General features: G+C 65.3%; 51 protein-coding genes, 1 tRNA gene and 1 pseudogene (2 of these 53 running past the window's edge). 34 read left to right on the forward strand and 19 right to left on the reverse strand.

Features of this window, described 5'->3' with window-relative positions; all coding sequences use genetic code 11:
* Both glgB and ACZ5IQ_RS07210 read right to left on the reverse strand, forming a co-directional pair.
* Positions 1-1,884, reverse strand: partial view of a 1,4-alpha-glucan branching protein GlgB gene (gene glgB, locus ACZ5IQ_RS07205; RefSeq protein WP_464481023.1) — the 5' portion only. The gene continues 291 nt to the left of window position 1, outside the view; 1,884 of the gene's 2,175 nt are visible here — the first part of the coding sequence; it begins with the start codon at positions 1,882-1,884; the stop codon falls past the left edge of the window.
* Entirely contained in the window at positions 1,881-3,947 is a 2,067-nt protein-coding gene (locus ACZ5IQ_RS07210; RefSeq protein ID WP_212812482.1) for an alpha-1,4-glucan--maltose-1-phosphate maltosyltransferase, read from the reverse strand. Before ACZ5IQ_RS07210 ends, glgB begins: the two co-directional genes overlap by 4 nt.
* A 149-nt stretch (positions 3,948-4,096) precedes the next feature.
* Here ACZ5IQ_RS07210 and glgP point away from each other — a divergent pair, with 149 nt between their 5' ends.
* The gene (gene glgP, locus ACZ5IQ_RS07215; RefSeq protein WP_464481024.1) at positions 4,097-6,715 is read left to right on the forward strand and encodes an alpha-glucan family phosphorylase; all 2,619 of its coding nucleotides are present in this window, start codon (positions 4,097-4,099) and stop codon (positions 6,713-6,715) included.
* Positions 6,712-7,557: a virginiamycin B lyase family protein gene (locus ACZ5IQ_RS07220; protein WP_464481025.1), complete on the forward strand. Its 846-nt coding sequence runs from the start codon at positions 6,712-6,714 to the stop codon at positions 7,555-7,557. The genes glgP and ACZ5IQ_RS07220 overlap by 4 nt, the downstream gene beginning before the upstream one ends.
* Here the strand turns inward: ACZ5IQ_RS07220 and ACZ5IQ_RS07225 are convergent.
* Positions 7,554-8,768: an FAD-dependent oxidoreductase gene (locus tag ACZ5IQ_RS07225; protein ID WP_464481026.1), complete on the reverse strand. Its 1,215-nt coding sequence runs from the start codon at positions 8,766-8,768 to the stop codon at positions 7,554-7,556. The genes ACZ5IQ_RS07220 and ACZ5IQ_RS07225 overlap by 4 nt on opposite strands.
* A 102-nt stretch (positions 8,769-8,870) precedes the next feature.
* Here ACZ5IQ_RS07225 and ACZ5IQ_RS07230 point away from each other — a divergent pair, with 102 nt between their 5' ends.
* On the forward strand, positions 8,871-9,317 hold the full coding sequence (locus ACZ5IQ_RS07230) for a MarR family transcriptional regulator (protein ID WP_464481027.1): 447 nt from the start codon (positions 8,871-8,873) through the stop codon (positions 9,315-9,317).
* A 244-nt stretch (positions 9,318-9,561) separates the two neighbouring features.
* On the opposite strand, the gene ACZ5IQ_RS07235 is transcribed toward ACZ5IQ_RS07230, so the two are convergent.
* Together ACZ5IQ_RS07235 and ACZ5IQ_RS07240 are read right to left on the reverse strand one after the other, a co-directional pair.
* Positions 9,562-11,544, reverse strand: a complete 1,983-nt coding sequence (locus ACZ5IQ_RS07235) for an ATP-dependent DNA helicase (RefSeq protein WP_406802733.1) — start codon at positions 11,542-11,544, stop codon at positions 9,562-9,564.
* Positions 11,541-12,818 carry a nicotinate phosphoribosyltransferase gene (locus tag ACZ5IQ_RS07240; RefSeq protein WP_406802732.1) on the reverse strand — a complete coding sequence of 426 codons (1,278 nt, stop codon included), beginning with the start codon at positions 12,816-12,818 and terminating at the stop codon, positions 11,541-11,543. Before ACZ5IQ_RS07240 ends, ACZ5IQ_RS07235 begins: the two co-directional genes overlap by 4 nt.
* A gap of 53 nt (positions 12,819-12,871) precedes the next feature.
* Between ACZ5IQ_RS07240 and clpS the strand changes: the two genes are divergently transcribed.
* The 7 genes from clpS to rdgB all read left to right on the forward strand — a co-directional run bounded on the left by clpS (position 12,872) and on the right by rdgB (position 17,815).
* A complete protein-coding gene (gene clpS / locus ACZ5IQ_RS07245; RefSeq protein WP_212812475.1) occupies positions 12,872-13,171 on the forward strand; it encodes an ATP-dependent Clp protease adapter ClpS in 300 nt (99 codons plus the stop codon).
* A 3-nt stretch (positions 13,172-13,174) separates the two neighbouring features.
* On the forward strand, positions 13,175-13,756 hold the full coding sequence (aosR, locus tag ACZ5IQ_RS07250; RefSeq protein ID WP_212812474.1) for an oxidative stress transcriptional regulator AosR: 582 nt from the start codon (positions 13,175-13,177) through the stop codon (positions 13,754-13,756).
* Complete coding sequence (locus tag ACZ5IQ_RS07255; RefSeq protein ID WP_212812473.1) at positions 13,753-14,772, forward strand: P1 family peptidase; 1,020 nt, start codon at positions 13,753-13,755, stop codon at positions 14,770-14,772. Before aosR ends, ACZ5IQ_RS07255 begins: the two co-directional genes overlap by 4 nt.
* A gap of 57 nt (positions 14,773-14,829) precedes the next feature.
* Entirely contained in the window at positions 14,830-15,489 is a 660-nt protein-coding gene (locus tag ACZ5IQ_RS07260) for a rhomboid family intramembrane serine protease (protein WP_212812472.1), read from the forward strand.
* A 138-nt stretch (positions 15,490-15,627) separates the two neighbouring features.
* A complete protein-coding gene (locus ACZ5IQ_RS07265) occupies positions 15,628-16,395 on the forward strand; it encodes a cyclic nucleotide-degrading phosphodiesterase (RefSeq protein ID WP_318987109.1) in 768 nt (255 codons plus the stop codon).
* A gap of 39 nt (positions 16,396-16,434) precedes the next feature.
* Positions 16,435-17,217, forward strand: coding sequence for a ribonuclease PH (gene rph / locus ACZ5IQ_RS07270; RefSeq protein WP_029105438.1), 783 nt, complete (start codon positions 16,435-16,437; stop codon positions 17,215-17,217).
* Positions 17,207-17,815 carry an RdgB/HAM1 family non-canonical purine NTP pyrophosphatase gene (rdgB, locus tag ACZ5IQ_RS07275; RefSeq protein WP_464481028.1) on the forward strand — a complete coding sequence of 203 codons (609 nt, stop codon included), beginning with the start codon at positions 17,207-17,209 and terminating at the stop codon, positions 17,813-17,815. Before rph ends, rdgB begins: the two co-directional genes overlap by 11 nt.
* A 7-nt stretch (positions 17,816-17,822) precedes the next feature.
* On the opposite strand, the gene ACZ5IQ_RS07280 is transcribed toward rdgB, so the two are convergent.
* Both ACZ5IQ_RS07280 and ACZ5IQ_RS07285 read right to left on the reverse strand, forming a co-directional pair.
* Positions 17,823-18,713 carry a sulfite exporter TauE/SafE family protein gene (locus ACZ5IQ_RS07280; protein ID WP_464481029.1) on the reverse strand — a complete coding sequence of 297 codons (891 nt, stop codon included), beginning with the start codon at positions 18,711-18,713 and terminating at the stop codon, positions 17,823-17,825.
* Positions 18,714-18,819: 106 nt separating this feature from the next.
* On the reverse strand, positions 18,820-19,416 hold the full coding sequence (locus ACZ5IQ_RS07285; RefSeq protein ID WP_464481030.1) for a TetR/AcrR family transcriptional regulator: 597 nt from the start codon (positions 19,414-19,416) through the stop codon (positions 18,820-18,822).
* A gap of 55 nt (positions 19,417-19,471) precedes the next feature.
* Here ACZ5IQ_RS07285 and ACZ5IQ_RS07290 point away from each other — a divergent pair, with 55 nt between their 5' ends.
* A complete protein-coding gene (locus ACZ5IQ_RS07290) occupies positions 19,472-20,359 on the forward strand; it encodes a haloalkane dehalogenase (RefSeq protein WP_212812467.1) in 888 nt (295 codons plus the stop codon).
* 148 nt (positions 20,360-20,507) lie between these two features.
* Positions 20,508-21,419, forward strand: coding sequence for an endonuclease domain-containing protein (locus ACZ5IQ_RS07295; protein ID WP_464481031.1), 912 nt, complete (start codon positions 20,508-20,510; stop codon positions 21,417-21,419).
* A 93-nt stretch (positions 21,420-21,512) separates the two neighbouring features.
* On the opposite strand, the gene ACZ5IQ_RS07300 is transcribed toward ACZ5IQ_RS07295, so the two are convergent.
* Genes ACZ5IQ_RS07300 through ACZ5IQ_RS07310 form a run of 3 tightly spaced genes read right to left on the reverse strand, consistent with a single transcriptional unit; the run spans position 21,513 to position 23,042 of the window.
* Positions 21,513-21,851, reverse strand: coding sequence for a DUF3817 domain-containing protein (locus ACZ5IQ_RS07300; RefSeq protein WP_029119231.1), 339 nt, complete (start codon positions 21,849-21,851; stop codon positions 21,513-21,515).
* The gene (locus ACZ5IQ_RS07305) at positions 21,848-22,219 is read right to left on the reverse strand and encodes a hypothetical protein (protein WP_053854173.1); all 372 of its coding nucleotides are present in this window, start codon (positions 22,217-22,219) and stop codon (positions 21,848-21,850) included. The genes ACZ5IQ_RS07300 and ACZ5IQ_RS07305 overlap by 4 nt, the downstream gene beginning before the upstream one ends.
* 46 nt (positions 22,220-22,265) lie before the next feature.
* Positions 22,266-23,042 (reverse strand): hypothetical protein, encoded by a 777-nt coding sequence (locus tag ACZ5IQ_RS07310; protein ID WP_464481032.1) that lies wholly within the window; start codon positions 23,040-23,042, stop codon positions 22,266-22,268.
* A gap of 84 nt (positions 23,043-23,126) precedes the next feature.
* Between ACZ5IQ_RS07310 and ACZ5IQ_RS07315 the strand changes: the two genes are divergently transcribed.
* Positions 23,127-23,211, forward strand: a tRNA-Leu gene (locus tag ACZ5IQ_RS07315).
* An 11-nt stretch (positions 23,212-23,222) separates the two neighbouring features.
* Here the strand turns inward: ACZ5IQ_RS07315 and ACZ5IQ_RS07320 are convergent.
* A complete protein-coding gene (locus tag ACZ5IQ_RS07320; protein WP_464481033.1) occupies positions 23,223-24,068 on the reverse strand; it encodes an NYN domain-containing protein in 846 nt (281 codons plus the stop codon).
* 82 nt (positions 24,069-24,150) lie between these two features.
* Between ACZ5IQ_RS07320 and ACZ5IQ_RS07325 the strand changes: the two genes are divergently transcribed.
* From ACZ5IQ_RS07325 to gyrB, 4 genes are all read left to right on the forward strand, one after another.
* Positions 24,151-25,026: a formylglycine-generating enzyme family protein gene (locus tag ACZ5IQ_RS07325; RefSeq protein WP_318987116.1), complete on the forward strand. Its 876-nt coding sequence runs from the start codon at positions 24,151-24,153 to the stop codon at positions 25,024-25,026.
* Positions 25,027-25,245: 219 nt separating this feature from the next.
* Positions 25,246-25,950 carry a GntR family transcriptional regulator gene (locus ACZ5IQ_RS07330; protein ID WP_318987130.1) on the forward strand — a complete coding sequence of 235 codons (705 nt, stop codon included), beginning with the start codon at positions 25,246-25,248 and terminating at the stop codon, positions 25,948-25,950.
* 70 nt (positions 25,951-26,020) lie between these two features.
* On the forward strand, positions 26,021-27,373 hold the full coding sequence (locus ACZ5IQ_RS07335; RefSeq protein ID WP_464481034.1) for an arylsulfatase: 1,353 nt from the start codon (positions 26,021-26,023) through the stop codon (positions 27,371-27,373).
* A 62-nt stretch (positions 27,374-27,435) separates the two neighbouring features.
* A complete protein-coding gene (gyrB, locus tag ACZ5IQ_RS07340) occupies positions 27,436-29,349 on the forward strand; it encodes a DNA topoisomerase (ATP-hydrolyzing) subunit B (protein WP_464481035.1) in 1,914 nt (637 codons plus the stop codon).
* A 4-nt stretch (positions 29,350-29,353) separates the two neighbouring features.
* On the opposite strand, the gene ACZ5IQ_RS07345 is transcribed toward gyrB, so the two are convergent.
* Complete coding sequence (locus ACZ5IQ_RS07345; RefSeq protein ID WP_464481036.1) at positions 29,354-29,674, reverse strand: DUF202 domain-containing protein; 321 nt, start codon at positions 29,672-29,674, stop codon at positions 29,354-29,356.
* Entirely contained in the window at positions 29,671-30,039 is a 369-nt protein-coding gene (locus ACZ5IQ_RS07350) for a YidH family protein (RefSeq protein WP_464481037.1), read from the reverse strand. Before ACZ5IQ_RS07350 ends, ACZ5IQ_RS07345 begins: the two co-directional genes overlap by 4 nt.
* 201 nt (positions 30,040-30,240) lie before the next feature.
* On the opposite strand from ACZ5IQ_RS07350, the gene ACZ5IQ_RS07355 reads away from it, so the two are divergent.
* The 6 genes from ACZ5IQ_RS07355 to ACZ5IQ_RS07380 all read left to right on the forward strand — a co-directional run bounded on the left by ACZ5IQ_RS07355 (position 30,241) and on the right by ACZ5IQ_RS07380 (position 36,077).
* Positions 30,241-31,692 carry an ABC transporter substrate-binding protein gene (locus tag ACZ5IQ_RS07355; protein WP_464481038.1) on the forward strand — a complete coding sequence of 484 codons (1,452 nt, stop codon included), beginning with the start codon at positions 30,241-30,243 and terminating at the stop codon, positions 31,690-31,692.
* Positions 31,693-31,807: 115 nt separating this feature from the next.
* On the forward strand, positions 31,808-32,608 hold the full coding sequence (locus ACZ5IQ_RS07360) for an ABC transporter permease (protein WP_464481039.1): 801 nt from the start codon (positions 31,808-31,810) through the stop codon (positions 32,606-32,608).
* A complete protein-coding gene (locus tag ACZ5IQ_RS07365; RefSeq protein ID WP_464481040.1) occupies positions 32,605-33,354 on the forward strand; it encodes an ABC transporter ATP-binding protein in 750 nt (249 codons plus the stop codon). The genes ACZ5IQ_RS07360 and ACZ5IQ_RS07365 overlap by 4 nt, the downstream gene beginning before the upstream one ends.
* Before the next feature lie 29 nt (positions 33,355-33,383).
* Entirely contained in the window at positions 33,384-34,868 is a 1,485-nt protein-coding gene (locus ACZ5IQ_RS07370) for a SulP family inorganic anion transporter (RefSeq protein ID WP_464481041.1), read from the forward strand.
* 96 nt (positions 34,869-34,964) lie between these two features.
* Positions 34,965-35,558 carry a DsbA family protein gene (locus tag ACZ5IQ_RS07375; protein ID WP_464481440.1) on the forward strand — a complete coding sequence of 198 codons (594 nt, stop codon included), beginning with the start codon at positions 34,965-34,967 and terminating at the stop codon, positions 35,556-35,558.
* 318 nt (positions 35,559-35,876) lie between these two features.
* Positions 35,877-36,077, forward strand: coding sequence for a hypothetical protein (locus ACZ5IQ_RS07380; protein ID WP_061007255.1), 201 nt, complete (start codon positions 35,877-35,879; stop codon positions 36,075-36,077).
* 49 nt (positions 36,078-36,126) lie between these two features.
* Here ACZ5IQ_RS07380 and ACZ5IQ_RS07385 read toward each other — a convergent pair whose 3' ends face one another.
* Entirely contained in the window at positions 36,127-36,717 is a 591-nt protein-coding gene (locus tag ACZ5IQ_RS07385) for a TIGR03086 family metal-binding protein (RefSeq protein ID WP_464481042.1), read from the reverse strand.
* A 99-nt stretch (positions 36,718-36,816) separates the two neighbouring features.
* Here ACZ5IQ_RS07385 and ACZ5IQ_RS07390 point away from each other — a divergent pair, with 99 nt between their 5' ends.
* Positions 36,817-38,235, forward strand: coding sequence for an SDR family NAD(P)-dependent oxidoreductase (locus ACZ5IQ_RS07390; RefSeq protein WP_464481043.1), 1,419 nt, complete (start codon positions 36,817-36,819; stop codon positions 38,233-38,235).
* Between the two features lie 66 nt (positions 38,236-38,301).
* Positions 38,302-38,694: a DUF4267 domain-containing protein gene (locus ACZ5IQ_RS07395; protein WP_464481044.1), complete on the forward strand. Its 393-nt coding sequence runs from the start codon at positions 38,302-38,304 to the stop codon at positions 38,692-38,694.
* Between the two features lie 20 nt (positions 38,695-38,714).
* Here ACZ5IQ_RS07395 and ACZ5IQ_RS07400 read toward each other — a convergent pair whose 3' ends face one another.
* Together ACZ5IQ_RS07400 and ACZ5IQ_RS07405 are read right to left on the reverse strand one after the other, a co-directional pair.
* Complete coding sequence (locus tag ACZ5IQ_RS07400; protein ID WP_464481045.1) at positions 38,715-39,614, reverse strand: hypothetical protein; 900 nt, start codon at positions 39,612-39,614, stop codon at positions 38,715-38,717.
* Between the two features lie 8 nt (positions 39,615-39,622).
* On the reverse strand, positions 39,623-39,958 hold the full coding sequence (locus ACZ5IQ_RS07405) for a hypothetical protein (protein ID WP_212812451.1): 336 nt from the start codon (positions 39,956-39,958) through the stop codon (positions 39,623-39,625).
* A gap of 323 nt (positions 39,959-40,281) precedes the next feature.
* On the opposite strand from ACZ5IQ_RS07405, the gene ACZ5IQ_RS07410 reads away from it, so the two are divergent.
* The 5 genes from ACZ5IQ_RS07410 (at position 40,282) to ACZ5IQ_RS07430 (ending at position 46,286) form a co-directional block, all read left to right on the forward strand.
* Positions 40,282-41,517: an IS256 family transposase gene (locus ACZ5IQ_RS07410; RefSeq protein ID WP_213020305.1), complete on the forward strand. Its 1,236-nt coding sequence runs from the start codon at positions 40,282-40,284 to the stop codon at positions 41,515-41,517.
* Between the two features lie 107 nt (positions 41,518-41,624).
* Positions 41,625-41,939 (forward strand): hypothetical protein, encoded by a 315-nt coding sequence (locus ACZ5IQ_RS07415; protein WP_464481046.1) that lies wholly within the window; start codon positions 41,625-41,627, stop codon positions 41,937-41,939.
* 404 nt (positions 41,940-42,343) lie between these two features.
* Positions 42,344-43,417 carry a hypothetical protein gene (locus tag ACZ5IQ_RS07420; RefSeq protein WP_464481047.1) on the forward strand — a complete coding sequence of 358 codons (1,074 nt, stop codon included), beginning with the start codon at positions 42,344-42,346 and terminating at the stop codon, positions 43,415-43,417.
* Complete coding sequence (locus ACZ5IQ_RS07425) at positions 43,414-44,982, forward strand: hypothetical protein (RefSeq protein ID WP_464481048.1); 1,569 nt, start codon at positions 43,414-43,416, stop codon at positions 44,980-44,982. The genes ACZ5IQ_RS07420 and ACZ5IQ_RS07425 overlap by 4 nt, the downstream gene beginning before the upstream one ends.
* The gene (locus tag ACZ5IQ_RS07430) at positions 44,979-46,286 is read left to right on the forward strand and encodes an AAA domain-containing protein (RefSeq protein ID WP_464481049.1); all 1,308 of its coding nucleotides are present in this window, start codon (positions 44,979-44,981) and stop codon (positions 46,284-46,286) included. Before ACZ5IQ_RS07425 ends, ACZ5IQ_RS07430 begins: the two co-directional genes overlap by 4 nt.
* Positions 46,287-46,290: 4 nt before the next feature.
* Here ACZ5IQ_RS07430 and ACZ5IQ_RS07435 read toward each other — a convergent pair whose 3' ends face one another.
* Entirely contained in the window at positions 46,291-49,047 is a 2,757-nt protein-coding gene (locus ACZ5IQ_RS07435) for an ATP-dependent helicase (RefSeq protein ID WP_464481050.1), read from the reverse strand.
* Positions 49,048-49,145: 98 nt separating this feature from the next.
* Between ACZ5IQ_RS07435 and ACZ5IQ_RS07440 the strand changes: the two genes are divergently transcribed.
* A complete protein-coding gene (locus ACZ5IQ_RS07440) occupies positions 49,146-50,093 on the forward strand; it encodes a site-specific DNA-methyltransferase (RefSeq protein ID WP_464481051.1) in 948 nt (315 codons plus the stop codon).
* Here ACZ5IQ_RS07440 and ACZ5IQ_RS07445 read toward each other — a convergent pair.
* Positions 50,088-51,407, reverse strand: a complete 1,320-nt coding sequence (locus ACZ5IQ_RS07445; RefSeq protein ID WP_073698465.1) for an ISL3 family transposase — start codon at positions 51,405-51,407, stop codon at positions 50,088-50,090. The two genes, ACZ5IQ_RS07440 and ACZ5IQ_RS07445, sit on opposite strands and share 6 nt — an antisense overlap.
* A gap of 79 nt (positions 51,408-51,486) precedes the next feature.
* On the opposite strand from ACZ5IQ_RS07445, the gene ACZ5IQ_RS07450 reads away from it, so the two are divergent.
* The 3 genes and pseudogenes from ACZ5IQ_RS07450 (at position 51,487) to ACZ5IQ_RS07460 (ending at position 57,135) form a co-directional block, all read left to right on the forward strand.
* A complete protein-coding gene (locus ACZ5IQ_RS07450; RefSeq protein WP_464481052.1) occupies positions 51,487-52,419 on the forward strand; it encodes a DNA methyltransferase in 933 nt (310 codons plus the stop codon).
* The gene (locus tag ACZ5IQ_RS07455; RefSeq protein WP_464481053.1) at positions 52,419-55,172 is read left to right on the forward strand and encodes a restriction endonuclease; all 2,754 of its coding nucleotides are present in this window, start codon (positions 52,419-52,421) and stop codon (positions 55,170-55,172) included. Before ACZ5IQ_RS07450 ends, ACZ5IQ_RS07455 begins: the two co-directional genes overlap by 1 nt.
* Before the next feature lie 324 nt (positions 55,173-55,496).
* Positions 55,497-57,135, forward strand: a pseudogene (locus tag ACZ5IQ_RS07460) (IS1634 family transposase).
* 101 nt (positions 57,136-57,236) lie between these two features.
* Here the strand turns inward: ACZ5IQ_RS07460 and ACZ5IQ_RS07465 are convergent.
* On the reverse strand, positions 57,237-57,554 hold the 3' end of the coding sequence (locus ACZ5IQ_RS07465) for a DEAD/DEAH box helicase (RefSeq protein ID WP_464481054.1). Its footprint extends 2,769 nt past the window's final position; 318 of the gene's 3,087 nt are visible here — the last part of the coding sequence; its start codon lies beyond the right edge, outside the window; the stop codon is at positions 57,237-57,239.

Raw genomic sequence — 57,554 nt, forward strand, 5'->3', positions numbered from 1 at the left:
ATCGATCCAGGAGTAGCCCTCAGGGCTGCTGTCGCGGGACCACAGCGCGCGGTTGTCCCGGTAGATGCCGTTGATGTCCCGCACCAACTGTTGCACACCGACGGAGAAGCTGTGCTCGCCGAGCTGGAACCAGTCGAGCCCGCGTTCCTCGGACCATTCGGCGCGCTGGCCGAATTCCTGTCCCATGAACAGCAATTGCTTGCCCGGGTGCGCCCACTGGTAGGCCAGCAGCTGACGGAGGCCGGCCGCCTTGGCGTGGTCGCCGCCGGGCATCCGGGTCCACAGTGTGCCCTTGCCGTGCACGACTTCGTCGTGACTGATCGGTAGGACGTAGTGCTCGCTATAGGCGTACAGCATCGAGAACGTCATCTCGTGGTGGTGGTAGCTGCGGTGCACCGGATCGTGGCTGATGTAGTCCAGGGTGTCGTTCATCCACCCCATGTTCCACTTCATCGAGAAGCCAAGGCCGCCAAGGTTTGTCGGGCGGGTGACGCCGGGCCACGAGGTCGATTCCTCGGCGATGGTGACGATGCCGGGGACCAGCTTGTGGACGGTGGCGTTCATCTCCTGCAGGAACTGCACCGCCTCCAGGTTCTCCCGGCCGCCGTAGATGTTGGGAGTCCAACCGCCCTCGGGGCGCGAGTAGTCCAGGTACAGCATGGAGGCGACGGCGTCGACGCGGAGACCGTCGACGTGGAACTCCTCGAGCCAGTACAGCGCGTTGGCGACCAGGAAGTTGCGGACCTCGTTGCGGCCGAAGTCGAAAACGTAGGTGCCCCAGTCGAGTTGCTCGCCACGGCGGGGGTCGGCGTGTTCGTACAGCGGTGTGCCGTCGAAACGGCCCAGCGCCCACGAGTCCTTGGGGAAGTGTGCCGGCACCCAGTCGACGATGACGCCGATGCCGGCCTGGTGCAGCGTGTCGACCAGATACCGGAAGTCGTCGGGAGTGCCGAGCCGTGACGTCGGCGCGTAGTACGACGTCACCTGATATCCCCACGACCCGCCGAACGGGTGCTCGGCCACGGGGAGCAGCTCGACGTGTGTGAAGCCCTGTGCCACCACGTATTCGGTGAGGTCGACGGCCAGTTCGCGGTAGCTCAGCCCCGGGCGCCAGGACATCAGGTGCACCTCGTAGGTGCTCATGGGCTCGAAGATCGGATTGAGCTCGGCGCGGGCGGCCATCCAGGCGTCGTCCTGCCAGACATGGGAGCTGACAAAGGTTTTCGACGCGGTGAGCGGCGGCACCTCGGTGCTGAAGGCCATCGGGTCGGCGCGATCGCTGACGGCGCCGTTGCCGCCGTGGATGCGGAACTTGTACAGGCTGCCGACTTCGAATCCGGGCCAGAACAGCTCCCACACCCCGGACGAGCCCAGCGCCCGCATCGGGGCCTCGCTGCCATCCCAATGGTTGAAGTCGCCGATCAGGTTGACTCCCTTGGCGTTCGGCGCCCACACCGCGAACGAGAAGCCCTCCACCACACCGTCGGGTGTCTTGAACGAACGAGGCTGTGCGCCAAGGATTTCCCACAGCCGCTCGTGCCGGCCCTCGGCCAGCAGGTGCAGGTCCATGTCGCCGAGCGTCGGCAGGAAGCGGTACGGGTCGGCCGTCGTGTGCACGACGTCGCCGGAGTACTCGACCTCGAACCGGTAGTCGGCCAGGTTGTTGAACGGCACCTCGACCGCGAACAGCCCGCCCTCGATGGCTTCCATCGGGTAGCGCTTCTTGCCGATCAGCGCCGTGACCCCCGTGGCGTGCGGCCGGAGTGCCCGGATGACCGTGCTCTTGCCGTACTCGTGCGCGCCCAGGATGGAATGCGGGTCGTGGTGCTCGCCGGCCAGCAGCCGGGCCACGTCGGCGGCGGGTGGACGGAGATGGCTCGTCACGGTTGTCTCCGTAGGAGAGTCAGCCGCTTGTCGTACGGGATTTGCGGCATGTTCAGTATGTGCGCTACCGCTTTGCCCGGGTCCAGTCGCACGTAATTTGCTGCGCCCCATTGATATTCCTCACCGGTGATCTCGTCTCGTACCCAGAACCGGTCGTGGTCCTCCATGCCGAGGGCACCCATGTCCAGCCAGAGCGTTGCCTGCTCGGGACCGAATGGGTTCAGCGTCAGCACCACGAGGACGGTGTCGCCGGTAACGGGGTCGAACTTGCTGTATGCCAACAACGCCTCGTTGTCGACGTGATGGAACTTGATGGTCCGTAATTGGCTCAACGCCGGATGCACGCGCCGAATCTCGTTGAGCCGCGTCAGCAGCGGCTCCAGAGACCGACCGCCGGCCAGCGCCGCCTCGAAGTCCCGTGGCCGCAGCTGGTACTTCTCGGAGTCCAGGTACTCCTCGCTGCCCTCGCGCACGGCCTGGTGCTCGAACAGCTCGTAGCCGGAGTAGACGCCCCACGACGAACTCAGCGTGGCCGCCAACACCGCGCGGATCGCGAACATCCCCGGGCCACCATGCTGCAGGCTGGCATGCAGGATGTCGGGGGTGTTGACGAACAGGTTGGGCCGGTAGAAGTCGGCGTACTTGGCGATCTCCTGGCCGAACTCGGTGATCTCCCACTTGGCGGTGCGCCATGTGAAGTACGTGTACGACTGCGTGAAGCCCAGTTTCGCGAGTCCGTAGAGCCGCGCCGGGCGGGTGAATGCCTCCGACAGGAACAGTACGTCCGGATCGATGTTCTTGGCCTGGCCGATGAGCCAGGCCCAGAAGTTCGCGGGCTTGGTGTGCGGGTTGTCGACCCGGAAGATCTTGACGCCGTGCGACATCCAGAACTTGACGACGCGCAGCACCTCGTCGTAGAGGCCCGCCGGGTCGTTGTCGAAGTTCAGTGGATAGATGTCCTGGTACTTCTTCGGCGGATTCTCGGCGTACGCAATGGTGCCGTCGGGCAACACGGTGAACCACTCGGGATGGTCCTTGGCCCACGGGTGATCCGGCGCGCATTGCAGCGCCAGGTCGAGCGCCACCTCGAGCCCGTTTTCGCGGGCCGCGGCGACCATGTCGTCGAACTCGTCGATGGTGCCAAGGTCCGGGTGCACCGCGTCGTGCCCGCCTTCGTCACTGCCGATGGCCCACGGGGAGCCGACGTCGCCGGGCGCGGCGGTCACGTTGTTGTTCGGGCCCTTGCGGTGCACCTTGCCGATCGGGTGCACCGGTGGCAGGTACAGGACGTCGAAACCCATTGCGGCAACGCGCGGGATGGCCTTCGCGGTTGTGGAGAACGTGCCGTGCACCGGCTTGCCGTCGGCATCCCAGCCGCCGGTGGACCGGGGGAAGAGCTCGTACCAGGCGCTGAACCGGGCCCGGGGCCTGTCGACCCAGATGCCGTATTGCTCACCGCGCGTGACCAATTCGCGCAACGGGTACTTGCGCAGCAGGTCTGTCACGTCCGGCGCCAGCGCCGCGCCGGCACGGATGTACGGGTCGCCCGGTTCCCGGAGCCGCCGCGCGGCGGCGAGCAGCGGGGCGCGGTCGTCCTGGGGGACGGCCGTGGCGGCGCGCTCCAGCAGCCCCGCGCCGACCAACAGGTCGTTCGACAGCTCGGCCTCGCTCTGGCCGGCGTCGAGTTTGGCGGTGATGGCGTGCCGCCAGGTCGCAATGGGGTCGCCCCAGCCGTCGACCCGGTACGTCCACAGCCCGACGCTGTCCGGCGTGAACTGACCGTGGAAGACGTCGGGCGTGAAGCCCGGGGCCATGGGCAGCCGGGTCGGCTTGACCTTGGCCCGTGGTGGGGCCGGCGTCGGCGTCGCACCCGGCGGGGTCTCGGCGAGCTGCGGGTAGAGGGGGCCGTGGTAGCGCACCACCAGCGTTGCGGCGACCGCGTCGTGGCCTTCGCGCCACACGGTCGCGCTGATCGGAACCACTTCGCCGACCACGGCCTTGGCGGGGTATCGGCCTGCGGACACCACTGGTGCGACGTCGTCGATCTCGATCCGACCGGCCACCAAATCACTCCTTACCCGGGACTACGGGATTACCCATACCCACCGTAGTAGTCCGTGACACTTGAAGGGCAGTGACCAGTTGGATGGGCAGTTGGGCTGTCACCGAACTGACCCTGCACGTGGAAAAAATGTCAGTAAGGTTGGCTCGTGTGAAAGCCCTTCGCCGGTTCACCGTCCGTGCCCACCTGCCCGAACGTCTCGCCGCCCTGGAGCGGCTATCCATCAACCTGCGCTGGTCCTGGCACACGCCGACTCAGGAGCTGTTCGCGGAGATCGACCCGGTGCTGTGGGAACAGGTCGGCGCCGACCCGGTGGCGTTGCTGGGGGCGGTCAGTCCCGCGCGTCTGGACGAACTGGCGGCAGACGACGACTTCGTCGGCCGGGTGAACCACCGGGCCGCGGATCTGGACAGCTATCTGACCCGGCCGCTGTGGTACCAGGAGCAGGCCGACCTCGCCGAGGACGGTGGCCCCGCGATGCCGAAGGGCATCGCGTACTTCTCCATGGAGTTCGGCGTCGCCGAGGTGCTGCCGAACTACTCGGGCGGTCTGGGCATCCTCGCCGGCGATCACCTCAAGTCGGCGTCGGATCTCGGCCTGCCGCTGATCGCGGTGGGGCTGTACTACCGGTCCGGCTACTTCAAGCAGTCACTGACGGCCGACGGCTGGCAGAACGAGAACTACCCGTCGTTCGATCCGCAGGGCCTGCCGCTGCGGCTGCTGACCGGGGCCGACGGCCAGGCGGTGCTGGTGTCGCTGAACCTGCCGGAATCACAGGTGCTGCGGGCCCGCGTGTGGGTCGCGCAGGTCGGGCGAGTTCCGTTGCTGCTGCTCGATTCCGACATCCCGGAGAACGAGCACGAGCTCCGTTCGGTGACCGACCGCCTGTACGGCGGCGACCAGGAACACCGGATCAAGCAGGAGCTGCTCGCCGGCATCGGCGGCATCCGCGCGATCCGGGCGTTCACCGAGATCGAGGGCATCGAGGCGCCCGAGGTCTACCACATGAACGAGGGCCACGCGGGTTTCCTTGGCGTGGAACGCATTCGGGAATACATCAGCGGGTCGGGACTGGATTTCGAGACCGCGCTGGCGGTGGTCCGGTCGTCGACGGTGTTCACCACGCACACCCCGGTGCCGGCCGGTATCGACCGGTTCCCGGTGGAGATGGTCCGCCGCTACTTCGACGACACCGTCGCTTCGCCGCTGCTGCCCGAGGTGCCGTTGTACCGGGTGGTCGCGTTCGGCGCCGAGGACGACCCCGACAAATTCAACATGGCGCACATGGGCTTACGGCTCGCTCAGCGGGCCAACGGGGTGTCGCTGCTGCACGGCCGGGTCAGCCGCGGCATGTTCAACGAACTGTGGCCCGGCTTCGACCAGGCCGAGGTACCGATCGGCTCCATCACGAACGGCGTGCATGCGCCCACCTGGGCCGCGCCGCAATGGCTCGAATTGGGCCGCGAGTTGGTCGGCGTCGAGGGCATGACGGCCGTCGACCAGGCCGCCGGCGAGCCCCAGCTGTGGCAGCGGTTGCACGACGTCGATCCCGGTCACCTGTGGTGGATCCGGTCCCAGCTGCGCGAGCTGCTCATCGCCGATGTGCGGGCCCGGCTGCGGCGGTCATGGCTCGAACGCGGTGCCACCGAGGCCGAGCTGGGCTGGATCGCAAAGGCTTTCGACCCCTCGGTGCTGACCATCGGCTTCGCCCGCCGAGTGCCGACCTACAAGCGGCTGACGTTGATGTTGCGTGATCCGGAGCGGCTGGAACAGCTGCTGCTCGATGAGCAGCGGCCGGTGCAGTTGATCGTCGCCGGTAAGTCGCATCCGGCCGACGACGGCGGCAAGGCGCTGATCCAGCAGGTGGTGAAGTTCGCCGACCGGCCCGAGGTGCGGCACCGCATCGCCTTCCTGCCCGACTACGACATGTCGATGGCGCGGCTGCTGTACTGGGGTTGCGATGTGTGGCTCAACAACCCGCTGCGTCCGTTGGAGGCGTGTGGCACGTCGGGCATGAAGAGCGCGCTCAACGGCGGGCTGAACCTGTCGATTCGCGACGGCTGGTGGGATGAGTGGTACGACGGCGAAAACGGTTGGGAAATCCCGACTGCCGACGGCGTCACCGATGAGGCTCGTCGCGACGACCTGGAGGCCGCGGCACTGTACGACCTGATGCAGAACTCGGTGGCGCCGAAGTTCTACGAGCGCAATGAGCACGGCGTCCCGACGCGGTGGGTCGAGATGGTGCGGCACACGCTGCAGTCGCTGGGTCCGAAGGTGCTGGCGTCGCGCATGGTGCGCGACTACACCGAGAAGTACTACGGCCCTGCGGCACAGTCGTTCCGGCGCACGGTAGAGCCGATCGACGGTGTGCCGTTCGGCGCGGCCCGCTCGCTGGCGGCCTATCGCCAGCGGGTGACCGAGGCCTGGCCGAAGATTCAGATCACCGAGGTGGACAGCTACGGTCTGCCGGATACGCCACTGCTGGGTTCCGAGTTGTCGTTGACCGCTACCGTCCAGTTGGCCGGGTTGCGCACCGATGAGGTTGTCGTGCAAGCGGTTCTGGGTCGTGTCGATGCCGGTGACCAGTTGGTGGAGCCGGTGACCGTACCGATGGCGCACACGGGTTCCGGTGAGGGCGGCGTCGAGGTGTTCTCGGCGACCATCCCGCTGCCGGTGGCCGGCCCCGTCGGATACACCGTTCGAGTGTTGCCGCACAACGCGTTACTGGCCGCCGACAACGAGCTCGGGCTGGTCACGCTGGCGTGAGCGCACTGACTGTTGCGGTCGATGGCGGACCGTACGCGCTGGCGGCCGGCCCGGATGGCGCGATGTGGGTGACGTTGGTGTCAGCGGGTGCGGTGGCCCGGATCGATGCCCGGGGCGAGGTGCGGCGCTTCGACGTCGGCACCGACAGCCGGCCGATGCAGATCTGTGCGGGACCCGGCGGAGCCGTGTGGTTCACGTGCTCGGGCACTGACCGGCTGGGCCGGATCACCGGTGACGGCACTCTGTCGTTCGTCGAATTGGACACGGGCAGTGCACCGTTCGGCATCACCGTCGGGCCCGACGACGCGGTGTGGTTCACCGCGATGAGCGCGGGGACCGTCGGCCGGGTGGACGCCGACGGCACGGTCGAGGTGGTAGCCGCGCCCGGCGGGATGCCGTCGATGATCACCGCTGGTGGTGACGGCGCGCTGTGGTTCACGTTGAATCAGAAGTCCGCGATCGGCCGAGTGACGGTCGCCGGCAAGCTCTCGACGCGGCCGACGCCGACACCCTCGGCAGGGCCCGTCGGCATCTGCGCGACCCACGATGATGCGGTGTGGTTCACCGCAATCGGCGCGGACAAGCTGGGCCGCATCCCGCTGAACGACGCCATCCAGGAGCTGGATCTGCCGGGCAAGCCGCACGCGGTGGTCGCCGATGTCGCCGACGGGGTCTGGGCGAGCCTGTGGGGCGCCGACGCGATCGCGCGGGTCAGTGCCGACGGCGAGGTCGCCACGTTCGACCTGCCGCCCGGCAGCGAGCCGCACGGGTTGGCCGTCGATCGTGATGGCGCGCTGTGGGTGGCGCTGGAGTCCGGTTTCGTGGTGCGGTTGCCCGTCTAGGCGGGTGCTCGCGCGATGGTCCTGTCGAACTCGATGTGGTGGCCCTGAAGCCACATCATCGAGCGGCCACCGTCTTTCGCCGCCTGCCGGAACATCACCGGCAGGATCAGGTCGCGTAAGAACCGCCCCACCGGGCCCGCGGCCTTGCTGTTGGCCGAGCGGTGCCCGTGACGGACGATCTTCTCGACCCGGCGCCGGCGCAGCGACTCGAACGTCGTGAATGCCGTAGGAATATCAGGGCAATCACGCAGGCACTGCGCGAGAATCACGGCGTCCTCGACGGACATCGACGCGCCCTGCCCGGCCGATGGTGCGGTGGCGTGGGCGGCGTCGCCGATGATGATCTGGTTGCGGTGGTTGTGCCAACGTTTCACCACCGGCAGGTCGTACGTGGCCCACCCGACCATCGGCCCGGGCGCGGCGTCGATGATGTCGTGCGCCGGCCCGACATCGCCGGACATCAACTGGTGCAGCCAGTTTCGCCAGTCGGCATCGGTCATGTCGGACAATGCGCCGCGTTCCGGCTCGCGGGCCATCGGCGGATTGGCGAACCAGACGGTGCCGCCGTCCGGGGTGGGGAACCAGGCGAAGAAGCAGCGCGTGCCGAACTGCATCCGGAATTCCCACGGCGGGACGTCGACGGTGAAGCCGGGAATGTAGCCGCCGACATTGAGCACCGGCACGTAGCGCGGTGCGCGTGCCGCCGGATCGATGGTGCGGCGAACCGTGGAGTGGATGCCGTCGCATCCGATGAGCAGATCACCGGTCGCGCTGCTGCCGTCGGCGAATCGAGCCTCGACGCGGCCGTCGGAAACCGTTGTCGCGGAGACGAACTCCTTGCCGTAGTTGTAGCGGGCGCCACGTGCCGCGGCCAGCGTGTTGAGTTCGCGGTACAGGTCGGCGCGGCGCATCATGACCGACAGTTGCCCGTCCGGGCGCTGGGCGGCCATCGGGATGCGGCCCAGTTGCTTGCCGGTGCCGGTGAGGAAGCTGATGGTGTCGTTCGGGTAGCCCAGGTTCTCGAGCGGGCCGGCCGCATCGACGGCGCGCAGCGCGTCCATGCCATTGGCCTGGAAGTTCAGCCAGGCCCCGCGCAGGTCGGCGCCGGAGGGGGAGCGTTCGTAGACGTGGGCGTCGATGCCCACCCGTTGCAGTGCGATGGCCAGCACCGGCCCGGCGACTCCGGCGCCGATGATGAGTGCTTCGGTCATGCGTCTTCCTCGGTTGGTGCCCAGATGTCTTGGCAATCAGATAGCTTGATTGTCAAGCAATAGGATGAAAGGTAGGTCGCTCGATTGTCAAGCGAAAATCCGGTGGCCGACCGGTTGGGCGCGGCGGTGCAGGGCTACCAGGCTGCGGTCGACGACTTCGACCGCGAGGTCGCGCGCCTGCTCGGTGTCAACGCAACAGACGCGCGGTGCCTGGAGATTCTGATCCAGGAAGCCGCTGGTGTCACCCCGCGCGAGCTGGCCGACCGGTTGGGCCTCACGACCGGCAGCGCCACGACGATGCTCGACCGCCTGGAGAAGGTCGGCTACGTGACGCGCTCCGCGCACCCTAGTGACCGGCGCAAGCTCCTGGTCCACGCCACCGCCACCGCGCGGGCGCGGGCCTTCGAGTTGATCGACCCGCTCGTGGACGAGGGACGGCGTACGCTGCTGAGCCGCTACAGTGGCGCGCAGCTGGAGTTGATCACCGAATTCCTCACGCGGGCAACTGAATTACAGCGCGAGCACGTCGCGCGGTTGCGGGGGATGTGAGGCTGGGCGCCGGGCTACGAGCTCGGGCGTGTCGGCGCTGTCTGGGACATGTCGCGCCTGGACCCGTCAGCATGTGCTGACAGTGTTACCACATGCTGACGATGTCAGCCAATGCTGACAGGTCCAGACGCGACATGGTGAGGAGAGAGGTCCCGCGGACGGAAGTGGTTCGACCGTAAGCCGGGGCTCGTTGACCGTGTCCGCGTCAGCCGCGGCTCGACGCCAGCGTCGGAGGGGAACCCCGTCAGCTCGACGCGGCCAACCGCTCCAGAGCGCTGCGCACCCGGGCGGGGTCGGTGGTCGACCAGTACGGCGGCAGCGACGACTGCAGGAACCCGCCGTAGCGGGCCGTCGCCATGCGGGAGTCCAGGATGGCGATGACGCCGCGGTCGTTGACGCTACGTAGCAACCGCCCGGCACCCTGCGCCAACAGCAGCGCCGCGTGCGATGCCGCCACGGCCATGAAGCCATTGCCGCCGCGGGCCGCGATGGCCCGCTGCCGCGCGGTCAGCAGCGGATCGTCGGGGCGGGGGAACGGAATTCGGTCGATGATCACCAGGGACAGCGACGGTCCCGGCACGTCGACGCCCTGCCACAACGACAGCGTGCCGAACAACGAGGTTTCGGCGTCGTCGGTGAAGCGGCGCACCAGGGTTGACGTCGAGTCGTCGCCCTGGCAGAGCACGGGGGTGTCGAGGCGCTCGCGCATGATCTCGGCGGCGGCCTTGGCGGCCCGCATCGACGAGAACAGTCCGAGGGTGCGGCCGCCGGCGGCGGTGATCAGTTCGTAGATCTCGTCGAGCTGTTCCTGTGGAGCGGCGTCGCGGCCCGGCGGCGGCAGGTGCTTGGCGACGTAGAGAATGCCCGACTTGGCATGGGAGAAGGGCGATCCCACGTCCATGCCCTTCCATTTCGGTGGCGTCGCGGTACTGTCCTCGGGCGCCGACAGGCCCCACGCCCGGGCCATCGACTCGAAGCGTCCACCGATGGTGAGCGTCGCGGACGTCAGCACCGCGGTCACCTCACCGAACAACCGGCCGCGCAGCAGCCCCGCCACCGACAACGGAGCCACGCGCAGGATGTATCGCACTGAGCCCCTGGACTCGTCGCGATCCAGCCACACCACGTCGTAGCGGTCGGGAATGGCCGGCACAAACGAATCGATGATGCGCGACGTGGTGTCGCTCAGATCGGTCAGTGCGGTGACGGCCTCGCTGCGCGCGGCCGCCGCGGTGGGATCGGACGGCGCGGTGTCGATCGCCATCTTCACCTTGTCCGTCGCATCGCGGACCACCGTCAGGTACGTGGCCAGCTCGTCGTCGAGCACGTCGATGCGGCCCGGTTCCATGTCGTGGATGGCCGAACCCAAGGTGGCGATGGCGGCCTCGAGGCGTTCTGCCAGTTCGGGTTCCACCAACCGGGCGGCCCGCCGGTGCGCCACCGCCATGGACGTGGCGGACAGCTCGCCGGTGGCCACGCTGGTCACGCGGTCCACCAGTTCGTGGGCCTCGTCAACCACCAGCAGTTGGTGCTCGGGCAGGACGTTGACCTCGGAGATGGCGTCGATGGCCAGCAGCGCGTGGTTGGTGACGATGACGTCGACCGCCCCGGCCTTCGCGCGGGCCTTCTCGGCGAAACAGTCTGTGCCGTAAGGGCACCGGGTGGCTCCGATGCATTCGCGCGCGCCGACGCTGACCTGTGACCAGGCCCGGTCCAGGACACCCGGCACCACCTCGTCGCGGTCACCGCTCTCGGTGTCCGACGACCACTCGATGAGCCGCTTGACGTCGCGGCCCAATGCCGATGCGGCGACGGGGTTGAACAGTTCCTCCTGGGGGAGCTCCTCCTCGACGGAGGCACCGCTGTGAACCTTGTTGAGGCACAGGTAATTTCCGCGGCCCTTGAGCAACGCGAACTCGGGACGGCGGGGCAGGTGCGGCGCCAGGGCATCGGCCAGGCGGGGCAGGTCGCGGTCCACCAACTGGCGTTGCAGCGCGATGGTCGCCGTCGACACCACCACCGGCTGATTCGATGCCACGGCGTGCGCGATCGACGGGACCAGGTACGCCAACGACTTTCCGGTACCGGTCCCGGCCTGGACGGCCAGGTGCTCACCCTTGTCGAAGGCGTTGCCGACGGCCTTGGCCATCTCGATCTGGCCGCTGCGTTCGGCGCCGCCGAGGGCGGATACCGCGATGGACAGCAGCGCGGCAACGTCGGTCGTCACGCGCCCACCAGTCGGGTGGGGATGGCGGGCTCGCCGGCGGATAGCTTGAGTCCGTCCCACGGCAGGCTGTGCAGGCCGGCCTCGACGCGCGCGCGGGCGTCGTCCAGCGACGAGTCGTACACGACCGAACCCGACCGGACCAGCGGCACGGTCAGCACCCGGCCGTCTTCCGTGGGAACCGCGTCGGCGGGGTGCACCACTTCCTCGACGATGGTTCCGGACTCCTTCGCCAGCCGCAGGGCCGCCTTGCGGCCGCCGTGAGATTCCTTGTGGCTGCTGCGTTTTGCCACGGGCATGCCGTCGACCTCGACCAGCTTGTAGACCATCGATGCGGTCGGCGCGCCGGAGCCCGTGACCACCGACGTACCCACGCCGTAGACATCGACGGGTGCGGCGGCCAGGCCGGCGATCGAGTACTCGTCGAGGTCGCCGGACACCACGATGCGGGTCTTGGTCGCGCCCAAGCCGTCGAGCTGGTCGCGCACCTGGCGGGCCATGACGCCCAGGTCGCCGGAGTCGATGCGCACCGCGCCGAGCTCGGGCCCGGCCACGGCGACGGCGTTGGCCACACCCTGGGTGATGTCGTAGGTGTCCACCAGCAGCGTGGTCCCGACGCCCAGCGCGTCGACCTGGGCGCGGAACGCGGCAACCTCGTCGGGGCCGCTCGTCGCGGTGTGCACGAGGGTGAACGCGTGCGCGCTGGTGCCCCGCGCGGGGACACCGTAGGTCCGCTGTGCCTCCAGGTTCGACGACGCGAAGAACCCGGCGATGTACGCGGCCCGCGCAGCCGCGACGGCCGCCTGCTCGTGCGTGCGCCGCGAGCCCATCTCGATGAGCGGCCGGCCGCTCGAGGCACTGACCATGCGGGCCGCGGCCGAGGCGATCGCGGTGTCGTGATTGAAGATCGACAGCACCAGGGTCTCGAGGATCACGCACTCGGCGAACGTGCCGTGGATCGACAGCACGGGAGAATCCGGAAAGTACAGCTCACCTTCGGGGTAGCCGTCGATGTCGCCGCGGAACTCGTAGTCGGCCAGCCAGCGCAGCGTCTCGGCATCCAGGAAGTCCAGTGACGCCAGCGCGGCGTCGTCGAACCGGAAGTCGGCGAGGGCCGAGAGGAACCGCGCGGTCCCGGCGACCACGCCGTAACGGCGCCCGAAGGGCAGCCGCCTGGCAAACACTTCGAACGACGCGCGGCGATGCGCGGTGCCGTCGCGCAGGGCGGCAGCGAGCATGGTGAGCTCGTATTTGTCGGTCAGCAACGCGGCGGTCACAGACCTCACCGTACTGGTTCTGCGAGCGGCAACCACCCGGCTATTCTGGGCTCATGGTTCTGGGTGCCCCGGTCGCGCGGACGAGCCCGGCGACTGATGTCGAAGAGGTGGCCGGCCTGGACAGTCCGTGGGTGACCATCGTCTGGGACGACCCGGTGAATTTGATGACCTACGTGACGTACGTCTTCCAGAAGCTGTTCGGTTACAGCGAGGTGCGTGCCACCGAGTTGATGATGCAGGTGCACACCGAGGGCAAGGCCGTCGTCTCGGCGGGCAGCCGGGAGTCGATGGAGGTCGACGTCACCAAACTGCACGCAGCCGGGCTGTGGGCAACCATGCAGCAGGACCACTGAGCGGTGCGCAAGTGGAAGCGGGTCAACACGTCGTCGGGCGTGCGTATCAAGTCGGGTCTGGAAGCGCACGAGGTCACGATGTTGCGCAACCTGGTCGGCTCGCTGATCGAGATGCTCGAGGATCGCGAATCCTCCTCACCGCGTGACGAACTCGCCGAGCTGACGGGCATGAAGATCGGGCCGTCGCAGGCGCCCGACGACGACACCATGCGCCGGCTGCTGCCGGACTTCTACCACGATCCGGCCAAGCACCCGGACGGCCGCGCTGCCGGTGAGAGCCTCAACGGTGCCCTGCGAAGCCTGCACGAACCCACCATCGTCGACGCCAAACGGCAAGCTGCCCAACGGCTTCTGGATTCCCTGCCGAACCCGGCCGGGAAGTTCGAGCTGACCGAGGAGCAGGCTGAGGCCTGGGCCGCCGCGATCAATGACGTCCGTCTGGCTCTCGGCGCCATGCTGGACATCGGACCCGATGGGCCACAACGGCTTTCGCCGGACCATCCGATGGCGGGGCATCTGGAGGTGTACCAGTGGCTGACGTACCTGCAGGAGTACCTGGTGCTGAGTCTGCTGGACGAGCGGTGACGGGCTCCATCACCGACGTCGCCGGCATCCTGGTCGGCAATCACGACCGCATCGAAGACGCCACCCTGGGCAGCGGCTGGGCCACCGGCACCACCGTCGTCCTCGCTCCGCCAGGGACCATCGGGGCGGTCGACGTGCGCGGGGGAGCGCCCGGCACCCGCGAGACCGACCTGCTCGACCCGTCCAACAGCGTGCAGCACGTCGACGCGATCGTCCTCACCGGCGGCAGCGCCTTCGGGCTCGCCGCCGCCGACGGCGTCATGACGTGGCTCGAGGAGCACGACCGCGGTGTGAAGATGCCCGGCGGGCGGGTGCCCATCGTGCCGGGCGCGGTGATCTTCGATCTGCCCGTGGGCGCGTGGGCGAACCGGCCGACGGCGGAGTTCGGCTACGCGGCCGTCGCCAACGCCGGCACCGACGTGCGCACCGGCAACGCGGGTGCGGGGGCCGGAGCGCGGGCCGGGGCGCTCAAGGGCGGTCTCGGCACGGCGTCGGTCACGCTCGACAACGGCGTCACCGTCGGCGCGCTCGTCATCGTCAATGCGGCGGGCCACGTCGTCGACCCGCAGACCGGCCTGCCCTGGGCGGCCGACCAGATCGCGCGTTTCGGGTTACAACCTCCGCCGTCCGACCAGATCGAGGCGTACCGCACGCGGGTCAAAGACCCCAAGCCGCTCAACACGACCATCGCCGTCGTCGCGACCGACGCCGCCCTCAGCCCGGTCGGATGCAAGAAGGTGGCCGTCGCCGCGCACAACGGCCTCGCCCACACCATCCGTCCGGCGCACACCGCCGTCGACGGTGACACCGTCTTCGCGCTCGCGACCGGGCGGGTCCGCATCGAGCCGGACCCCGCCACGCCGGAACAGATGAACCCGGAGACGCGGCTCATCTCCGAGATCGGGGCGGCCGCCGCCGACGCGCTCGCGACCGCCGTGATGGTCGGCGTGCTGGCCGCCGAGTCGATTGCCGATATCCCGACCTACCGCGGCCTGCTGCCGGGAGCCTTCGGATAAGGCGCCGCGCCGGTAACCTGGCTCTATGACGCCAGCGAGTAGCGGAGCGGAGCGCGCATGACGTACGACCTGTCGCCCACGTCGTCGAAGCCGAAGCCGCCTGCGCCGTGGAAGGTCGGCGGCGTCACCATCGTCAGCTTCGTCGCGTTGCTGTGGCTCATCGAGGGCTGGGACGCGCTGCACAACCAGGAGCTGAATCAGGACGGCATCCGGCCGCTGGAGACCGACGGGCTCTGGGGCATCTTGTGGGCGCCGCTGCTGCACGCCGACTGGGCGCACCTGATCGCGAACACCGGCCCGGCCCTGGTGCTCGGGTTCCTGGTGACGCTCGCGGGCATGGGCCGCTTCCTCGGCGCGACGCTGATCATCTGGATTCTCGGTGGCTTCGGCACCTGGCTGATCGGCAACATCGGTGCGCCGCGTGGTGTGGAGTCCGTCCACATCGGGGCGTCCGGGCTGATTTTCGGATGGCTGACGTTCCTCATCGTGTTCGGGTTCTTCACTCGGCACGCGTGGCAGATCGTCGTCGGCATCATCGTGTTGTTCGTGTACGGAGGTGTGCTGTGGGGCGCGCTGCCGGGGACGTTCGGCGTGTCGTGGCAGGGCCATCTGTGCGGTGGCATCGCGGGCGTGTTCGCCGCGTATTTGCTGAGCAGTCCGGAAAGGGAAGCGCGCGAACGGCGTAAGGGTTCAGCTCTGCCGTCGATTCCGACGTAATTTGCTGAATTTCGAATTCGCCGCACGCGGTGTTGCCGGAAGCGTGACCGGTATCGCTTTCGGGACCAATCGAGAAACTGGCCGCCCAATGGTGCCGTCTTTTCGTCGCAGGACGTGTTGACGTGGCAAGCTAGGGGTGTGCGCCTCACCATTCTCGGTTGCTCCGGCAGCGTGGGTGGGCCGGATTCTCCGGCCTCGGGCTATCTGCTGACCGCTCCGGACACCACGCCGATGGTTATCGACTTCGGTGGGGGCGTACTCGGCGCACTGCAGCGTCATGCTGATCCGGGCGCCGTAAATATATTGCTGTCACATCTGCATGCCGACCATTGTCTGGACTTGCCGGGGCTGTTCGTCTGGCGTCGGTATCACCCGAATCCTCCGGTCGGCCGCGCCCTGATGTTCGGCCCGGCGGCCACCTGGCACCGGCTCGGTGCGGCGTCGTCGCCCGAGGGCGGCGAAATCGACGACATCACCGACATCTTCGACATTCAGGTCTGGGTCGACGGCCAGGACGTCGAGATCGGCTCGCTGACCGTGACGCCGCGACTGGTGTGTCACCCGACCGAGTCCTACGGCATGCGCTTCACCGATCCGTCCGGCGCGACGCTCGTCTACTCCGCCGACACTGGCTACTGCGACGCGTTGATCGACCTGGCCCGCGGCGCCGACGTGTTCCTGTGCGAGGCGTCGTGGACCGACTCGCCGGACCGTCCGCCGAAGCTGCACCTGTCCGGCACCGAGGCCGGGCGTGCGGCCCGCGAGGCCGGCGTCAAAGAGCTGCTGCTGACGCATATCCCGCCGTGGACGTCCCGCGAGGACGTCATCAGCGAGGCCAAGGCCGAGTTCGACGGACCCGTGCACGCCGTGGTGTGCAACGAGTCGTTCGACATCACCAGCCGGTAAGTCGCCGCCGCGCTGACGGTGGCCCGCTAGGGTTGTCGGGTGTCCAGACGAGAAGACGGTCGCCTTGACGACGAACTCCGCCCGGTAAAGATCACCCGAGGATTCACCAAGCACCCGGCAGGGTCGGTATTGGTGGAGTTCGGCGAGACGCGGGTCATGTGCACCGCTTCGGTATCCGAAGGTGTGCCGCGCTGGCGCAAGGGTTCCGGGCTGGGCTGGCTGACCGCCGAATACGCGATGCTGCCGGCCGCCACGCATGACCGCTCCGACCGCGAGTCGGTGAAGGGTCGCGTCGGCGGACGGACCCAGGAGATCAGCCGATTGATCGGCCGCTCGCTGCGCGCGTGCATCGACCTCAGCGCCCTCGGCGAGAACACCATCGCCATCGACTGCGACGTGCTGCAGGCCGACGGCGGTACCCGCACTGCAGCGATCACCGGCGCCTACGTGGCGCTGGCTGACGCCGTCACCTATCTGGCCGCCGCCGGACGACTGAAGGATCCGCGCCCGCTGTCGTGTGCCATCGCAGCCGTGTCGGTCGGCGTGGTCGACGGCCGGGTCCGCACGGACCTGCCCTACACGGAGGACTCGCGCGCCGAGGTCGACATGAACGTCGTCGCCACCGACACCGGAACCCTGGTCGAGGTGCAGGGCACCGGCGAAGGTGCGACGTTCCCGCGGTCGACGCTGGACAAGCTTCTCGATGCCGCGCTGGCGGCGTGCGACCAGTTGTTCGCGCTGCAGCGTGAGGCGCTGGAGTTGCCGTACCCGGGTGTGCTGCCGGAGTCGACAGCGCCGGCCAAGAAGGCGTTTGGTGCCTGAGCTCCTCGTCGCTTCGCGCAACGCGAAGAAGCTTGTGGAGTTGCGGCGGGTGTTGGATGCCGCCGGCATCACGGGTCTGACCTTGTTGTCGTTGGACGATGTGCCGGCGTTCCCCGAGGCACCCGAAACCGGCGCGACGTTTGAAGAGAACGCGTTGGCCAAAGCTCGTGATGGCTTCGAGGCCACCGGAATCCCTTGTGTCGCAGACGATTCCGGGGTGTCGGTCGACGCGCTGAACGGCATGCCCGGGGTGCTGTCGGCCCGGTGGGCCGGCCGGCACGGGGATGACGCGGCGAACCTGACGCTGTTGTTGGGTCAGCTCGCGGACGTGCCGGACGGGCGGCGTGGTGCCGCCTTCGTATCGTGCTGCGCGCTGGTGTCGTCGTCGGGTTCTGTGGTGGTGCGGGGCGAGTGGCCGGGCACCATCGCGCGGGAGCCGCGGGGTTCGGGTGGTTTCGGTTATGACCCGATCTTTGTGCCTGCCGGCGGTTCGGTGTCGGCGGCGGAGCTGACGCCGGCGGAGAAGGATGCGGCGTCACACCGCGGACGGGCGCTGGCGCAGTTGGTGCCCGCGCTGCGGGAGTTGGCTGCGGGTTAGTTTCCTCTCACCGCACCTCGGCGAAGCTGTCGTCAGGTGCGGTCGCGACCTGTGCTGATCGTGCGCGATACATCCGGACCAGTTCACGGATCGCCACGAACAGGCAGAAGACGGCGTATGTCGCAGACAGTGCCTTGGCATTGAGGACCATGGCCAGCACTGCGCCCGCGATTGCGCCCGGCAGCGCGCCGAGGTTGAGAGTCAGACTCAGCCGGGGTGACGCGGTGCCCTGGCGGGCGTGCACGATCCATCCGACGATCGAGTTCGGAACGAACATCAGCAGCGACGTTCCGATCGCTGTATGCAGGTCGCAGCCGAACAACAACATCAGGGTGGGCACCGCGAGCAGCCCGCCGCCCAGACCGACGGCTGCCGCCCACGCGCCGATCAGCAACCCGCAGGCCAGCGAGACCGGCGCGATGTAGAACCAGCTTTGGATGACGGCGGTGGAAAACACCGCGCCGCCTTGCAACATGTGGACGCCGGCGATGTCCAGGGCGAGCTTGAGTGCCGACAACAAGAGCACCGCGACGAACAGCCAGCGCAGGGTGGCGTGGGAGACCTTCATGAGCAGCTTGGCGCCGAACAGGCCGCCGATCGTCCCGCCGACCAGCATGCCGGCGCCGGCGTGCCAGTCGATGTGGCCACCGACCAGCGCGAAGGTCAGTGCGCCGACCGCGACAACGGCGGTGTTGGCCGCGGCAGCCGTCCCGTGCAGGGTTGTGCGGGGCAGGGCGGTCAGGTGCTCCAGGGCTGGGACGTAGAAGACGCCGCTGCCGCCGCCGAACAGGCCGCCGATCACTCCGCCGATGGTTCCGACGCCGAGTTCGGCGGGTAGACCGCCGCGCGTGACGGCAGCTTTCGGCGCGGCAGGGTGTTCGGCGTGTTCAGCGGGCATGCGGATTCTCCTTCGGATTAGCTCGACGACTATCGCACTTGTCTGAGGAGTAGACAAATGAGTTTCGATGAGCCGGGCCGAAGGGTGTCGGCTGTCAACTACGGTGCTACGGGGCGACGAGGTATCCGTCGATGAAGTCGTGCAGCGCAGGTGCGAGGTGCGCGACGCCGGAGTCGTTGAGCTTCGCCAGCAGGATGATGCCCTGATACTGCGCGAGCAGTGCGTGCGCGAGCTGCTGCGGATCGGTGCCGGGGCGCAGCGCTCCTGCCGCTGCGGCCTCGGTGGCGATGACCGCCATGTGGTGTTCCATCGTCTTCAGGGTGCGGGCCAGGTGCTCGCGCAGATCGTCGTCGGTGGTGGACAGCTCCGCGGCGAAGTTGCCGAAGGGGCAGCCGACGGCACGGCCGAATTGGGCTTCGAGCGCGGACTGAATAGCGCCGATGGCGTCCGGGATGGCATGTAGCTTGTCGGCGGGCGACGCGGTGGGGGAGCCGGTCAGCTGGCGCTGAAATGCCTTGGCGTGTAAGTCGATAACGGCTTTGGCGAGCTCTGATTTCGACGGAAAGTAGTGATAGAAGCTGCCCTTTTTGATGTCGGTCGCGCGGCAGAGTTCGTCGACGCCGACGGCTTGGTAGCTGCGTTCGAGGAACAGCCGTGCGGCGGTGGCGACCAGGCGGTCGCGGGCGTCGGAACTGCGGGGCACCTGAGAATCGTAGTTACTAGTTGACCGGTCGGTCAAGAAGTGGCAAGTTGGCGACATGACTACCGCTGAGGTCTTCCGTACGCCCGATGACCGCTTCGCGAATCTGCCTGGCTACGACTTCGCCCCCAACTACGTCGACGTCGACGGGTTGCGTCTGCACTATCTCGACGAGGGGCCGCGCGACGGCAAGCCCATCGTCTGTTTCCACGGCGAGCCGACGTGGGCTTACCTGTACCGCAAGATGATTGGTCCGTTCGTCGAGGCCGGCCATCGGGTGATCGTGCCCGACTACGCGGGCTTCGGTCGTTCGGACAAGCCCACCGATCGCCGGTGGTACAGCTACGACCGGCACGTCGAGTTGGTGACGCAGGTGCTGGGCGGGTTGGGGCTGCAGGACGCCACCGTCGTCGTGCAGGACTGGGGCGGGCCGATCGGCTTGCGCTGGGCCGTAGAGAACGCGGATCAGGTTGGCGCACTGGCGATTTTCAACACCGGTCTGTTCACGGGCCGGGTGTCCAAGGGCTTCATGGCGTGGCGTGCGTTCGCGGAGGCCAACCCGGACCTGCCCGTCGGCTTCGTGATTCAGGGCGCGACGACGACCGACCTGTCACCAGAGGTTGTCGCTGCCTACGACGCGCCGTTCCCGACGGTGGAATCGAAGGCCGGCGCCGCGCAGTTCCCGCTATTGGTGCCGATCACGGAGGACGCCCCGGGCGCAACGGAGATGAAGGCCGTCACCGACGCGCTGTCGCGGTGGGAGAAGCCGGCGCTGGTCGCGTTCTCCGACCAGGACCCGGTGTTCCCGTATCCGCGCGCGGGCGAGGCGTTCGTCGACCTGCTTCCGACGGTCGACGAGCAAGTGCGGATCGAAGGGGCATCGCACTTCCTGCAGGAGGACCGGGGCGAGCAGCTGGCAGTCGAGGTGCTCAAGTACCTGGGTTGAGGTGTGACTAGCGCGACCGTAACGCCAGTGCGGGTCTCGGTCTTGATTTCCGCCTTGGCGTTACGCTCGCGGCCGCCGTGGCTCGTTTATCCACAGGGCTACGCCGACAGGCCTTGGTCAGCGGCCGACGAGTGGGCACACTGCCAGCATGGGGGAGCCGTTCATCGGCAGTGAGGCGTTGGCGGCCGGGACGCTGACGCGTCATCAATTGCGAACGAATTTCGTTGCCGTGCACCAGGACGTGTACCTGCCTCGGGGTACGCGGCCGAACGCGATCCTTCGCGCGAAAGCGGCATGGCTGCGTTCCCGACGCACGGGGGTGCTCGCAGGTTTCTCGGCAGCCGCGCTCCACGGGGCTCGGTTCATCGATTCGGCGTTGCCGGCCAACATCATTCACAGTAATCGTCGGCCCGCGCGTGGCATTGTGGTGTGGGCGGACACTTTGGATGGTGACGAGGTGTGCACGATCGGCGAGATGCGACTGACCACTCCATTACGCACGGCCGTCGATCTGGCCCGCAGATGCCGAGAAGACGTAGCGGTCGCCGCCATCGACGCGCTGGCACACGCGGCGCGCTTGACCGTCGCAGACATGCAGGCCGCGATCGAACGCCATCCTGGGCAGCGGGGACTGAAACAAGCCAGGGTGACGATTGGGCTGGTCGATCCCGGCGCCGATTCGCCAGGTGAGACGCGGTTGCGGCTGTTGATCGTGAAAGCGGGCTTCCCTCGGCCAGTCAGCCAGCACCCCATCTACAACGAATTCGGCGTGCTGATCGGCGTGGTTGATCTCGCGTGGCCGGGCCTGAAGGTCGCGGTCGAGTACGAGGGGCGGCACCACATGGACCCCGACCAGGTTCGCAAGGACATTGCGCGGATCGAAGAGATGATCGAGATGGGTTGGCTTGTCATTCGAGTTACCTCGCGCGATCCCAGCGGCGTCGTGCTGCGCAGGATCGCGTCTGCGAGGGCATCGCGTGGTGCGGCCGATGACGTGACGGTCCGACTCTCGCGAGACCTGACAGACGCGGTATGGCCGGCTGGACTGCAGGCGTCGTGACGGTCGGTTCGGTGGGCCCGCGACCGTAACGCCAGGGCGGCCATCGGGCTCGATTTCCGCCCTGTGGTTACAAGTCGCGGCACGTCTCACGCCTCAGAGGTCGAAGCGCTTCTTCACGTCTTCGGTGCGGAAGTGCTCGACGATGATGCCGACGAGCGGGACGGTGCCGGCGAACAGGACGCCGATGGTCTGGCCGAGCGGCCAGCGGACCTTGACCGCCAGGTTGAACGTGCAGAGCAGGTAGGCGAAGTAGACCCAGCCGTGGACGATGCCGATCCAGTTCAGGCTGGCGTCGTTGAAGATGTAATGCGCGACCAGCTCGTAGCAGAGGGCGATGAGCCAGAGACCGGTCGCCCAGGCCATCACGCGGTAGGCGGTCAGCGCCTTGCGGATGGTGTCTTTCGACAGGGTGGTCGGCTGCGACTCGGTCATGTGGTGGTCCTGTCCTGTTTGTCGTTCTCGGCCAGTTCGGCCAGGTAGGCGTTGTATTCGTTGAGGGTGGGGTCCGCGGTGTCTTTGGCGGCCTTCGGGCGCTCGGGCAGCAGGCCCTCGGGGATTTCGGTGGGCTCGTTCTTGGGCTGCTGCTCGGGTGGTGCTTCCTCGTAGCGGACGAACTTGTAGTAGCCGTAGAAGCAGAAGGCGCCGAACATCGGCCACTGCAGGGCGTAGCCCAGGTTCTGGAAGGTGCCGGCGCTCGACTGGAAGCGCGACCACTGCCACCAGGCCAGGGCCATGCAGCCCAGGGCAGCGACGGTCACCAGCACGATGAGCGCTGGCCTCCTACGCCGTGTAGTGGACATATGGCAACGGTACCGCGCGGGACTTCGGGTTTGCGATTCGTGCCTGCTAGGACGCGGGACGTTCGATGCACGGCCATGGCACAGGGCGCGACTTGGGGCCGATGAATTCGTCGAGGCGAGCGGTGTCTGCCTTGCGGTAGATAGAGACAGTTCGTTGTGTGGAGCGTCGCCATCTAATCGCCAGCCGGTCCAGCGCGCGGGTGAATAGATCGAGGATATCCACGGACACATTGGTGAAGTGATAGCGGACGCTCATGACGCCACGATCGTTGGCGACGACGCGGCAGCCGTCACTGTGGATCAGGCCGAGGACGAATTCTTCGGTGGCTTGGCTGACCAGGTCCTGCTGCCACAGTTCGAGTGCAATGAGGCGATCGTGCTTCTTGCCGGGCCCGTGCTGCGGGAAAAGGCAAGGCCAATGCTTCGAGTGCATCGAGACATCAACGCACCCCACTCGTCCGACGATTCCTGCCTGTTGTCCGGGCATTACCGCTGCCATGGCTTCGCGGCAGCGTTGCACGATGGCGGGGTATTTCCTGTCGAGCGTGATTCGGAGCCGCCAGATCTTGCGCGCGCGTGAGATGTTGCCGTCGCCGAGATACAGACCGAGCAGGTACGCGTAGGGCCCGGCTGGCAGGAGGCCGAAATTGTGCAGAACCCCGCAGGGCGACGAACGATCCAGCTTCACAAGCTTCGTCGGTGGGCGTCGCCGCCAACCGCGGATAGTCGTCCGGGGGATGCCGGTCTCGCGTGCGATGGCACAGTCATTCTTGCCCGTCGCGATGAGGGTTTGAACATGATCGAACTCGTCGAGGTTGCGCATCTGCCCTCCATCAAGCGTTGGGTTCAACGTACGACGAAGGTCCGACAAGTTCTGGCTGTGCTGTACCGCTATCCTCATAGGGTCGCGGGCGTGGCGAAATTGGCGATACGCGCGGGCTTTAGGTGCCCGTGTTCGAAAGAGCGTGTGGGTTCGAGTCCCACCGCCCGCACTCCTTCTGCGTTAGTGCGCGCTTTTCAGCCGCACCATGCGCGTCGTCGAGCTTTCGTCCAACTCGACGACGTCGGTGCGCGAGCGCAAGAAGTCACTGAAAGACTTGAATCCCAAAGCCTTTTCGCTGAACGACGGGTCCATGCGCTTCATCTGCGCCTTGACCGCCGAGTTGTGCAGCCAGTCGACGTCGTCCTTCTCCAGCCCGATATGTAGTGCGCGAGTCAGCAGGGCGGTGGCGGCAACCTGGGGGTCGTGCTCGGTCTTGGTGCTGCGGCGGGCGCGCTTGGCCGGTTCAGGAGAAGGCTCGCGGACGGGTACACCGGGTAGGGCGTCGTAGGTGACGAACTCGTCGCAGGCCGCGGCGAGCGCGCGGCTCGAGGAGCCGGCCACGCCGATGCCTACCACGTACCGGCCGAGCCGCTTGCAGCGCTGGGCCAGCGGAATGTAGTCGGAGTCGCCCGCGGCGATCACCACGTGGGTGAGGTCGGGCAGCCGGAACATGTCTTCGACGGCGTCGACGGCGAGCCGGATGTCGGCGCCGTTCTTGCCGTAGGCGGCCGCCGGGAACAGCTGAACGAGGTCGACGGCCCGACCGACGAGCTGCTGCTGGTAGCCCGCGTTGACGACGGCCGACCAGTCGGCGTACGCCCGGGTGAGCACCAGCGTCCCGAATGATGAGGCGAAGTCGAGCACCGCGCCGACGTCGACGGTGGCCTGGGTCAGTTTGTCGGGTTCGAGTCCCTTGGCCTTGTCCTTCTGAAACGAATTGCGACCGTGGACCTGGTCGTAGCGAGAAATGACTATGTTGTCGAAGTCGAGGTACACCGCGACTCGGGTGGCGGTGGTATCCGTCATGGTCCCAGTCTGGTCTATCGGCGGAGCCTTGTGGCACGAAACCTCACAGGCGCATCGTTCGTGGGCTGGTTAACCTGTCGGAATGCTCACGGAACTGGCGGACCTCCCCGGCGGGTCGTACCGCATGGGTTCACAGGACTTCTACCCCGAGGAAGCGCCGGTGCACGAGGTGACCGTCGCGCCGTTCTCCATCGAACGGCACCCGGTCACCATCGGCCAGTTCGCCGAATTCGTCGCGGACACCGGGTATGTCACCGTCGCTGAGCAGGAGCTGGACCCGGCCGCCTTCCCTGGCGTTCCCGCTGATGAGCTCGTCCCCGGGGCGTTGGTGTTCCACCCCACGGCGGGCCCGGTCGATCTGCGTAATTGGCGGCAATGGTGGGCGTGGGTGCCCGGGGCAAGTTGGCAGCATCCGTTCGGGCCGGAGTCGTCGATCGCCGACCGCCTCGATCATCCGGTGGTGCAGGTCGCCTACCCGGACGCCGCAGCGTACGCGGCCTGGGCGGGCCGGCGGCTGCCCACCGAAGAGCAGTGGGAGTACGCCGCGCGCGCGGGTGCGACCACGGCCTACGCCTGGGGTGACGAAGTGCGGCCGGACGGCCAGCTGATGGCCAACACGTGGCAGGGCCAATTCCCGTACCGCAACACAGGCGCAAGAGGCTGGGTCGGCACGTCGCCGGTTGGCACGTTCCCGCCCAACGATTTTGGGTTGGTCGACATGATCGGCAATGTGTGGGAATGGACCACGACCCGGTACACGCCACGGCACAGCGCCGCTCCTGAAGTGTCCGGCTGCTGTCCGCCGCCCGGCGGTGACCCGTCGGTGATGCAGACCCTCAAAGGCGGCTCGCACCTGTGCGCGCCCGAGTACTGCCACCGTTACCGGCCCGCGGCGCGGTCGTCGCAGTCGCAGGACAGCGCGACGTCGCACATCGGCTTCCGCTGCATCGCCGACTGAGGTGGCGAAAGCGGCGCCCAAACGCCGCCGCATAGTGCCTGGCCTAGGGCTTTACCTGAGATCGGGTGGCGTAACACTGCACGTATCGCCACCCGTGGTCATCGGTGGCACAGTGAGGTCATGACCCGCCGACCGCACATCCCGCCGAAGGACTTTCCCCGTCCTGCGGCCCGGGAGTATGCGGGCACCCGCGCCGACGCGGCCCGCTGGGCGCGTGATGTGTTGCGTGGCCAGATCCTCGACGGCGTGTACGGGGGCCTGGCCGCAGCGCGCCCGATGCTGCCGCCGGAGAACGAACTGGCCGCCGAATTGGGCGTGAGTCGCAACGCAATTCGTGAGGCCTTGGAGCTGCTGCGCGGTGAGGGGCTGATCACCCGGGTGCAGGGCGCCGGGACGTTCGTCACGGGCGCGAAGCTCAGCCAGCGGATCGACCGATTGGAAGGACTCGCCGAATCGCTTGCCGGGCATCAACTTCCGGTGGAGAACACCGTGATGTCGGCGCGTGAGTCGGTCGCCTCGCCGTTCGTCGCGGCGAAACTCCAAGTGCCCGAGGGTGCGCCGATTCTCTTCATCGAGCGCCTGCGGTCGGTCGGCGGGGTACCACTGTCTCTGGACACCACGTCGTTGCGGATCGGGGCCATCCCCGTCGACGCCAATTTGGCCGACCAGGACGTCTTCGCGCTGATCGAGACCGAGCTCGGGATGCGCCTGGGGTGGGCCGAGATCACCGTGGAATCGGTCTCGGCCGACGCCGACACCGCCAAGCTCCTGCAAATCCGTCCTGGCGCACCGCTTCTGCTGCTGCACCGGCTGACCCACCTCGAAGACGGCACACCCTTCGACCTCGAGACCGTGCGGTACCGCGGCGACCGCTGTTCGTTGATCACCACCGCCGCAAGAGATTCCGCGCCGCCGCCACCGTAGTCGGCACCTCTGCAATCAATCACCCGAACCCCTTACCGATTAACGCAATCGATAGAGAGGTAGTACAGCCATGCCCGAACAACCCAACATCGTCTATTTTCACGTCGACAATCTCGGCATGGGGGAGCTCGGCTGCTACGGCGGCGGCATCCTGCGCGGCGCCGATACGGTCCGGATGGACGCCTTCGCCGCGGAATCGCTGAAGCTGTCGCACTTCGTCGTCGAACCGCAGTGCACGCCAACGCGATCGGCGTTGATGACGGGCCGGTACCCGATCCGGTCCGGCAACCACACCATCGCGCTCGGCGGCAATGGCGGCGGCATCGTTGCGTGGGAACGCACCATGGGCGACATCCTGTCCGAAGCCGGCTATGCCACCGCGTGTTTCGGCAAGTGGCACATCGGCGCCGAGGACGGCCGCTGGCCGACCGATCACGGCTTCGACGAGTGGTACGGCCCGGCCCGCACCTACGACGAGTGCCTATGGCCCGACGACCCCTGGTACAAAGCCGAACGCGACGGCTACTCCTACATGTACGACGGTACCAAGGAAGGTGGCGTCAAGACCACCGACCAGCAGCTCACGGTCAAGCTCAAGGGTGAGGTGGACGGCGAATATGACCGTCGGGCAAAGGCTTTCATGAAGCGCAGTGTCGACGCTGGAAAGCCCTTCTACCTGTACCACAACCACTCGCTGATGCACTTCCCGATGGAGGTCCGTCCCGAGTTCAAGGGCAAGAGCACCAACGGCAACTGGGGCGACTCACTGCTGATGCTCGACCACGACTTCGGCAGCATCCTGGACTACCTGGCCGAGCTGGGCATCGAGGACAACACCATCGTGATCATGGCCGGTGACAACGGCGCCGAGGACCATCTGGCCGGCCGCGGTACCGCGGGCTTCTTCGACGGCTCCTACTTCAGCTCGGCCGAGGGTGGCATCCGGACACCGTGCCTCATCCGCTGGCCCGGACACGTGCCGGTGCGCGAGAGCAACGAGATGGTGCACGTCACCGACATGTTCCCGACCCTGCTGCGCTGGGTGGGCTGTGACGTGCCCGACGACCGCATCATCGACGGCATCGACCAACGCGAATTCTTCGGCGGTGCAGAGGAATCCAAGCGCGACGGCTGCATGGTCTGGCTCAATGAAGAGCTGCACGCGGTGAAGTGGTCGCAGTTCAAGATCAACTTCAAACGGCAGCAGCACTTCCACGACCCCGAGATCCCGCTGGGCTTCGCCCGCATCACCAACCTCCTCGAGGACCCGAAGGAACGCGAGGCCGTCAACCAGACCTGGGTGCGGTGGTGGGTGATGCAACACGCCTACCGGTTCATCCAGGAATTCGAGGCCAGCGTCGAGACCGAACAACTCATCCCGGCCGGGGCGCCCATCGATTTCGTCCGCGCACGCAACCAATAGCACCAGCGCAGCACGGCCCCCGCACGTCGGGGGCCGTGCTCGACTGTCGAAGGAGTGCAGCTGTGTCCAGCTATGGCGCCCAATCGATCACGATCCTCGAAGGGCTCGACGTCGTCCGGAAGCGTCCGGGTATGTACATCGGGTCGACCAGCGAGCGCGGCCTGCACCACATGGTGTGGGAGGTGGTCGACAACGGCGTGGATGAGGCCATGGCCGGCCACGCGAGCCGTGTCGATGTCACGCTGCTCGCCGACGGCGGCGTCGAGGTCAGCGACGACGGCCGCGGTATCCCGGTCGCCATGCACGCCACCGGTATTCCCACCGTCGACGTCGTGATGACCCAACTGCATGCCGGCGGCAAGTTCGACGGCGACTCCTACCAGGTGTCCGGTGGCCTGCACGGCGTCGGCGTCTCGGTGGTGAACGCGTTGTCGACGCGGCTCGAGGTGTGTATCCACCGGGACGGGTACGAATGGTCCCAGCACTACGACCGCTCGGTGCCCGGCACCCTGCAGCAGGGCACGCCGTCGACCCGCACCGGCACCACGGTCCGATTCTGGTCGGACCCAGAGATATTCGAGACCACCGAGTACAGCGCCGAGACCATAGCGCGCCGCCTGCAGGAGATGGCATTCCTCAACAAGGGGCTGGTGCTGTCGCTGACCGACCGGCGCCGCGATGACGCCGACACCCGCGTCTTCCACCACCCCGGCGGGCTGATCGACTACGTCCAGCACCTCAACCGCGCGAAAGAGCCCATCCAGCCGAGCATCATCGCTTTCGACGGCGCGGGGGCCGGCTGCGAAGTCGAGGTCGCGATGCAGTGGAACGCGGGCTATTCGGAGTCGGTGCATACTTTCGCGAACACCATCAACACGCATGAGGGTGGTACCCACGAAGAAGGTTTCCGCGCGGCGCTGACCTCAGTGGTGAACAGGTACGCCAAAGACAAGAAGCTGCTGAAAGACAAAGACCCGAACCTCACCGGTGACGACATCCGGGAGGGACTGGCCGCCATCATCTCCGTCAAGGTCGCCGAACCGCAGTTCGAGGGGCAGACCAAGACCAAGCTCGGGAACGCCGCGGTCCGCTCGTTTGTGCAGAAGGTCTGCCATGAGGAGCTGACCCACTGGTTCGAGGCGAATCCAGCGGAGGCGAAGGTCATCGTCACCAAGGTGGCGTCGTCGGCGCAGGCCCGCGTCGCCGCGCGGAAGGCGCGGGAGCTGGTGCGGCGCAAGAGCGCGACCGACATCGGGGGGCTGCCCGGCAAGCTGGCCGACTGCCGCTCGACGGATCCGAGCAAGTCGGAACTGTATGTGGTGGAGGGCGATTCGGCCGGTGGTTCGGCCAAGAGTGGCCGGGACTCGATGTTCCAGGCGATTCTGCCGCTGCGCGGCAAGATCATCAACGTCGAGAAGGCGCGTATCGATCGCGTGCTGAAGAACAACGAGGTTCAGGCCATCATCACGGCCCTGGGCACCGGTATTCACGACGAGTTCGACATCTCCAAGCTGCGGTATCACAAGATCGTGCTGATGGCCGACGCCGACGTCGACGGTCAGCACATCTCGACGCTGTTGCTCACCTTGTTGTTCCGGTTCATGCGACCACTCATCGAGCATGGCCACGTGTTTCTGGCGCAGCCGCCGCTGTACAAGCTGAAATGGCAACGCGGTGAACCGGAATTCGCGTATTCCGACCGGCACCGTGATGCGCTCCTGGACGCGGGGCTCACAGCGGGGAAGAAGATCAACAAGGATGACGGTATCCAGCGCTACAAGGGCCTGGGTGAGATGGACGCCAAGGAGCTGTGGGAGACCACCATGGATCCGTCCATCCGGGTGCTGCGCCAGGTGACACTCGACGACGCCGCGGCCGCCGACGAACTGTTCTCGATCCTGATGGGCGAGGACGTCGAGGCGCGCCGGAGCTTTATCGTGCTTAACGCCAAGGACATTCGGTTCCTCGACGTGTGACGCCTCAGCCGAGTGGCATGAGATACATCAGCACCAGCACACCCTCGGCGATGACCGCGAGTCCAACAGCCGGCAGGTACCGCATACCGGAGTAGTGCCCTTGGGCCAGCTGTCGACGCCGGCTCACCCCGATCCGGCACACCACGGCGGCGAGCACCGCGACGGCGGCCACAAGGACGCTCCGTGTCGCGTTGTGGCCGACGCGGAAGGTATCGACGTTGCGCAGCAACACCAGAACACCCGAGGTGGCGATCGCCAGCCCCGTGCGATTCCACGCCAGCGCCGTGCGTTCGGACTGCAGGCCGCGATCCGGGGCCAGTGTCATCGCACCGTGGCGCTGATCGCCAGGACGATGGTGATCAGTCCGATCAGCGCCAGACCGGTGGTCAGGAACGTGGGGGCGGAGGCCGGCGGCAGGGGCTCGTCGTTGCGGATGGCCCGGTCCACCTGGGTCCAGCGCCGCAGTCCCGCGACCGCCGTCAGCACCGCCATGGCGCCGACGCCGACGCCCAGCACGTGCCGTAGGCCCGGTATCGCCAGCTCCGGCATGAACTGGACGACGGCCACCGCGGCGGCCATCAGCCCGAGCGATGTGCGTTGCCAGGCCAGGAACGTACGCTCATTGGCGAGGGTGAACCGGTAGTCGGGCTCGATCGGGGTACGCGTGGACGTCACGCTCGAAATGTCCATGGCTACAAGACTTTCCGATAACTCTGTGTCATGCCAGGGCGTCCGTGGTGGCGTAACAAGGTGTTAATTCACGGTATCGGCGGCGCGGCGCAATCGGCGCGAATGGGTACCTGACCTGCGGTTTCGGCCCTCGTAGATGGCGTAACTACCGCGCAACCTCAGATGACAGCGAGGTAACAGAAGCGGTTGACCCTTGTTGACATGGACAAGCAACAGCGAACTGGCAGCCCTCGGCAGGCCCGCTCGGTTGCTCTGCTGACCGCACTCACGGTTGGTGGGGCCCAACTGCTGACGGGGTGCGGCCTGCTGTCGGAACCGACCGTCGTCGTCAACGTCGGATACCAATCCAAGACCATCAACACCGTCAACGCCGGCACGCTGCTGCGCGATCGCGGCGACTTCGAGAACCAGCTCAAGCAATTGGGCGCGGCGACCAACACGAAATACCGCGTGGTGTGGCAGGACTTCGCGTCCGGTGCGCCGCTGACGGCGCAGATGATCGCCACACATGTCGACATCGGATCGATGGGCGACTACCCGCTGCTCACCAACGGCTCCAAGACGCGCAAATACGATGACGCGGCAACGGAATTGGTCGCGACCACCGGTTACAACCTACGTGGTTCGCTCAATCAGGTCGTGGTGCGGTCGGACTCGTCGGCGCGCACGCTCGCCGACCTGAGCGGTAAGAAGGTGTCCACCAGCCTCGGCTCGGCCGGCGACGGCATGCTGTCCACCGCGGTGAAAACTGTTGGCATCAAAAAGGACTCGCTGCACATCGTCAACCAGGATCCGTCGGTCGGAGCGTCGTCAATCGACGGCGGACAGGTCGACGCCCTCGCGCAGTTCGTGCCGTGGCCACAACTGGTGATCTACCGCAACCAGGGACGTCTGCTCTACGACGGCGGCGACAACAATGTGCCCACCTTCCACGGTGTCGTCGCGCGGCGGCAGTTCGTCGACGGCCATCCCGAGGTGATGGCGGCGTTCCTGCGGGCCATGAAGAGCACCACCGACGAGATCGTCGCCCATCCGCTCGAGGCCGCTCTGCGGGTCAGTGCGCTGACCGGGATCGAACCCGAAGTGATCTATCTCTACAACGGTCCCAACGGCTTCGTGAGCTTCGACATGACGCTCAAGGACCCGGTGCTCGCGGCGTTCAAGGCGATCAAGGCCTACCTGGTCGGACGCGGCGCGGTGACAAAAGATTTCGACGTTCCCAAGTTCGTCAACGACGGATACCTGCGGCAGCTGTTCGGACCCGACTACGCGCAGCGGCAGGCCAGTGTCGCCAATCCGATGACGCTCACCGGATTCGACGAGGTCTGTGAACTGCCGGTCAACGATGCGGCACAGGCCTCCGAAGTGTGGACGTCCGGAACCGCCACCGCGGTCTCCGCAACCCCGAGCTGCCTGCTGCGCCGACTGGCCGCGACACCGCACGTCCGGGCCGCCTATGTACCCGACACGTTGACCGGACTGCGGATCTTGGCCGATCACGCTGTCTGGCTTGAGGATCCGGCCGTGCCGCCGACTCAGCGGTACAAGCCCTTCGCCACTGCCGCCGGCGCCGATACCTACCGGACCAATCACCCACAAGCAGTCTCCGTCGGCTACGCCGCTGCCATCGGGCAGTCCCGCACCGCCGGCTGATCACACCATCAGGAGAGAAAGGAAACGCATGACCGAGCTCATGACCAGACCCACGTTGGCCGTCCCTCGACTGTGGTCACCGGCAAACCGGTCCGGAAAGCCTGTGCGACACAGGATGGCCGACCTGCTGTCGACGTCCGCCGCACGGCGGGTCCCGGCACTGCTGCTGCCGCTCATTCCGATCGCCGTCTTCCTGACGCTGTGGCATCTGCTGACCGCCCACAACGTCGTCGCCTGGTTGCGCTTCAACCGGATGCCGGCACCGGAGGCGGTGTTCCACACGCTGATGGCGCGGGCCAGCTCAAGCGGCTTCTACGACGACCTACTGGCCAGCCTGCAGCGCATCCTGCTGGGCTTCGGTCTGGCGGCGGTGATCGGCATCGGATTAGGTGTGTTGATCGGCCGCTCGGAGATCGCCCGAATGACGTTGCGGCCGTTCATCGAACTGATCCGGCCTATCCCGGCGATCGCGCTGGTGCCGCTCACCATCCTGCTGTTCCCATCCAGCGAGCAGGGGATCGTGTTCATCACGTTCTTCGCCGCGTTCTTCCCGGTGGTGGTCAGCACCATCCACGCCATGGACTCGATGCCGAAGGTGTGGGAGGAAGCCGCGCGAACCATGGGCGCCGGCCGAATGTCGTTGTTGCTCCACGTGATCATCCCGGGCGCGCTACCGGGAATCTTCGCCGGGCTCTCGGTCGCGATGGGCGTGGCGTGGATCTGCGTGGTCAGCGCCGAGATGATCTCGGGCCAGTACGGCATCGGGTACTACACGTGGCAGGCCTACGGGCTGCTCGACTACGCCGGCGTGGTGGTCGGCATGATCTCCATCGGTGCACTGGGACTCGGCACCGCGTGGCTGGTGGAGCGGGTCGGACGGCGGGTCAACCGCTGGCTGCCGAGGGCCGCCCGATGACCGCCGGCGCTGTCGACCTGCAGCAGCTGCAATTGGGTTTCAACGGTGTCGTCGCGGCCAACATCAGCCTGGCCATCGAGGGCGGTGAAGTGGTCGTCTTCCTCGGGCCGTCTGGCTGCGGCAAGTCGACCATCCTGCGGGCACTGGCCGGGCTGCTCAAGCCCATGGGTGGCACCGCCACAGTGGATGGTGCACCCGTCACCGGCAATGCGGCCCAGTGCGCCATGGTGTTTCAGGAGGACGCGCTGTTCCCGTGGCGCAGTGCGCTCAAGAACGTCGAGTTCCCGCTCAAGCTCCGTGGCGTGCGTGGCAAGGAGCTCAAGGAGACGGCGACGGCACGGCTCGAGCAGGTCGGACTCGGTGCCTACCTCGATCACCTGCCGAGCCAGCTCTCGGGCGGCATGCGCCAGCGGGTGCAGCTGGCCCGCACTCTGGCGTGCAAGCCGCGGGTGATGTTGATGGACGAGCCGTTCGGCGCCCTGGATGCACAGACGCGCCTGGAGATGCAGCAGCTGCTGATGTCGGTGTGGGAGCAACACAAGATGACGCTGCTGTTCGTCACCCACGACGTCGACGAGGCGCTGCTGCTGGCTGACCGGGTTGTGCTGCTCAGCCACCGGCCCGCCACCGTCGCCGACGTCATCACCATCGAGCAACCCCGCACCCCCGAGGCGCAATTCGAGGAGTCCTACCAGCGGCGCCGTCGCGACATCCTGGACTTCCTCGGCCACCGCCCGGCCGCCTGACCAAACTGGCTTCCCGCCAAGGAGTTTCGATGAGCATCACCCTGCCCGGGTTCCGTGCGCCCACATCCCGTCCAGACCGGCCTTCCCTGCGCTCACCCGCGGTGCTCCGCACCGAGGTGCTGGCCGGCCTGGTCGTCGGGCTGGCGCTGATCCCGGAGGCCATCGCCTTCTCCGTCATCGCGGGCGTCGACCCCCGCGTTGGGCTGTTCTCGTCGGTGACCATGGCGATCACCATCGCGTTCGCCGGGGGACGCCCGGCCATGGTGTCGGCCGCGACGGCGGCAGTGGCACTGGTCGTCGCGCCGGTGGCTCACGAACACGGCGTCGGGTATCTGGTGGCCACCATCGCGTTGGCCGGGGTGATCCAGATGCTGCTGGCGTTTCTCGGGGTGGCCAAGCTGATGCGGTTCATTCCGCGCAGCGTGATGGTCGGCTTCGTCAACGCACTCGCGATCCTGGTGTTCGTCGCCCAGCTTCGGCACCTGATCGACGTGCCGTGGCTGGTATATCCGCTCACCGCAGCGGGCATCGCGCTGATGGTGCTGCTGCCCAAGTTGACCACCGCGGTGCCACCGCCGCTGGTCGTCGTGCTGGTGCTGACCGTGGCGGCCGTGGCCTTCGGGTGGCACGTACCGAACGTGGGAGATCAAGGGGCCCTGCCGGATTCGCTGCCGCTGCCCGGTATACCGCACGTGCCGGTCACTCTGCAGACACTGCAGATCATCGCGCCGTACGCGGTGGGGGCAGCACTGGTCGGGCTACTGGAATCGTTGATGACGGCCAAGCTCGTCGACGACATCACCGACACGCCGTCGAACAAGACCCGGGAGGCGTGCGGGCAGGGCGTCGCCAACATGGTGACGGCGCTGTTCGGCGGCATGGGTGGGTGCGCCGTCGTGGGCCAGACGATGATGAACGTCAAGATCGCCGGCGCCCGGACCCGGCTGTCGACACTGCTGACCGGCGTGTTCGTCCTGATCCTGGTGCTGGCCCTCGGGGACCTGGTCGGCCGGATCCCGATGGCGGCACTGGTCGCGGTGATGATCGTGGTCTCGGTCGCCACCTTCGACTGGCACAGCGTGGCGCCGCGGACGCTGAAAGTGTTGCCGCGCAGCGAAACTCTCGTCATGGTGATCACCGTCTGCGCCACGGTCGCCACCGGGAACCTGGCGGTCGGCGTCGCGCTCGGGGTGCTGGCCGCGATGGTGGCGTTCGCCCGCCGGGTCGCGCATTTCACGTCGGTTTCCTTGGTGGAACCGGGGATGTACCGGGTGAGCGGCGACCTGTTCTTCGTCTCGAGCAATGACCTGATTCATCAGTTCGACTACGCGGGTGATCCCGCCGACGTCGTCGTGGACCTGTCGGGCACCGCGGTGTGGGACGCCTCGTCGGTGGCGACGCTCGATGCCATCCGGGTGAAGTACGCGTCGCGAGGAAAGACGGTGCGGTTCGTGGGGCTTGATGATGCGAGCGCGGACCGGCTGAACCGGTTGTCGGGGCGCCTCGGGATTTAGCGGCGGCGGGTTGCGACGTTGCTCCATGATGGAGGCGTGAACGTGAACTGGCGAGGTGTCCTCGGTGTCGTGGTCGGGCTGCTCATCGGACTGCTCATGGGCGGACCGATCGCGGGCCAGGCGCACGCCGCCGCTGCCGCGCCTGCCGGCGATGTCATCTCCATCGGTGACCCCAACGCGCTCGGCCAGATCGATCTCTACCTGGATCCCATCTGTCCCTTCAGCGGCAAGCTGATCCGGTCCGACGGCGACGAACTGGGGCGGCGCATCGACAACGGCGCGCTGCGGGTGAACGTGCGATTCGTGAACTTCCTCGAAAAGTATTCGGCCAGTGGCACATACGACCAGCGCGCGATCTACGCGGCCTTCGTGGCGGCCGGCGAGTCGAAGTCGAGTGACGTCGCATGGCGCTTCATCCAGCAGATTTTCGCGAAGGAGCACCAGCCGCGTGAGGGCGGCGACACCGACCTGAGCAACGATCAATTGGCCGAGTTGGCGGGCCGTGCGGGGGCGCCGCAGTCGGCGCAGGACCTGATCCGGCTCGGCCTGCCCGTCGGCTACGACTCTCGCGTCATCGCCGCCAACAACCTCAAACTCCTGCACGAGTTCCCGGAGCCGGGGGTGCCGCTGGTGGTCATCGATGGGCAGGTCATCAACGACGAGGAGTGGCTGAGCCGGCTTCCGGCCTGACCCGTAGCGGACGGCCCCGACTCACTCGGAGCGCTCGTCTGGGGCAGGGGTCGTCCTGGCTTCCTATGTCGAGCGTGGCGCTTGGCGTGGTCGGTCGCGGCGTGGCACCTCGGCAGGCGACACGTTCGGCGTAGAGCCTGCCGGTCCGACCAGGTCGCTATGGCGTCGGTTCTTGTCCCCTGATCGGGGGACAGGAGTTTCACCCGGCGGAGGGGCCGGTCGGCGGATACAGGTCGACAGCTGTGCGCGGCATTCTTAGTTCAACACCGGAACACACCGGAAAGAACTTGAAAAGCCCACTCGCACAAAGGAGTCGACATGAACATCACCCGCCGCATCGCCGCCGGTTTCGCCCTCGCCGCCGCGCCCGCCGTCATCTTCCTGGGCGCCGCCACCGCGCACGCCGACGTCACGACCGCGAGCAGCCCCGTCGGCACGCACCACGCGTTCCCGCACCAGCAGAACGCCCCGCAGCCGGGCAGCCCGGTGCATCACCACCACCAGCACAACCACCGCTGAGACTTTCCGTCACCGCTGAGGCCGCCCCTGTCATTGCGACGGGGCGGCCTTACGCACTGGGGCTGACCGCCCTGCCGAGGAACGCGAGCAGCTTGGTGGTGCGCGAACAGCCCGCCGGCGCGGGTTGCTCCGGACCGAACGCACCCGGGCGCCGGAGCATCTGTTCCGGCACCGAGTGGACCAGACCCTCGGCCAGGTTGAGCAGGTCGTCGGGCAGCTCGATGGGCTCGCCGAGGGACTGGCGCAGGTCCCACGTGTGCAGGGCCAGATCCGCAATCGGGAACAGTAGCGCCCGGCGCAGCGGAACTTCGCCCTGCGGAGACTTGCGCGGCGCATCCAGATCTGCGTTAGGCAGAGCGTCGCGAAGACGAATGCCCAACGCGCTCAATTGATCTGCCGGGTTGTCGTACATCCAGTCCGACGGTTCGGAAGGCCCGTCCCACAGCTCGCCGTCCTCGGCGAGCACGATGATTCGGGTAGCACTGCCGGTCGCGTGCGCAACCAGTTCGCGCAGCGTCCAGTCCTGCAGGATCGACGGATCGTCCCAGCGGTCGGCGGGGACGTCACGGACGGCAGCGGTGAGCAGGTCGAGGGCCTCGACAGCCAACCCGCCAAGCTCGGGAGTCGTGTCTTCGCTCATAAGGCTCACCGTACGAGCAGACACCGACATCGGTCGACGGATCGGGCCAGCCGGTTCGCTAATTGGCCTGTTCAGGCCCCGTCCCCGTACCCTTCCACGGTGACCGCGATCGATCCTGACCAGCTCAGCACCTGCCTGAAGGTGCTGTCTGAGGTGAGCGCGCTGCCGCCCGAGCATCCTGACGCCATTGCTGTCCGCCAGGCCACCGCGAAGATGTTCAAGGAGCTGAAGAAGGAGCGCCGGGCCGCCGCGCGCGATCGGATTGCGGCCGCTGACCGCGCTGTCATCGCCGCGACCGCCACGGGCGCGCCCGGTCGGATCGATGACGAGACGCAGGGCCTGCCGCTGGTGTCCACCGCGGTCGGGGCCACCGCGGGCACGCTGCTGCGCTCACAGCACTGCTACATCTGCAAGAACCACTTCACGGTGGTTGACGCCTTCTACCACCAGCTGTGTCCCGACTGCGCCGCCTTCAACCGGGCCAAGCGCGACGCGCGCACTGACCTGACGGGTCGCACCGCGTTGCTCACTGGTGGCCGCGCCAAGATCGGCATGTACATCGCGCTGCGGCTGTTGCGCGACGGTGCGCACACCACGATCACCACCCGGTTCCCCAACGATGCCGTGCGCCGCTTCGCCGCGATGGAGGACAGCGCCGACTGGCTGCACCGGCTGCGGGTCGTGGGGATCGACCTGCGCGACCCGGCCCAGGTGGTCGCGTTGGCCGACGAGGTGGCCGCGCAGGGGCCGCTGGACATTCTGATCAACAATGCGGCGCAGACGGTGCGCCGCCCGCCAGGTTCGTACGCCGCGCTGGTGGAGGCCGAGCGCACCCCGCCGCCCGAGTTGGTGGACGTCATCACCTTCGACCATGTCAGCGACGCGCATCCGCACGCCCTGGCCGGCAGTCTGGGTGAGCACCCGGCCCCGCATGCCCTGACCGAGCTTGCGCTGCAAGCTCGTAGCGCGTCGCCGGAGCGGATTGCCGCCGGCCTCGCGATCGACGCGGGCGGGCTGCTGCCGGATACCGCGTCGATCAACAGCTGGACTCAACGGGTGCACGAGGTCGATGCGATGGAGCTCCTCGAGGTGCAGCTGTGCAACCAGACCGCGCCGTTCATCCTGGTGAGCCGACTGCGCCCGGCTATGGCTGCCTCGTCCGCGCGGCGCAAGTACGTGGTGAACGTGTCGGCGATGGAAGGCCAGTTCAGCCGCGGCTACAAGGGACCCGGCCATCCGCACACCAACATGGCCAAGGCCGCGCTGAACATGCTGACCCGCACGAGCGCGGGGGAGATGCTGGAGCAGGACGGCATCCTCATGACCGCCGTAGACACCGGCTGGATCACCGACGAACGACCACATCCGACCAAGCTGCGGCTGGCCGAGGAAGGCTTCCACGCACCGCTGGATCTCGTGGATGGTGCTGCGCGCGTGTATGACCCGATTGTGCGCGGGGAATTGGGCGAGGACCTCTACGGGTGCTTCTTGAAGGATTACGCGAAGAGTCCTTGGTAGGTCCGTGACGTTCGCGGGCCTCCAACTTGCCTACACGCGGTGACGTGAGCCCTTACGCTGCGAATCATGTCGATCGACCGCGTTGGGCTCGTCGTCGGTGGTATTCGTCTCGCGTCGGGGGTGTCGTTCCTGGTCGCCCCGGCCCGGGCGAACCGGCTGTGGGGCGACCCCGAGAAGCCGACCGGATCCACTTGGCTGCTGCTGCACTCGATGGGCTACCGCGACGCGCTGATCGGCGGCCTGCTCGCCGCGGCGGCGCTGCGTGGTCGGGACACCCGAGGCTGGTTCCTGGCCTCCGGTGGTGCCGATGCGGCAGATCTATTGGGCGGCATGGGTGTTCATCACGAGATGAGGCGGTCGCAGAAGTACATCGGCCTCGGCGGCGCCGTCGTCGGGATCGGTGTGGGGTTGTGGGGTGCGACGCGGCGGCGGTCTCGTGGAGCCGCCGCTACTGCCTGACCGGGGGTTGGGCGCGCGCGTTATGCCGCCATCCGCGCCGCGGTGGCCGCGGCGATCTGGTTGAGGTGGTTGGTGGCGACCTGCACCGAGCTCTGGTGGGGGAGTGCGTCGACGTACTCGTAGGTGATGTGCGGAAGGGTCGGCGGGTTGGTCGCGTAGAAGGCGACGGCCCGGTCGATGGCCTCGACGAGGGCGGGGCCGCCCACGATCGGGTCGGTGACGAACGCCAGCACCTGCTGGGCGAGGCTGCCCTGGCCGGTGAGCCCGGCGATCAGCGCGACGGCCGCGTTGATGCTGATGCCGAGTTGGACCGCGGCCTTGTAGACGGCGGTGATGTCGCGGCCGGCCTGGTTGTTGGGGGTGGTGGTGTAGAGATCGCCGGGGTTGGCGAAGTCCCACCAGGTGTCAATGCCGTTGGCGTCCTTGGGGATTTGTGCGGCGGTGAGGTTGGTGATGGCGATGCCGCGGCCGCCGGGATCGGTGCCGCCGGGGAAGGTGTGGCCGGTCAGGCGCCAGGGGTTACCGAAGGTGTAGCCGCCGATCAGGTTGGGCCGGGCCCATTGCAGGCTGCCGGTCATGATCTCGGCGAGGACGCGGGAGGCGGCCTCGGCGCCCTGGCTGTAGCCGCCGAGGGCGAAGGTCTGCTTCGGGTAGTTGTTGATCCAGCCGATCGCGTTGGTGACGGCGATCCGCACCGACTCAGCGTAGCTCGGGGAGAGGGGCGCGCCGGGCGGGATGGGCCCGAACGTCCAAGGGGCCTGGATGGGGACTTCGAAGACGAGGTCGGGGTCGGCGGCGTGGACGACGTCGGAGGGGTAGCCGGTGCCGGGGGCTGCCCAGGTGCCGGCAAAGGTCAAAACGGCGTGGCGGACGTGGTAAACGCCCGAGATGTTGGCGGCGATATCACTGAAAGTGGTCATCGCTCAGCTCATTTCGCGGTGGTGGGGAGTCCGTTTGCTTTGCGCCACTGGATGGCGAACTCCATGAGCTCGATGAGCACGTCACCGCTGTCGCGGGTGATGCCGTCGCTGAAGGTGTGGACCCAGGCGATCTGCTCGGCGGTGGTCACCTGCTGTTCGAAAGCGTCGAAGGTGCCCTGGTAGTTCTGGCCGTTGTGGGTGGAGTTCCACGGCCCGCGGTTGGGGTCGTCGACGATGTCGCCGATGTTGCGTGGGTGACGGGCCAGGACACGGCGCCAGGGCTCGGGCATGCCGTTGGCGGTGACGCCGGAGATGTCGGTCTGGAGCGATTGTGCATCAGCCATGGTGGGGCCTCCTGGTTGGTGTTGTGCCTCGTGGCGAGAGGTTTTGCGATAGGCATGGCTGACAGTCGCCGGGAATTGAACCCGGGACTTGTTGTGTCGCCGCGTCTATCGTCATCGCCCGCCTTATTTGACTAGGTCGTCCAATTCCCACAGTAGGCCGGGATTGATAGGCCGTCGAACTTGTCGGTGGGGTTGCGTCCAGCAGAGTGGTGTATGAGTCGGACCTGATTAGCGGTACCGGCGTGTCGTAGCCGACTGATTGAAGGTCATCGCGTGATTCTTCGAGGGACCCGTCAAAGTCACTCGAGCAAAGGAACCACGCGATGACCGTTGCCCAGAATATCGACCTGCCGACTGTGCTGGCCGAACGACTCACCACCACACATCCCGACGTGCTGCGCGAGCTGCTCGCCACGTTCATCCACACCCTGATGGGTGCCGAGGCCGACGCCCTGTGCGGCGCCGGATACGGCGAACGCAGCACCGATCGGACCAACCAGCGCAACGGCTACCGTCGCCGCGAATTCGACACCCGTGCAGGAACATTAGATCTCGCAATTCCCAAGCTACGGCAGGGTTCGTACTTCCCGGACTGGCTACTGGAACGCCGCAAACGCGCCGAGCGGGCCCTGACGACCGTGGTTGCGACCTGTTATCTGCTCGGGGTCTCGACACGGCGGATGGACAAGCTCGTCGAAACGTTGGGCATCACGGCGCTGTCGAAGTCTCAGGTCAGCGTGATGGCCAAGGAACTCGACACCGCTGTGGAGGCGTTCCGCACCCGCCCTCTGGATGCCGGCCCCTACACGTTCGTGGCCGCCGACGCCCTGGTACTCAAGGTCCGCGAGGGTGGCCGCGTGGTCAACGTGCACGCCCTGATCGCCGTCGGAGTCAATGCCGAGGGCTACCGCGAGATCCTGGGTATCGACGTCACCACCGCCGAGGACGGCGCCGGCTGGCTGACCTTCTGGCGGTCGCTGACCGCCCGCGGACTCTCAGGTGTGAAGCTGGTGACCTCCGACGCCCACGCGGGCCTGGTGGCCGCGATCGGCGCCACCCTGCCCGGCGCCACGTGGCAGCGCTGCAGAACGCATTACACGACCAATCTGATGGCCCTCACCCCGAAAGCATCCTGGCCTTGGGTACGCACCCTGCTGCATTCGGTATTCGACCAACCCGACGCAGAATCGGTTGCAGCCCAATATGACCGGATCATCGACGCCCTGGCCGACAAACTTCCCAAGGTGGCCGACCACCTGGAGGCCGCCCGACCGGACCTGCTGGCGTTCACTGCGTTCCCCAAACAGATCTGGCGCCAGATCTGGTCGAACAACCCCCAGGAACGGCTCAACAAGGAGATCCGACGACGCACCGACGTCGTCGGCATCTTCCCCAACCGCGACGCCCTCATCCGACTCGTCGGGGCCGTGCTGGCCGAACAACACGACGAATGGGCCGAGTCCCGCCGCTACCTCGGCCTCGACGTCCTGAGCAAATCACGCACCGTCAACGACACCCCGGCAGAACAGGAGGCCACCACCGCGGCCCTGACCGCCTAAACCATCACATCGAAGAATCACACGACGACGTCGTACACCACGTGGGTGGACTTGACCGTCGGTGGGTGGTGCGACGATGTGCGGCTCACTCAAATCAGGAGGAAGACATGAAGAAACTGTTGGTGGCTGCGATGACGGTCGGGGCCGCTGTGGCGTGGAGTCCGGTGGCCGCGGCCGAGCCGTCGTGGACGATGCCGAACTTGGTCGGGATGGATCTGCAGGGTGCTCAGGATGCGATCCAGTCGCTGACCCGCGGCGCGGTGTGGTTCAGCGGGTCGACAGACCTGACCGGGAAGGGCCGGGCGCAGATCATCGATCGCAATTGGCAGGTGTGTACGTCCACGCCGGCGGCGGGGGCGACGATCACGACGACGACATCGATCAGGTTCGGAGTGGTGCGGGATACCGAGAAGTGTCCGTGACTGGGCTGCTGAGGTCCGAAGATGGAGACATTCGGGCGATTGATTAACCCAATCCGGATTCGGGCACAGGCGGGGATGCCGCGACCGTCGGAATACATGTCGCTGGAGGGTGACCGATCGATGGCTATCACTCGGCGGTTGCGCCAGGGGATGCCGGCCGAGTGTATCTGGGTGCCCGGTGGCAGCGGCGTGGCGGGCAGCTGCGCGCGTAGGCGATGCCGGTCTCGAGGTGCCACCGAATTGTTGCACTGGTGGTCCATAATCTCCGATAGTTGACGGGCCACGACAGACGCCATTTCGGTCGCAGAGCGACTGAGCCCTACCGGCATGGGACGTCAATGCGCGGTGTTGGGTGTTGTTCTGTTCGGTGCTGTCGTCAAAATGAAATAGGTCGGGAGGCTTGGTTGGCTGAAATCGATGAGACCCGCCAAGAGGCGCGCCGTAACACGCGCGCACGTTTCGAGCAGTGGGCTAAGAATCCGACATGCCCGGCGAACACTCTCTCTGCGGTTCATAACATTCGCATGGATAAGGCAGCCAAGTCCGCTGGCGTCGAGGCTAGTTTCGGTCAGTCGCCCTTCGCGATCACCCGTGGTAACCGATTTGAAGCGGGACTTTTCTTCGACGATGGGGTGAAGCTGCGCGCAGCCCTTGAACGCAAGGGTGCGCTTCCACCGGGTGCTGAAGGTTTCCTCGATCTGAGACTCAAGCTGAACGGCGGCACTCAGGTGACGACGGTGGACCAAGCGCTGTCCGAAACCCTGTTGTGGTTAAAGCGAATTGCGGTTTACCGCTCCTCCACGGAATGCCTAGTTGCCGGCCCGATGATCAAAATCCCCAAGGGTGTGATTCTGCCGGAAGCACTGCTCATTGTAGACGTCGTCACTGTGACACCAGCCATCGATGGCCGTGTTCGCATTACTGTCGGTGAGATAAAGGTGTTTCCGGACAGGGGAGGACACACGGATCCCCAACAGCTCGCTGCGGCGCGTGCTCAGGCCGGTGTGTACCGCCATGCTTTCCAGTTGGCGATAGGCCATCTCGGACTCGCTGATGAGATCGACCTTGCTGCTGACGGTTTCCTTGTCTTCACGTGGCCGGGCTCGAATTCACCGTCGATTCGTGCTCGCGAGGACCTCACATATCAGGCGATCCGAGCAGAGCGCGGATTCGAGCGATTAGAGGAGGTCGCCGCCGGCATCGTGCGTGACAACGATTTCTCTTCTGACAACACGACTCTCATTCAACGAGTGCTCGATGCGCCGACCGACTACTCCGAGGCGTGTTTGTCCTTTTGCGACCTTGCGCCGCGCTGTCACGCGCGAGCAGTTGACGCCGACGACTCGATCATTCTTGGAGGTGAGGTGAAACGGGTGCTGGGTGACACCACGATCTCCCGTGCCCTCGAGCTTATGGCCGGAGCGGAACCGGTGGGCGATCGTGAGGTTGATCTGAAGCGACAGTTGGTAGGAGGATGAGCGCTGTACGGGACGTCGCACGCAAGCTTCAGGCGTGGCGGGCCGGCAGACCCATCGCGCGGTACGACACGATCCACCACGCGATCACTTCGCCGCAGCAGGCGATGATCGTCGCGTTCGTGCGTATGGCGGGAGAGTCTCGTCCGTGGGGCATCGCATGGGGGACGGTTGGCGAGGAACCTACGGTGCGGTCGGTTCCCGACGGTCGTGTCCGCGATCACGTTGCCGAGCTCGTCGCGGTGTTTGCTGAGGATTTGCTCGAGCATCTGCGCGTGCATAACTGGACTTTCGATCCCGCGCCTCAGCAGCCAGAACTCGGGGAGCTCCGCCAAGTTTGGTTGCCGAACGGGCAACACGTCGCGATGTTGCATCAGTTGAGCTACACCTACTCGCAGACCAAGCACGGAGGCCAGAATCAGGAGATTCTGCGTGCCCTCGGCCGGCTGGCGGGATGGATGTTCAGAGACACGTCCAGGGTAGGTAATCAACATGTTGTCAGTGCCAGCCAAATTCTTGGTGACAACTACGTGTTCCCGGCGCAAGACGCGCGTACCGCACACCTCGGATTCCAGCTTGCGTGGTTGACGACAGACGGCGACCGAGCGGCGCGAGCTGTTGTTGCTGAAGCAGCGGAAAGTTTCACGGTCTCGCCCACGATGGATCCTTCGCTCGAACGCGACGAGCTCAGCGGACTTGTCGAGAAATGGCAGGCGGGTCGACGTTCAGCGGGCGATGTTTCTGAGTTCGCCGATACGATCGCCGCATGTTTGCACGCGGAACTCATTCGTCGGTGGAACCAGACTGAGCAGGCATACCATCTGATCGCGCGAGATGGCCGTCGGATCAACGCTGGGGTCGGGCAACTTGTGGCCCAAGGGCATGCGGAGTTTTGGTTTCAGCATCAGAGGATTGAGCTGCGTCTCAACGATCCGAGCCAGGGGCCGGCGTTTGTGGCACACCCGGAAACCGACTTCCATGGGTCGGCTGCCGCGTCTCGTTACCTCGTTCACGCTGCAGCAGAGGAGGCATACATAGGTTGCTTGATTCACGACGACCCCGCGCTGTTTTCCGAAGCGCTCCATGACGGTCGTGCGTTTGAAGCCAAGGTCGTTCGCGTGTACGACGTCGGCGAGGGACGTGCCACTGCGCCACACTGGATTCTTCGGTTGAACCCAAAATTGCCGCACCGGCTGCGAGAAAACGCGCGTATCGCTCCGTACGGGTCCCGCGGCCATGAGGCAACCATTGTGGCGTTGGACGCCTCAGAAGACCAGCTACTTGCCACGGTCGCTTGGACTGGCCGTAAAACCAAGCCGCTGAACGGCCCCATCGCAGCCAGGGCAGCCGACGTCTCATGGGAGGGAGTCGACATGGCCTTCGTTCAGTCCGACGCGTCCGCGCTCACCCAGCGTCGCAGCCAACGTGTGTGGGCCGCAGCCAAGGGCCCGGGCGCGTGGCTGACTCACGGTAAGGCGTCGGCTCCGATCGAGATCAGCGCCGATGACGGCGCAACCGACCTGGTGTACGACGATGTCGCGCAGATCGAGGACGGGATGGACGTGTGACGCAGGAATTAGTCGACGCGGAATATGCTGCTTTGCGCGAGGACCTCACCACGTATTTCGTTGGCGGAGGCCGGCTTTCAGTTGTCAAGGCACCGCCAGGATCGGGAAAGACGTTCACACTCATCGAAGTTCTGTCGGCTCTGGCGAACACGGGAGGTCGAATCGCCGTTGCGGCTCAAACGAATAGTCAGGCTGATGATATCTGTGAGCGATTAGCTAGGGATCATCCTGAGGTCCGCGTGGCGCGGTTCTCGAGTGCAGGGCTGCAGGCGGCGGTCTCCTTCCCTGAGGGTGTCCAATGGGTGACCGATAAGAAGGAACTGCCTGCTGGGCCAGGAGTGACGGTAGCGACCACTGCCAAGTGGTCTTTGACGGATATCGGATCGCAATACGATCTGTTAGCAGTCGACGAGGCTTGGCAGATGTCTTGGGCCGACCTCATGCAATGCGCGACGGTCAGCGAAAAGTTTCTGATGATTGGCGATCCTGGTCAGATACCTCCGGTCGTGCCGGTCGACGTCAGGCGGTGGGAAACTTCACCAAGGGCGCCGCATTTGGCTGCGCCTGAAGTTGTTCTCGCCGAGGCTTCGCTGGCGGACGTCCGTTTCGTGGGTTCTCTGCCGGCATGCCGGCGGCTTCCTCATGAATCCGTCAATTTCGTTAAGCCATTCTACGACTTCGACTTTGAGGCATACGCCCCTGCTGGGGCGCGCGGCCTCGATGTCCCGGTCGGTCACCGGTGGGAAAGCGCTCTGCGAGGTGGACGCCCGCTCGCGCTCACAATTCCGACGCCAGCACACGGGCCGCCCATCGAAGTCGACCATGAGATGGCAGAGGCAGTTGCAAAGGTGGTTACTGCCCTACTTGAAGCGCAGCCAACCGTGCGCTCCGGTGTACCGGCCCGGCCATTGGCCCAGGGTGACATCGGTATCACGAGTAGTCACCGCTTGATGAATACCGCCCTGGCCGCTGCACTCGGATCGTTGTCCAATCAGATTCGTGTCGATACACCGGAACGATGGCAAGGGCTCGAGCGGCCGGTCATGATCGCCGTGCATCCGCTGTCTGGAGTATGCGACCCGTCAGCTTTTGACCTTGAGACCGGACGCCTTTGTGTCATGGCCTCGCGGCACCAGTCTGCGCTCATCCTCCTGGCTCGAGACCACGTCGGTGAGACATTGCGCAATTACGTCCCGAGCGCTGAGCAGGCTCCGGGGCGCGCCGACGTGGTTGGTCGGGGGCATGATGCCCACCTCAAGTTCTGGGATCAGCTCTCGGCGGCCGACTGCATTAGGGCGCTCTGATCGATTACGTGGCTTTGGCGGAACCACAGACGGTCCGCACATCGCACGCCGCGCACTTCTTCACGCCGGGTGTTGCGGTGAAATCACGATTCTTGAGCGCATTTGCGGCCATCACGACCGTGTGCTCTGCTTGCCTGACCGCTTCCTCATCGATCTCCACCTGGTGACGGGTAGTCGTGCCCATGTCATGGACGTAGGCGGCCCCAACCGTCAGTCCTTCACGGCGGCCGGCGTCTGCGTACACCTGGAGCTGAAGGGGATGAATCTCGCCGCCGGTTGCCGTTTTGTAGTCGACGATGGCGAGGTTGTCCACAATCCCGTCGTGCTCGTCGTAGATCACGTCGGCTCGACCGCTCACTACCACACCGTCGAGATAGAGCTCGAACGGTCGTTCGGTCGCCCAGGTCCGCTTCAAATCGTCCTTGTGCTCGTTGACGTATTTGAAGATCAAAAGGCGAGCCTTCTCCCTCATCTGCGTGTGTGCCGCCTTGTTTGCGAACGGCAAGAAAAAGTCGGACGCGAGAAGGTCATTGATGGTTTTGGGTCTCGGGAGCTCACCGGTGGCCCGAACATGTTCCGCGATCACCCGCATTACGTGGTGCACCGCATTGCCGTAGCCGATTTCGGATTTCGCCGGAGGCATGAACCCCAGCTCATTGCGGAGGAGGTAACTTCGTGGGCAGTTTAGATAAGCTTCGAGCTCGCTGTAAGTGATTGCGAGGTCAGGTGTTTCGGCGCCTCGCGGTTCTGCGCTAGTTGGAAGGCCGGCGCTCTTGGCAATTGCTGCGGCCTCGGTCAGGTATGGAGAGGGTCTGGCCGCCTTCTTGGTGACCCGTGCATGGGACGACAGCGCCACCCAATCGCGGGCACGTGTAAGCGCAACGTAGAATAGTCGCCGCTCTTCTGCGTCCGAACCCTCGTAGCGGGCGGCGTTGAACAACGAACGAGGTAGTAGCCAGTCGCGCTCGCGCCCGGCGCGGCCGGAGGGAAAGCGTCCATCCGTAAGGGACGGCAAAAAGACAATGGGCCATTCCAGACCCTTGGCGCCGTGGACGGTACCGAGAGCCACGCTGTCACCAAGCAGGTCTTCCTCGCCGTCAAAACCGTCGTACGCGCCATTTGCATAGTTGACTAGGAGACGCGCGAAATTCCGGTAGAACCAAACGTTGCCGGGCTGCCCGCCGACTTGCTCGCCCGGGTTGTTGGGGTCATTACGGGAGCGCCGCGTCACCGACTCGTAGTCGGCGAGGACGTTAGTGAAACGGGCGACGGTGCCCAGCCGGTTTCGCGCCCGTGGGTTGGTGAGGTCCCACTCCGAGATGCGCAGGAGGGCCGTGAGTTTGTAGAATTCGCCGACCAAGCTGGGGTCCCAGTCAGGTGGATCCTGACTAGTTTTTGAATGCCAGCCGATTAGGTGGCTACGGAGTTTGATGACGTCGTCCTCATCGAGTCCGAATACCGATCGATAGTCTTCCAGCAGATCGGGCAGCAGCATCTTTTCGCGTTTGATGTATCGGCCGGGAGCCCAGTCATTATCGGCGAGCCACGCAAACGTGGCCCCAAAGACCGCGGCCTCGGGTTGTTCAAATAGTCCGGTCCGCCCCCCGGGTTGGACTGGAATGCCTGAGATATCCAGTGCATCAAGGATTTTTGGGTAAGCGCTCCGTTCGCGGACGAGTATTGCGATATCGCGATAGCGGACGCCTTTCGCATGAAGTGATTCAACGTTCAGGGCGATGACATCGGCTTCCGCCTGCTCATTTTCATGACCGATCGCGATCGACACCGCGGGCCCCGACTTTGGGCGGAAGCTGCCCATCTCTTTGTTGAGGCGTTCAGGAATGGTTCGCGCGAAGGCGTTAGCCAGGTCGACAATCTCGGGACGTGAGCGGCGGTTAACCAGTAGATTAAACTGGGTGACTCCGGTATAGCGATCTGCGAAGGTCACTATATTTTCCACATTGGATCCACGCCACTGATAAATGGCCTGATCATCGTCACCCACCACCACCAGATCCGCATTGCCGCTCGGCTTCGCCAGCAGCCGGATCAGTTGCTCTTGAGATGGGTTGACGTCCTGGTACTCGTCGACGATTAAGTGTCTCAGACCTGACGTCACCTCAGCACGCACGGTTGGATCCTCCAACGCTCGGACGGCCTCGACCACCTGAGTACCGAACGACATGAACCGGTACCCATCGAGCATCGCGTAGTACAACTCGGCCGACTCCTTGAAATCCCCATCTGGCAGATCAGCGATGCGCAGAAGCTCATTCTCGACAACATCGATGCTCTCTAGGAATGCCCGGATTCCGGCGAACAGCCCGTCATTGGCGTCCAGACGCCTGAGCTTGAGTCGGCTGTGCTCGCGGTACAGGAGATTGGTGAGCTGGTTCGGGTCAAGTGGGGCGTAAGTCTCGTATTTCGGCACGTACGTCTGGAGCAGCCGAAAGCAGTAACTGTGGATGGTGCCGACGTATAGGCGCCCCAACTGATCGGTGGCAGCAGTCCCCAGCTTGGCCGTAACGCGTTGCCGGATGCGCTCCTTCAGCTCTGCTGCGGCTTTCTCGGTGAACGTGAACGCGACAATCGATTCAGCTGGCTCGCCGTCGGCGAGCAAGGACGCCACCCGTTGCGAAACGACCTCGGTCTTGCCTGAGCCCGCTGACGCGATGATCTGCACGTGACCACCACGGTGCGCGACCGCCGCGGCCGCATCGCCGTCGAGTACGGGAAGGTTGTCGGTGGCATCTGATGACATGTACGTAAGACTAGGGAATCGGTCGGCAGTACCGCGGGACCAGCGCGGCTTATCGCGGATAGGCTTCTAGGCCGATGTCGAGTAGAGAGCTGAGGTAGATGACGGACGAGGTGGACAAGGTCGATCTGGAGTCGCCGGACTTGGCGGCTGCGAACCGTGCCGCGTTCGAGGACTTATTTCCCGGCGTTTTGGCCGACGGAGTCCTCGACGCGACCCGGTTGGGCGAGCTGCTCGACACCCCTGTCACCGCGCCAGCCGACGGTCGCGAGCGATTCGGCCTGATGTGGGCAGGCAAGCAGGCTGCGATTCGTTCTCTTCTATCGCCGAGTCAGGGTGCATTGCTTGCGGAGCTGGAGCGGTCCGTCAATTTCGATACAGCTGCCAATGTGTTTATCGAAGGTGACAACCTTGAGGTCCTCAAGCTGTTGCAGAAGGCATACAACGACAAGGTCAAACTCATTTACATTGACCCGCCGTATAACACCGGAAATGACTTTGTCTACAGCGATGATTTTCGCGATGGTCTTCTCGGATATCTGCAGTACACGGGACAGGTCGACGAATCAGGTAAGAGAACATCCACCGATGCTGATCTCGCTGGGCGTCGGCACAGTCGCTGGCTTTCGATGATGTATCCCCGTCTGGTATTGGCTCGAAATCTGTTGTCCCAAGATGGCGCGATATTTGTGTCGATCGACGACAACGAATCGATGAACCTTCGAATCCTCATGGACGAAGTCTTCGGACCTGAGAATTTCCAGGCGGACATCGCTTGGCAGAAGAGGTACACGCGCAGCAATAACACCCAGGACTTCACGACTGTCATCGAGCACATTCTGGTCTACAGCCGTTCGAACGAGTTCAAGGTGAACCTGCTGCCACGGACCGACGAGGCGGACGGTCGCTACACCAATCCCGACAACGATCCCCGGGGCCCATGGAAGGGCGCGTCATTCCTTAACCCGGCTACACCGCAGCAGCGTCCGAACCTGTGTTATCAGATTACGAACCCGCGTACCGGGCAGGTCACAAGCGGCTCTTCATGATTGACGGTGTAGTTGGGGTCTGAATCCGCCGGTTTCGAGTAGGGATCGGGCGATGTAGTGGGTGAGGTTGCGAAAGCCCAGGGCGGAGCCACGGAGGTGTTCGAGACGGCCGTTGATCGCTTCGGTCGGTCCGTTGCTGGTGCCGGGCCGGTCGAAATAGGCCAGCACATCGACAGCCCGCTTGGTCAGTGTGCGTCCGAGGGTGATCAGCTCGGTCAGCGGTTTGGGAACGCCGGCGCTCAGCGTGTCGATCAGCGCCGCCATCATGGCTCGGCCTTTCGTGCGGTCGGGTTCGCGGTAGGCGGCCACGGCGCGTTGGTACATGTGCCAGGTCGCTTCGACCTCCACATGAATGTCGCCGGTGAACAAGGCTGCCAGCCGGGCTTTCTGGCGGTCGGTGAGCAGATCGACGCCGGTGTGCAGGGTGCGTCGGCAGGCATAGAGCGGGTCGGTCTTGCGGCCGCGGTGCCCACACGTGGCCACCTGGATACGGCGGCGGCAGTCGTCGAGAGCGTTGCCGGACAACCTCACCACGTGGAAGGGATCCATCACCGTGGCTGCCTCAGGAAGTTCTTCGGTGGTGGCGGTCTTGAACCCGGAGAAGCCGTCCATGGCAACAACTTCGACACCGTCGCGCCAGGGCTGGGGTCGCTCGGACAGCCAGTCGGCGAACGCCTTCTTGGAGCGGCCTTCGACCATGTCGAGCAGCCGGGCAGGGCCGGTCTGGTCGTGGACCGGGGTGAGGTCGATGATCACGGTGACGTACTTGTCGCCGCGACGGGTGTGCCGCCACACGTGCTCATCGACGCCGATCACCCGCACGCCGTTGAAGCGGGCCGGATCGGCGATCAGCACTCGCTGCCCTTCGGCCAGGACGGCGTTGTTGGCGGTGTTCCACGACACCGCCAGCGCTTCGGCGACGCGAGCCACGGTCAGGTGTTGGCAGACAATCGCTTTCAAGGCCCACTGCAACGCACGCCGGGACAGCTTGGCGCGTGGTTCGGCGGCGTTGCCGAGGTCTTGGCGCCACACATGGGCACAGCCGGCGCAGCGGTAGCGGCGGAGGGTGACCAGCAAGGTGGTGGGCCGCCACCCGAATGGTTCGTGGGCAAGCTCGCGTGTCACGCTGTCGCGGCTGACGCCTCGCTCGCCGCAGCGGCGGCACCACGAGTCGTCGTCGCTGACCCGGCATGCCAATACCGCACGATCGGGGTGCAGTTGCTGGCCGGTCACCTCCAACCCGAGGTCGTCGAGGCGGCAGAAAGTAGTCAGGTCAGCGCGGGCGAAGCCCGCCCGACCGGTAGCGTCAGGCACGTCGAGGTCTTTCGGATGAGGCGTGTAGGAACCTTCATCTTCGAGAGACCTCGACCCCTATCCCGGCAACGACGCGCCGATGACCTCTACACCCTCAACTGCGAAGAGCCTCACAAGCCCTACGACCAATGCTTGGAGGCGTTCGAAAGACGAATTTGAGCGTCTGCAAGCGGAGGGGCTACTCTACTGGGGCGCCGACGGCCTGTCGGCTGTGCCGTCGATCAAAATGTTCCTTTCAGAAGCGCGAGGGCTTACTCCAATCAACTTCTGGGAGCATAGTTATGCCGGAAACACCGACGATGGCACCAGAGACCTGGCCAACTTGTTCAGCAGCAAGGTCTTCGACAATCCGAAGCCGGTCCAGTTGTTGAGACGTGTCCTCGAGCATGCAACTGACCGTGACTCGGTGGTTCTTGATTTTTTCGGCGGCTCCGGGACTACGGCTGAAGCAGTTCTGCGGCTAAACGCGGACGATGGCGGGGATAGGAGGTTCATACTGGTCCAGCTTCCGGAGACAACACCTGAGACATCGGTTGCTCGTGCCGAAGGATTCGAGCGGATTTCGGAGATCACCCGTGCGCGGATCGCCCGAGTGATGGATGCTATCGACGGCGCTGAAGTTTCCGGCCTCCGTAGCTTCAGGCTTGACGCCAGCAACTTCCGCAACCTTGAGGTGTCAGCCGCTGACGACCTTTTTGACATGCGCGAGTCCACCCTCGTCGACCGTGACCATGTGCTGGACGAACTTGCGGGTGAGATTCTCCTAAAGGAAGGCGTTCCACTTGACGCCCCCTGGAGTCGTGTGCAGGCCGGCGAGGCCTCTGTCATCGTGGCGGCGGGCGTGGCTGTCGTAATGTGCGTCGACATCAGCGACGATGTCGCTAGCGCGGCGATGGAGCTCGACGCGCGCGTTGTGGTGTTCCTCGAGGATGGGTTTGCGGGCAAGGACTCAGTGAAGGCGAATGTCTTTACTAATGCGAAAAATCTCGGCATTACGATGAAGACGGTCTGATGGCCATCGATATCAAGTTCGACGCCAATCAGCAATATCAGCGCGACGCTATCGATAGCGTGACTGAACTCTTCGCCGGCCAGGAGTCACTGGAGCAAGGCGTCAGCGTTCCCGGCTTCGGGCCCGAAGGAACCTTCGAATCGTTCCAGGAGCTCGTGTTTGGCAATTCGCTTCTACTTGCGCCGGAGACGGTCCGGGCAAATCTGCGACGAGTCCAGGACCGTCCCGTCGCTTCAGAAGATGGCTCAGCAATGCCCGCCATTTCTGAACCGCTGCGGCGCGCTCTCGAGAATGGTGAGATGCCTCTCGAATTCAGCGTCGAGATGGAAACTGGAACCGGCAAGACCTACGTCTACTTGCGTACCATCGCAGAACTCCATCGTAAATACGGGTTCAGCAAGTTCGTCATTCTGGTCCCCAGCGTAGCGATCCGCGAGGGCGTTCTCTCCAGCCTGCGCCTGTTGCGCGAACACATCGCGGACATCTACGACGGGCTACAGTACGACTATTACGTTTATGAAAGCAGTGCCCTCACTCGGGTCCGGCAGTTTGCCACCGCAGCGCATCTGCAGATCATGGTGATCAACATTGCGGCAATGACCGGTGATGCGAACAGCAGAATCATCCACCGGCCCACCGACGCAATGGGCGGCTACGCCCCAATCGAATTCCTACGTGCATGTCGACCGGTCGTCATCATGGACGAGCCTCAAAGCTTGGATGGCCCAACCCAAAAGCCCGCCATCGACGAGTTGCGTCCGCTATTTCGCGTTGGCTATTCGGCTACCCCGCCCGCCGAGAAGAGTGGTCTTCCCCAGGCGCACCTGGTGTATCGACTTACGCCAGTCGACGCGTATGCCGCTCGGCTAGTTAAACGCATCGGCGTTCTGTCGATTACCAAGGATGATGATGTCAATGAGGCATTCGTCGAAGTTACCAAAATTACGCCGACATCGACCACTGTGACCGCGACCGCAGTCATTCACAAAGCAACTCGTCAGGGGACCAAACCAACACGAGTTACTTTGCACAAGGACGACGATCTCTACGAGCTGAGTGGGAGTCGCGACTTATACAAGGGTTGGGTGGTTGAGGATATTCATGCCGATAATGGTGTCGTCGAATTCGGCAATGGCCGCAAGGTGGCAGTTGGGACGTCCACCTCGGAGGCAGATGAGCAGCAATTGCGGCTGATGTTGCGCCAAGCTATCGAAAGTCATTTCGAAAAGGAGTTGCAACTGCGGCTGCACAAGCGCAGGGGGCTGATTGCTTCGGGCATCAAGCCACTGACACTGTTCTTCATCGAGAAGGTCGATCACTACGCGCCAGCCGGCGCCAAGCTGCGGGTGTGGTTCGAAGAGGAATACGCTGACCTTGTCAACGACGGCAGGTTCAACGCCCTGGCCATGCCGCCGGTCGAAGACGTGCACGACGGCTACTTTGCCGAGACCTCTAGGGGCATTGCTAAGGAAGTGCGGGCCGACTCCAAGGATGCCGCCAGCGCTTTTGCGCGGATCATGCAAAAGAAGGAGGAGCTACTCAGCTTCGAGGAGCCACTCCGCTTTATCTTCAGCCACTCGGCCCTGGCGGAGGGGTGGGACAACCCCAATGTTTTCACCATCTGCAACTTGCAGGACGGCAAATCGACAATGCGCAAGCGTCAGCAAGTCGGTCGCGGCCTGCGGCTCCCCGTGATGGAGAACGGTGAACGCTGTCACGACGAGGACATCAACCTGCTGACTGTCATTGCGAAAGAGCCGTTCGCAACTTTCGCCGGCGCACTGCAGAAGGAGATCGAGGATGAGACCGGCGTTTCCTTCAGCGGCCGCATCATCAATCTCAAGAAGAAGCGAAAGTTGCGGCTTAAGGAGGAAGTGCTCAATTCATCGTTGTTCAAAAAGCTCTGGGAAAATATTTCGCCGCAGACTCTTTACCGTTTGCGCTTCTCGACCGACGCGGTCGTGTCCGATGCGGTCGCGCGAATCAATACGATCCCGGACCTGGAACCCGTGAAATTCAGGGTGTCCAAGAGCGCGGTTGACATGACGATGTCTGGACTGACCGGATCCGACACCCGCGATCGCGGGGAGGTGCTTGCTGAGGGCGCACGCAAGATCCCTGACGTTGTTGGGGAGCTGTGCCGGCGCCTGCCGCTATCGCGTGCGACGATCGTCCGCATCTTGCGTGAATGCGATCGGCTTGACCAAGTGAAGGTAAACCCAGCGGTGTTCATCGATCACGTTGCCGATGCGATCAACCACGCTCTCTACAACCAGCTCACCGATGGAATCGTATACCACCGAAGTGGTCATGCCTGGTCGGCGGATTTGTTTCGTGAACAACACCAGGAGCAGACGGTGGCACCGCGTGTTGTGGCGGTGGACCACAGCGTGACCGACTGTATCGTCTGCGACTCGGAAGTGGAGGAGACCTTTGCTCGGCTTCTCGATCAGCGGCCTGACGTGCCGCTCTTCTTAAAACTCCCCGGTTGGTTCAAAATTCCTACCCCTCTGGGGAACTACAACCCTGACTGGGCAATTGTGCGTGAAGAACCCACGGGCAAATTTGTATACTTGGTCCGCGAGACAAAGGGCGGCTCAGACATCGACAAACTTCGGTTTGAAGCCGAGGGCTGGAAGATCAAGTTCGGCAGCGCCCACTTCCGCGCACTTCGAGTGGATTATGCATTCGGCAACGACTTCAAAGTGCTGATCGAGCCAAGTGGATTCGGGCACGAGGACGAGAAACGCTAGTAGAATCTCCCGCCGGATGGCCGCGACGCGAAGACCGCCGAACGGCCCGCGTTGCCCTCTGCTCTTAGGTTGCCACCACGGATCCACTCGCGAACACATCAGCCGGCATCGGGCGGTGGAGTTTCCACGTGATGGAGATGGGCCGCTCACCTCGGTGGTCGACGTAGTCGACGGGGCCCAAGAAGATGAAGGGTTCTGACCCATATTGGCCGTTCGGCCTGACTTCGGACACGGTCGGCGGGCTTTCGATCTGATAGGTCCGTGACCTGCGGGTTTGTCTGTCTCGGTGCTGTGTTTGGGGTACTAGGCGGGTAGGTTCGGGCGGTGGCGTACGTGCGGAAGGTGCGCACGACCTCGGGCGCGGTGGCGGTGCAGGTCGCGCGCAAGGACCAGGGCAAAGTGGTGATTTTGGCGCACCTGGGTTCGGCGCATACCGATGCTGAGCTGGGCATTTTGCTCGACGCGGCGCGCCAGATCGTTGCCGGCGGGCAGGCGGCACTCGATTTCGAGGTGGCCGCGCGTGCGGAGTCGATGACCGAGGTGCCTGACTTCCGCATGCAGCGGTCGCTGATCGCCGAATCCGTCGGGGCGAGCGTGGCGCCAGTGGTGCCGCCGGGACGCACGATGGGCACCTGTTCGCGGTTGCTCTACGACGTCGTCTCGGGGGTCTATGATTGGCTCGGGTTCAATGGGGTCGCCGACAGCGTGTTCCGGGATTCTGGTGATCGCCCGGATCGTTGAGCCCACCAGCAAGGCCGATGCAGAGCGGGTGTTGACCGATCTGGGTGCATCGACGGTGTGTTACCGCACGATGGCTCGTCACCTCGACCAGGTCGGGCCGGGTGGGTATCGGGATGCGATCGCCGCCAAATGCTTTGACTACAGCGGCAATTGCGGCGGATTGTCCCTTCTGTTGTACGACGTGACCACGCTCTATTTCGAGGCCGAGAACGAGGATGATCTCCGCAAAGTAGGGTTCAGCAAGGAACGCCGGATCGACCCTCAAATCGTCGTCGGACTGCTCGTCGACCGGACCGGATTCCCCTTGGAAATCGGCTGTTTCGAAGGAAACACCGCCGAGACGACGACCATCGTGCCGATCATCACCAGTTTCCTGGACCGCCACGGCCTCAAGGACACGCCGATGGTCGTGGCCGCTGACGCCGGGATGCTCTCGCAGAGCAATCTCAAAGCGCTCGACGAGTTGGGCTTGTCGTTCATCGTCGGCTCGCGAGTCACGAAAGCACCCCGGGACCTTGAATCCCATTTCCATTGGTACGGTGATGTTTTCACCGACGGCCAGGTCATCGACACCGTCACGCCCCGCCACGGCAACACCAAGGTCAACGACACCAAGCTGCGTGCCGAACCCGTCTGGGATCCCGAACACGACTCGGGGGCCTGGCGGGCGATCTGGTCATACTCGGCCAAACGGGCCCGGCGCGACCAGAAAACCTTGGCCGCCCAGGAAGCCCGCGCACGGGCGATCGTCGCCGGCGACAAGAAGGCCAAGGCCGCGCGATTCGTGAAAGTCCGCGGCGATGACCGCACCCTCGATGAGACCAACCTCGCCCGCGCCCAATCCCTGATCGGCCTCAAGGGTTACGTGACCAACGTGCCGATCACGGTCATGCCCCCCACCGAGGTGATCGCCAAGTATCACGACCTGTGGCACGTGGAGAAGTCATTTCGCATGTCCAAGAGCGACCTTCGTGGACGGCCCATGTTTCACCACACCCGCGCAGCCATCGAGGCCCACCTGACCATCGTGTTCACCGCCCTGGCCGTCGCCCACGCCATCCAGTCACGCACCGGACTGTCCATCGCCAAGGTCGTCAAGCAACTCCGACCACTGCGCAGCGCCACCATCAACATCAACGGAACGACACAGACGTTCCCGCCAGCCATTCCCGACGCCCAGCGCCAGATCCTCACCGACCTCGGCATCAAACCCGGGTACTAGGCCAAATGTCCGAACTCAGGAGGACGAGAAACGCTAGTAGAATCTCCCGCCGGATGGCCGCGACGCGAAGACCGCCGAACGGCCCGCGTTGCCCTCTGCTCTTAGGTTGCCACCACGGATCCACTCGCGAACACATCAGCCGGCATCGGGCGGTGGAGTTTCCACGTGATGGAGATGGGCCGCTCACCTCGGTGGTCGACGTAGTCGACGGGGCCCAAGAAGATGAAGGGTTCTGACCCATATTGGCCGTTCGGGCGATCGCGGACAAACAGCAAGACATCGACGCCATTGGTGCGTTGATCGAGGTACCGCCGGCCACGTTCGCTGTCCGCCGTCGTCGAGTTGGGTGACTCCCAATGGAACAAGTCGCGCGAAATCGGGTAGTCGCGGTACATCGTTGTCGGGCTGAATTGGCCCGC

It is taken from the genome of Mycobacterium toneyamaense (assembly GCF_055384815.1).

Coding starts and splice junctions, on each gene's coding strand:
- ACZ5IQ_RS07225 (WP_464481026.1), bottom strand. CDS start 8,768: ATGACCGAAGCACTCATCATCGGCGCCGGAGTCGCCGGGCCGGTGCTG.
- clpS (WP_212812475.1), top strand. CDS start 12,872: ATGGTTCTGGGTGCCCCGGTCGCGCGGACGAGCCCGGCGACTGATGTC.
- ACZ5IQ_RS07260 (WP_212812472.1), top strand. CDS start 14,830: ATGACGTACGACCTGTCGCCCACGTCGTCGAAGCCGAAGCCGCCTGCG.
- ACZ5IQ_RS07280 (WP_464481029.1), bottom strand. CDS start 18,713: ATGCCCGCTGAACACGCCGAACACCCTGCCGCGCCGAAAGCTGCCGTC.
- ACZ5IQ_RS07290 (WP_212812467.1), top strand. CDS start 19,472: ATGACTACCGCTGAGGTCTTCCGTACGCCCGATGACCGCTTCGCGAAT.
- ACZ5IQ_RS07295 (WP_464481031.1), top strand. CDS start 20,508: ATGGGGGAGCCGTTCATCGGCAGTGAGGCGTTGGCGGCCGGGACGCTG.
- ACZ5IQ_RS07300 (WP_029119231.1), bottom strand. CDS start 21,851: ATGACCGAGTCGCAGCCGACCACCCTGTCGAAAGACACCATCCGCAAG.
- ACZ5IQ_RS07305 (WP_053854173.1), bottom strand. CDS start 22,219: ATGTCCACTACACGGCGTAGGAGGCCAGCGCTCATCGTGCTGGTGACC.
- ACZ5IQ_RS07310 (WP_464481032.1), bottom strand. CDS start 23,042: ATGCGCAACCTCGACGAGTTCGATCATGTTCAAACCCTCATCGCGACG.
- ACZ5IQ_RS07320 (WP_464481033.1), bottom strand. CDS start 24,068: ATGACGGATACCACCGCCACCCGAGTCGCGGTGTACCTCGACTTCGAC.
- ACZ5IQ_RS07325 (WP_318987116.1), top strand. CDS start 24,151: ATGCTCACGGAACTGGCGGACCTCCCCGGCGGGTCGTACCGCATGGGT.
- ACZ5IQ_RS07335 (WP_464481034.1), top strand. CDS start 26,021: ATGCCCGAACAACCCAACATCGTCTATTTTCACGTCGACAATCTCGGC.
- ACZ5IQ_RS07345 (WP_464481036.1), bottom strand. CDS start 29,674: ATGACACTGGCCCCGGATCGCGGCCTGCAGTCCGAACGCACGGCGCTG.
- ACZ5IQ_RS07350 (WP_464481037.1), bottom strand. CDS start 30,039: ATGGACATTTCGAGCGTGACGTCCACGCGTACCCCGATCGAGCCCGAC.
- ACZ5IQ_RS07355 (WP_464481038.1), top strand. CDS start 30,241: ATGGACAAGCAACAGCGAACTGGCAGCCCTCGGCAGGCCCGCTCGGTT.
- ACZ5IQ_RS07360 (WP_464481039.1), top strand. CDS start 31,808: ATGGCCGACCTGCTGTCGACGTCCGCCGCACGGCGGGTCCCGGCACTG.
- ACZ5IQ_RS07365 (WP_464481040.1), top strand. CDS start 32,605: ATGACCGCCGGCGCTGTCGACCTGCAGCAGCTGCAATTGGGTTTCAAC.
- ACZ5IQ_RS07370 (WP_464481041.1), top strand. CDS start 33,384: ATGAGCATCACCCTGCCCGGGTTCCGTGCGCCCACATCCCGTCCAGAC.
- ACZ5IQ_RS07375 (WP_464481440.1), top strand. CDS start 34,965: ATGGGCGGACCGATCGCGGGCCAGGCGCACGCCGCCGCTGCCGCGCCT.
- ACZ5IQ_RS07380 (WP_061007255.1), top strand. CDS start 35,877: ATGAACATCACCCGCCGCATCGCCGCCGGTTTCGCCCTCGCCGCCGCG.
- ACZ5IQ_RS07385 (WP_464481042.1), bottom strand. CDS start 36,717: ATGAGCGAAGACACGACTCCCGAGCTTGGCGGGTTGGCTGTCGAGGCC.
- ACZ5IQ_RS07395 (WP_464481044.1), top strand. CDS start 38,302: ATGTCGATCGACCGCGTTGGGCTCGTCGTCGGTGGTATTCGTCTCGCG.
- ACZ5IQ_RS07400 (WP_464481045.1), bottom strand. CDS start 39,614: ATGACCACTTTCAGTGATATCGCCGCCAACATCTCGGGCGTTTACCAC.
- ACZ5IQ_RS07405 (WP_212812451.1), bottom strand. CDS start 39,958: ATGGCTGATGCACAATCGCTCCAGACCGACATCTCCGGCGTCACCGCC.
- ACZ5IQ_RS07410 (WP_213020305.1), top strand. CDS start 40,282: ATGACCGTTGCCCAGAATATCGACCTGCCGACTGTGCTGGCCGAACGA.
- ACZ5IQ_RS07415 (WP_464481046.1), top strand. CDS start 41,625: ATGAAGAAACTGTTGGTGGCTGCGATGACGGTCGGGGCCGCTGTGGCG.
- ACZ5IQ_RS07425 (WP_464481048.1), top strand. CDS start 43,414: ATGAGCGCTGTACGGGACGTCGCACGCAAGCTTCAGGCGTGGCGGGCC.
- ACZ5IQ_RS07435 (WP_464481050.1), bottom strand. CDS start 49,047: ATGTCATCAGATGCCACCGACAACCTTCCCGTACTCGACGGCGATGCG.
- ACZ5IQ_RS07440 (WP_464481051.1), top strand. CDS start 49,146: ATGACGGACGAGGTGGACAAGGTCGATCTGGAGTCGCCGGACTTGGCG.
- ACZ5IQ_RS07450 (WP_464481052.1), top strand. CDS start 51,487: ATGACCTCTACACCCTCAACTGCGAAGAGCCTCACAAGCCCTACGACC.
- ACZ5IQ_RS07455 (WP_464481053.1), top strand. CDS start 52,419: ATGGCCATCGATATCAAGTTCGACGCCAATCAGCAATATCAGCGCGAC.